Source organism: Microvirga sp. Mcv34, assembly GCF_024519725.1.
GTDB lineage: Bacteria > Pseudomonadota > Alphaproteobacteria > Rhizobiales > Beijerinckiaceae > Microvirga.
Window position 1 is genome coordinate 1 of record NZ_JALJRK010000015.1, and the last position, 56,315, is coordinate 56,315.

Annotated in this window: 52 protein-coding genes and 2 pseudogenes (1 of these 54 running past the window's edge); 24 read left to right on the forward strand and 30 right to left on the reverse strand. The window is 64.1% G+C overall.

All coding sequences use genetic code 11. The features are described from left to right. The 8 genes and pseudogenes from OC446_RS30845 to OC446_RS10500 all read right to left on the reverse strand — a co-directional run. Positions 1–132, reverse strand: a pseudogene (locus OC446_RS30845) (ectoine/hydroxyectoine ABC transporter permease subunit EhuD); the annotation flags it as partial. Continuing rightward, complete coding sequence (gene ehuC / locus OC446_RS10470; RefSeq protein ID WP_262028969.1) at positions 129–794, reverse strand: ectoine/hydroxyectoine ABC transporter permease subunit EhuC; 666 nt, start codon at positions 792–794, stop codon at positions 129–131. The pseudogene OC446_RS30845 and the gene ehuC, both read right to left, overlap by 4 nt. A gap of 77 nt (positions 795–871) precedes the next feature. Beyond that, positions 872–1,723, reverse strand: a complete 852-nt coding sequence (gene ehuB / locus OC446_RS10475) for an ectoine/hydroxyectoine ABC transporter substrate-binding protein EhuB (protein WP_262028970.1) — start codon at positions 1,721–1,723, stop codon at positions 872–874. Between the two features lie 78 nt (positions 1,724–1,801). Beyond that, positions 1,802–2,812 carry a N(2)-acetyl-L-2,4-diaminobutanoate deacetylase DoeB gene (gene doeB, locus OC446_RS10480; protein WP_262029044.1) on the reverse strand — a complete coding sequence of 337 codons (1,011 nt, stop codon included), beginning with the start codon at positions 2,810–2,812 and terminating at the stop codon, positions 1,802–1,804. Between the two features lie 5 nt (positions 2,813–2,817). Further along, complete coding sequence (gene doeA, locus OC446_RS10485; protein ID WP_262028971.1) at positions 2,818–3,999, reverse strand: ectoine hydrolase DoeA; 1,182 nt, start codon at positions 3,997–3,999, stop codon at positions 2,818–2,820. Then, entirely contained in the window at positions 3,996–5,009 is a 1,014-nt protein-coding gene (gene eutC / locus OC446_RS10490; RefSeq protein WP_262028972.1) for an ectoine utilization protein EutC, read from the reverse strand. Before eutC ends, doeA begins: the two co-directional genes overlap by 4 nt. Beyond that, positions 5,006–6,004: a hydroxyectoine utilization dehydratase EutB gene (gene eutB / locus OC446_RS10495; protein ID WP_262028973.1), complete on the reverse strand. Its 999-nt coding sequence runs from the start codon at positions 6,002–6,004 to the stop codon at positions 5,006–5,008. The genes eutC and eutB overlap by 4 nt, the downstream gene beginning before the upstream one ends. A gap of 269 nt (positions 6,005–6,273) precedes the next feature. Next, positions 6,274–7,734: a PLP-dependent aminotransferase family protein gene (locus OC446_RS10500; RefSeq protein ID WP_262028974.1), complete on the reverse strand. Its 1,461-nt coding sequence runs from the start codon at positions 7,732–7,734 to the stop codon at positions 6,274–6,276. 63 nt (positions 7,735–7,797) lie between these two features. Between OC446_RS10500 and OC446_RS10505 the strand changes: the two genes are divergently transcribed. Together OC446_RS10505 and OC446_RS10510 are read left to right on the forward strand one after the other, a co-directional pair. Then, positions 7,798–8,277: an Lrp/AsnC family transcriptional regulator gene (locus tag OC446_RS10505; RefSeq protein ID WP_262028975.1), complete on the forward strand. Its 480-nt coding sequence runs from the start codon at positions 7,798–7,800 to the stop codon at positions 8,275–8,277. A 34-nt stretch (positions 8,278–8,311) separates the two neighbouring features. After that, positions 8,312–8,472, forward strand: a pseudogene (locus OC446_RS10510) (IS6 family transposase); the annotation flags it as partial. Between the two features lie 155 nt (positions 8,473–8,627). Here OC446_RS10510 and OC446_RS10515 read toward each other — a convergent pair. The 7 genes from OC446_RS10515 to OC446_RS10545 form a co-directional block, all read right to left on the reverse strand. After that, on the reverse strand, positions 8,628–10,046 hold the full coding sequence (locus tag OC446_RS10515; protein ID WP_262028976.1) for a M20 family metallopeptidase: 1,419 nt from the start codon (positions 10,044–10,046) through the stop codon (positions 8,628–8,630). Positions 10,047–10,186: 140 nt separating this feature from the next. Beyond that, complete coding sequence (locus tag OC446_RS10520) at positions 10,187–11,059, reverse strand: alpha/beta hydrolase-fold protein (RefSeq protein ID WP_262028977.1); 873 nt, start codon at positions 11,057–11,059, stop codon at positions 10,187–10,189. Further along, positions 11,056–12,060 carry an ABC transporter ATP-binding protein gene (locus OC446_RS10525; protein ID WP_262028978.1) on the reverse strand — a complete coding sequence of 335 codons (1,005 nt, stop codon included), beginning with the start codon at positions 12,058–12,060 and terminating at the stop codon, positions 11,056–11,058. The genes OC446_RS10520 and OC446_RS10525 overlap by 4 nt, the downstream gene beginning before the upstream one ends. Further along, a complete protein-coding gene (locus tag OC446_RS10530) occupies positions 12,057–13,040 on the reverse strand; it encodes an ABC transporter ATP-binding protein (RefSeq protein ID WP_262028979.1) in 984 nt (327 codons plus the stop codon). Before OC446_RS10530 ends, OC446_RS10525 begins: the two co-directional genes overlap by 4 nt. Further along, positions 13,037–13,945, reverse strand: a complete 909-nt coding sequence (locus OC446_RS10535) for an ABC transporter permease (protein ID WP_262028980.1) — start codon at positions 13,943–13,945, stop codon at positions 13,037–13,039. The genes OC446_RS10530 and OC446_RS10535 overlap by 4 nt, the downstream gene beginning before the upstream one ends. Beyond that, positions 13,942–14,919: an ABC transporter permease gene (locus tag OC446_RS10540; protein WP_262028981.1), complete on the reverse strand. Its 978-nt coding sequence runs from the start codon at positions 14,917–14,919 to the stop codon at positions 13,942–13,944. The genes OC446_RS10535 and OC446_RS10540 overlap by 4 nt, the downstream gene beginning before the upstream one ends. Before the next feature lie 42 nt (positions 14,920–14,961). After that, a complete protein-coding gene (locus tag OC446_RS10545) occupies positions 14,962–16,572 on the reverse strand; it encodes an ABC transporter substrate-binding protein (protein WP_262028982.1) in 1,611 nt (536 codons plus the stop codon). Positions 16,573–16,674: 102 nt separating this feature from the next. On the opposite strand from OC446_RS10545, the gene OC446_RS10550 reads away from it, so the two are divergent. Continuing rightward, positions 16,675–17,547 (forward strand): MurR/RpiR family transcriptional regulator, encoded by an 873-nt coding sequence (locus OC446_RS10550; protein ID WP_262028983.1) that lies wholly within the window; start codon positions 16,675–16,677, stop codon positions 17,545–17,547. A 130-nt stretch (positions 17,548–17,677) separates the two neighbouring features. On the opposite strand, the gene OC446_RS10555 is transcribed toward OC446_RS10550, so the two are convergent. The 10 genes from OC446_RS10555 to OC446_RS10600 form a co-directional block, all read right to left on the reverse strand. Beyond that, positions 17,678–17,896 (reverse strand): DUF2783 domain-containing protein, encoded by a 219-nt coding sequence (locus tag OC446_RS10555; RefSeq protein ID WP_262028984.1) that lies wholly within the window; start codon positions 17,894–17,896, stop codon positions 17,678–17,680. 103 nt (positions 17,897–17,999) lie between these two features. Continuing rightward, the gene (locus tag OC446_RS10560) at positions 18,000–19,601 is read right to left on the reverse strand and encodes an FAD-dependent oxidoreductase (RefSeq protein ID WP_262028985.1); all 1,602 of its coding nucleotides are present in this window, start codon (positions 19,599–19,601) and stop codon (positions 18,000–18,002) included. 248 nt (positions 19,602–19,849) lie between these two features. Beyond that, positions 19,850–20,722 (reverse strand): TonB family protein, encoded by an 873-nt coding sequence (locus tag OC446_RS10565; RefSeq protein WP_262028986.1) that lies wholly within the window; start codon positions 20,720–20,722, stop codon positions 19,850–19,852. A gap of 15 nt (positions 20,723–20,737) precedes the next feature. Then, positions 20,738–21,184, reverse strand: coding sequence for an ExbD/TolR family protein (locus OC446_RS10570; RefSeq protein WP_262028987.1), 447 nt, complete (start codon positions 21,182–21,184; stop codon positions 20,738–20,740). Next, positions 21,184–21,858: a MotA/TolQ/ExbB proton channel family protein gene (locus OC446_RS10575; protein WP_262029045.1), complete on the reverse strand. Its 675-nt coding sequence runs from the start codon at positions 21,856–21,858 to the stop codon at positions 21,184–21,186. The genes OC446_RS10570 and OC446_RS10575 overlap by 1 nt, the downstream gene beginning before the upstream one ends. Positions 21,859–21,880: 22 nt before the next feature. Continuing rightward, a complete protein-coding gene (locus OC446_RS10580; protein WP_262028988.1) occupies positions 21,881–22,342 on the reverse strand; it encodes a Tat pathway signal protein in 462 nt (153 codons plus the stop codon). 688 nt (positions 22,343–23,030) lie between these two features. Next, complete coding sequence (locus OC446_RS10585; protein WP_262028989.1) at positions 23,031–24,548, reverse strand: UxaA family hydrolase; 1,518 nt, start codon at positions 24,546–24,548, stop codon at positions 23,031–23,033. A gap of 43 nt (positions 24,549–24,591) precedes the next feature. After that, positions 24,592–25,998 (reverse strand): TRAP transporter large permease, encoded by a 1,407-nt coding sequence (locus OC446_RS10590; RefSeq protein WP_262028990.1) that lies wholly within the window; start codon positions 25,996–25,998, stop codon positions 24,592–24,594. After that, positions 25,998–26,582, reverse strand: coding sequence for a TRAP transporter small permease (locus OC446_RS10595; RefSeq protein ID WP_262028991.1), 585 nt, complete (start codon positions 26,580–26,582; stop codon positions 25,998–26,000). The genes OC446_RS10590 and OC446_RS10595 overlap by 1 nt, the downstream gene beginning before the upstream one ends. Before the next feature lie 88 nt (positions 26,583–26,670). After that, complete coding sequence (locus OC446_RS10600; RefSeq protein ID WP_262028992.1) at positions 26,671–27,666, reverse strand: sialic acid TRAP transporter substrate-binding protein SiaP; 996 nt, start codon at positions 27,664–27,666, stop codon at positions 26,671–26,673. 123 nt (positions 27,667–27,789) lie between these two features. Here OC446_RS10600 and OC446_RS10605 point away from each other — a divergent pair, with 123 nt between their 5' ends. The 10 genes from OC446_RS10605 (at position 27,790) to lpdA (ending at position 37,818) form a co-directional block, all read left to right on the forward strand. Next, positions 27,790–28,506 (forward strand): GntR family transcriptional regulator, encoded by a 717-nt coding sequence (locus OC446_RS10605; protein WP_262028993.1) that lies wholly within the window; start codon positions 27,790–27,792, stop codon positions 28,504–28,506. Between the two features lie 237 nt (positions 28,507–28,743). Next, entirely contained in the window at positions 28,744–29,406 is a 663-nt protein-coding gene (locus tag OC446_RS10610; protein ID WP_262028994.1) for a peroxiredoxin, read from the forward strand. A 59-nt stretch (positions 29,407–29,465) separates the two neighbouring features. Beyond that, a complete protein-coding gene (locus tag OC446_RS10615; RefSeq protein ID WP_262028995.1) occupies positions 29,466–30,386 on the forward strand; it encodes an MBL fold metallo-hydrolase in 921 nt (306 codons plus the stop codon). A gap of 337 nt (positions 30,387–30,723) precedes the next feature. After that, a complete protein-coding gene (locus tag OC446_RS10620) occupies positions 30,724–31,449 on the forward strand; it encodes a DUF2270 domain-containing protein (RefSeq protein ID WP_262028996.1) in 726 nt (241 codons plus the stop codon). A gap of 92 nt (positions 31,450–31,541) precedes the next feature. Beyond that, a complete protein-coding gene (locus OC446_RS10625; protein ID WP_262028997.1) occupies positions 31,542–32,375 on the forward strand; it encodes a universal stress protein in 834 nt (277 codons plus the stop codon). Between the two features lie 40 nt (positions 32,376–32,415). Beyond that, positions 32,416–32,706, forward strand: coding sequence for a hypothetical protein (locus OC446_RS10630; RefSeq protein ID WP_262028998.1), 291 nt, complete (start codon positions 32,416–32,418; stop codon positions 32,704–32,706). 128 nt (positions 32,707–32,834) lie between these two features. After that, positions 32,835–34,067 carry a 3-methyl-2-oxobutanoate dehydrogenase (2-methylpropanoyl-transferring) subunit alpha gene (locus OC446_RS10635; RefSeq protein ID WP_262028999.1) on the forward strand — a complete coding sequence of 411 codons (1,233 nt, stop codon included), beginning with the start codon at positions 32,835–32,837 and terminating at the stop codon, positions 34,065–34,067. A 4-nt stretch (positions 34,068–34,071) separates the two neighbouring features. Then, entirely contained in the window at positions 34,072–35,085 is a 1,014-nt protein-coding gene (locus OC446_RS10640; protein ID WP_262029000.1) for an alpha-ketoacid dehydrogenase subunit beta, read from the forward strand. Position 35,086: 1 nt separating this feature from the next. Beyond that, positions 35,087–36,415 (forward strand): dihydrolipoamide acetyltransferase family protein, encoded by a 1,329-nt coding sequence (locus OC446_RS10645; protein WP_262029001.1) that lies wholly within the window; start codon positions 35,087–35,089, stop codon positions 36,413–36,415. Positions 36,416–36,420: 5 nt separating this feature from the next. Beyond that, on the forward strand, positions 36,421–37,818 hold the full coding sequence (gene lpdA / locus OC446_RS10650) for a dihydrolipoyl dehydrogenase (RefSeq protein ID WP_262029002.1): 1,398 nt from the start codon (positions 36,421–36,423) through the stop codon (positions 37,816–37,818). Positions 37,819–37,917: 99 nt separating this feature from the next. Here lpdA and OC446_RS10655 read toward each other — a convergent pair whose 3' ends face one another. Further along, entirely contained in the window at positions 37,918–39,909 is a 1,992-nt protein-coding gene (locus OC446_RS10655; RefSeq protein WP_262029003.1) for a S8 family serine peptidase, read from the reverse strand. Between the two features lie 384 nt (positions 39,910–40,293). On the opposite strand from OC446_RS10655, the gene OC446_RS10660 reads away from it, so the two are divergent. From OC446_RS10660 to OC446_RS10680, 5 genes are all read left to right on the forward strand, one after another. Then, positions 40,294–40,701: a DUF1236 domain-containing protein gene (locus OC446_RS10660; protein WP_262029004.1), complete on the forward strand. Its 408-nt coding sequence runs from the start codon at positions 40,294–40,296 to the stop codon at positions 40,699–40,701. Positions 40,702–40,844: 143 nt separating this feature from the next. Beyond that, positions 40,845–41,336 carry an RNA polymerase sigma factor gene (locus OC446_RS10665; protein WP_262029005.1) on the forward strand — a complete coding sequence of 164 codons (492 nt, stop codon included), beginning with the start codon at positions 40,845–40,847 and terminating at the stop codon, positions 41,334–41,336. Between the two features lie 32 nt (positions 41,337–41,368). After that, positions 41,369–42,124, forward strand: coding sequence for a hypothetical protein (locus tag OC446_RS10670; protein WP_262029006.1), 756 nt, complete (start codon positions 41,369–41,371; stop codon positions 42,122–42,124). Positions 42,125–42,237: 113 nt separating this feature from the next. Then, on the forward strand, positions 42,238–42,588 hold the full coding sequence (locus OC446_RS10675; RefSeq protein ID WP_262029007.1) for a DUF1236 domain-containing protein: 351 nt from the start codon (positions 42,238–42,240) through the stop codon (positions 42,586–42,588). Between the two features lie 61 nt (positions 42,589–42,649). Further along, a complete protein-coding gene (locus OC446_RS10680) occupies positions 42,650–43,378 on the forward strand; it encodes a response regulator transcription factor (RefSeq protein ID WP_262029008.1) in 729 nt (242 codons plus the stop codon). 114 nt (positions 43,379–43,492) lie between these two features. Here OC446_RS10680 and OC446_RS10685 read toward each other — a convergent pair whose 3' ends face one another. Beyond that, positions 43,493–44,215 (reverse strand): GntR family transcriptional regulator, encoded by a 723-nt coding sequence (locus OC446_RS10685; protein ID WP_262029046.1) that lies wholly within the window; start codon positions 44,213–44,215, stop codon positions 43,493–43,495. 157 nt (positions 44,216–44,372) lie between these two features. Between OC446_RS10685 and OC446_RS10690 the strand changes: the two genes are divergently transcribed. The 5 genes from OC446_RS10690 to OC446_RS10710 all read left to right on the forward strand — a co-directional run bounded on the left by OC446_RS10690 (position 44,373) and on the right by OC446_RS10710 (position 49,608). Further along, positions 44,373–45,380: an ABC transporter substrate-binding protein gene (locus OC446_RS10690; protein WP_262029047.1), complete on the forward strand. Its 1,008-nt coding sequence runs from the start codon at positions 44,373–44,375 to the stop codon at positions 45,378–45,380. Positions 45,381–45,447: 67 nt separating this feature from the next. Next, complete coding sequence (locus OC446_RS10695; protein WP_262029009.1) at positions 45,448–46,209, forward strand: ABC transporter ATP-binding protein; 762 nt, start codon at positions 45,448–45,450, stop codon at positions 46,207–46,209. Between the two features lie 11 nt (positions 46,210–46,220). After that, positions 46,221–47,084, forward strand: coding sequence for an ABC transporter permease (locus OC446_RS10700; protein WP_262029010.1), 864 nt, complete (start codon positions 46,221–46,223; stop codon positions 47,082–47,084). Between the two features lie 52 nt (positions 47,085–47,136). After that, on the forward strand, positions 47,137–48,873 hold the full coding sequence (araD, locus tag OC446_RS10705; RefSeq protein WP_262029011.1) for an L-arabinonate dehydratase: 1,737 nt from the start codon (positions 47,137–47,139) through the stop codon (positions 48,871–48,873). 15 nt (positions 48,874–48,888) lie between these two features. After that, positions 48,889–49,608, forward strand: a complete 720-nt coding sequence (locus OC446_RS10710) for a ribonuclease activity regulator RraA (RefSeq protein ID WP_262029012.1) — start codon at positions 48,889–48,891, stop codon at positions 49,606–49,608. A 42-nt stretch (positions 49,609–49,650) separates the two neighbouring features. On the opposite strand, the gene OC446_RS10715 is transcribed toward OC446_RS10710, so the two are convergent. The 3 genes from OC446_RS10715 to OC446_RS10725 form a co-directional block, all read right to left on the reverse strand. Further along, positions 49,651–50,316 carry a LuxR C-terminal-related transcriptional regulator gene (locus tag OC446_RS10715; protein ID WP_262029013.1) on the reverse strand — a complete coding sequence of 222 codons (666 nt, stop codon included), beginning with the start codon at positions 50,314–50,316 and terminating at the stop codon, positions 49,651–49,653. A 220-nt stretch (positions 50,317–50,536) separates the two neighbouring features. Beyond that, on the reverse strand, positions 50,537–51,199 hold the full coding sequence (locus OC446_RS10720) for a response regulator transcription factor (protein WP_315986493.1): 663 nt from the start codon (positions 51,197–51,199) through the stop codon (positions 50,537–50,539). Then, positions 51,183–52,502 carry a sensor histidine kinase gene (locus OC446_RS10725; protein ID WP_262029014.1) on the reverse strand — a complete coding sequence of 440 codons (1,320 nt, stop codon included), beginning with the start codon at positions 52,500–52,502 and terminating at the stop codon, positions 51,183–51,185. The genes OC446_RS10720 and OC446_RS10725 overlap by 17 nt, the downstream gene beginning before the upstream one ends. Positions 52,503–52,997: 495 nt before the next feature. On the opposite strand from OC446_RS10725, the gene OC446_RS10730 reads away from it, so the two are divergent. Then, positions 52,998–56,315, forward strand: the beginning of a protein-coding gene (locus OC446_RS10730; RefSeq protein ID WP_262029015.1) for a peroxidase family protein. It continues 4,248 nt past the right edge of the window; only the first 3,318 of its 7,566 coding nucleotides appear in the window; its start codon is at positions 52,998–53,000; its stop codon lies beyond the right edge, outside the window.

Genomic DNA, 56,315 nt, shown 5'->3' on the forward strand with positions numbered 1-56,315 from the left:
GAGCACGAGGGCGATGGCGTATCCGACGGCCGCCGCCTGCAGGGTCACCAGCAGGCCGTGCCCAAGAATCGGCAGGATCGAGAGCGCGAAGGTCAGCGGGGTCGACGTGTCCCAGGCGTATCCGTACATCATGAATGCGCGCTCCTGGGAAAGGCCGGGCCGCGCCTCAGCTTCATCTCGATGAAGCGCACCGCGAGCATCAGGCACAGGGCGATGAGGAAATAGCCGATCAGGGTCAGGGTGTAGACCCGCGTGCTGTTCAGGGTGATGTTGCGCAGCGACTGAGCCTGGAAGGTCAGGTCGGCGATCGAGATCAGCGAGACGAGCGCCGTATCCTTGAGGTTCTGGATGGCGAGATTGCCGAAGGGCGGCATCATCTCGATGATGGCCTGGGGCATCGCGATGTGCCAGAGCGTGTAGGATTTGCTGAAATTCAGCGCCCGCGCGGCTTCGAGCTGGGCCGGCGGCACGGCGAGCAGGGCTCCGCGCACGATCTCGGCCCCGAACGCGCCGGTCAGGAGCGACAGGGTCATGATGCCGGTCGTGATCGGGTCGAACGAGATGCCGACCAGCGGCAGGGCGTAATAGAACCAGAACAGCTGCACGAGCAGCGGCGTGCCGCGAAACAGCACGATATAGACGAAGGCGAGGCCCGACACGAAGCGGTTGCTCGACGTACGCGCGATCCCGGCGACGAAAGCCAGGATCACGCCGAAGACGATCGAGGCGAGCGAGATCATCACCGTCACCTGCGCGCCCTTCAGCAGGGGCGCGAGATATTGCATCCATGTCATCGTCGACGTCTCCCTTCGGATAGTCCACCCGGCCGAAGCGCAACGCCCCGACCGGGTGGTTCAAGCGATGCGGCGGGTTACTTTCCGGCGCAGAGATCGGCGACATCCTTGGCCATGGCGGCCTTGATGCTTTCCTCGCTCAGACCATAGGACATGAGGATCTTCTGGTAATCCTCGGTCTTGCGGAACGCGACCAGTTCCTTGTTGAAGGCGTCGCGAAGCTCCTTGTCCTCGGGCCGGAAGGCGAAGCCGCCGTAATTGCGGACGGGCTTGCCTTCGACGACGGGATCCGTGAAGGGCTTGACCTGCTCCACGCCCTGGCTGCCTTCCACGAGCTTGGACACGGTGAGCTCGGTCGCCGCATAGGCGTCCACGCGGGACTGCACGGTCGACGGCGCATCGGCATTGGCCTGGATGATGACGATCTGATTGTCCTTCACGCCGACGGCGCGCAGGAAGTCGATGTTGTTGGCGCCCGACACGACGGCGACCTTGAGCGACGGATCCTTGGCGATGTCCGCATAGGTGGTCAGCTTCTTCGGGTTGCCCTTCTTCACCAGCAGTCCCTCGCCGTAGCTGGAATTCGGTTCGGTGAACGACACCTGCTTGCAGCGCTCGGGCGAAATGTTCTGTTCGGCCGCCGCGAAGGCGAAGCGGCGGGCCTTGAGACCCGGGATGAGCGTGCCGAACGGCGTCACCGTCCAGTTCACCTCGTTGATTCCCATCCGCTTGAACACGGCGATGGCCACGTCGGGTCCGATGCCGGCAGCCGATCCGTCTTCCTTCATGTAGCCGTAGGGCACTTCGTTGGCCGTGGCGCCCTGGATGTAGCCGGCGCTCTTCACCTCGTCGAGCGTCAGAGCCTGCGCCCCGCCGATGCCGGCCGCGAGAGCGAGGGCGGCCATGCCGTAACGGATCGATCTTTTCATGTGTCTTCTCCTCTGGTGTTATGGGTACCGCGCTCCGGTTGATCCGGCTTGCAGCGTTCTTGCTGGCGGAATTTTGTGTCAGGTCTCCTCCTCGATGGTCGCGACCACCGCGAGGCAGTCGCCCGTCTTGACGAGCCCGGGGAAATGCCGGGCGGCGAGCACACCGTCGAGGGCGGCCCGGTACTCGGCCGGCGCCTGTCCGGTCCGGCCGACGGGATGAATGCGCGCGATCACGTCCCCCGCCCGCACCGGATCGCCGAGATCGACGCAGGACTCGACGAGGCCGTCATCCTCCGCGAAGCGGAAGCACTCGGCGGAGGGCATGTCGAGCCAGCGGGTCCGCCCCGTCTCCGGCGCGCCGGAGACGATGCCCGCATGCTTGAGGATGTTCATCGCGCCACGTTTGGCGATGCCCACGGTCTTGGCCGACGATGTGCCGCCGCCCGACAGTTCCGTGGTCACGAAAACCTTGCCCATCTCTTCTGCGGCGGTGTCGTACATGCCGACCGCGTCGATCTCGATCATCCGCATGGAGTAAGGCGCCCCGAAGGCCGCGACGGCGTCGAAGCAGCGCTTCTCCTGCCCCTTGTCGGGCAGTTCGTGGGCGGCCGCATACGGCAGGAAGTCGAGGGTCCGCCCGCCCGAGTGGAAGTCGAGCACGATATCGGCGAGCGGCAGCAGCGTGCGCTGGAAGTAATCGGCGATCTTCTCGGTCACCGTGCCGTCCGGCCGGCCGGGAAAGCTGCGGTTGAGATTGCCGCGATCGATCGGCGACGTGCGGGTTCCCGCGCGAAAGGCCGGGTAGTTCATGGCGGGCACGATGATGACGCGGCCCTGCACGGCCTCCGCCTTGAGGGTCCGAGCGAGGTCGAAGAGCGCCACCGGGCCTTCGTATTCGTCGCCGTGATTGCCGCCGGTGAGCAGCGCCGTCGGACCCTCGCCGCGCTTGACGGTCGTGATCGGGATCATGACCGATCCCCAGGCGGAGTCGTCCCGGCTGTAGGGCAGGCGCAGGAAACCGTGCTGCACCCCGTCCGCATCGAAGTCGATGCTGGCCGCGATGGGGGAGGGGCGCTGGAGGGGCGTCATGACGTTCATGGCTTCACGAAGAGCTGGCGCGGCACGTTCGAGAGGCATTCGACGCCGGTTTCGGTGATGACGATGCTCTCGGTGATCTCCAGGCCCATGTTCTCGAGCCACAATCCGGTCATGAAATGGAACGTCATGCCCGGCTGCAGCTCGGTCCTGTCGCCGGGGCGCAGGCTCATGGTGCGCTCGCCCCAATCCGGCGGATAGCTCAGGCCGATGGGATAGCCGGTGCGGTTGTCCTTAACGATGCCGTAGCGCTTGAGAACGGCGAAGAAGGCGTTGGCGATGTCCTCGCAGACATTGCCCGGCTTGGCGGCCGCAAGCCCTTCCTCCATGCCTTCGAGCACGGCCTTCTCGGCATCGAGGAAGGCCTGCGTCGGCTTGCCCAGGAAGACGGTGCGCGAGAGCGGGCAGTGATAGCGCTTGTAGCAGCCGGCGATCTCGAAGAACGTGCCTTCGCCGCTGCGCATGGGCTTGTCGTCCCAGGTCAGATGCGGGGCGGATGCCTCCTCGCCGGACGGGAGAAGCGGCACGATGGCGGCGTAGTCGCCGCCGAACCCATCGACGCCCCGCAGGCCTGCGTCGTAGATCTCCGCCACGAGATCGTTCTTGCGCATGCCGGGCTCGACCTTGTCGAGGATGCGCTTGTGCATGGCCTCGACGATGCGGCCCGCCACCTTCATGTACTCGATTTCCGTCGGGCTCTTGACGGCGCGCTGCCAGTTCACGAGCGACAGGGCATCCTTGAACGTGGCGTTGGGCAGGTGCTTGACCAGGGAGAGATAGGCGGCGGCGGAGAAATAGTAATTGTCCATCTCGACCGCGATGGTACCCCGGTCCCAGCCCTTCTCCGCGATGATCCCGGACAGGAAATCCATAGGGTGGCGCTCGGTCGACTGAACGTAGTGGTCGGGATAGCCGACGATGTTGTCGTGGGCGAGATAGGCGGTGCGCTTGGCGCCGTTGGCATCCTGGCCGCGGCCGAACCAGATCGGCTCGCCCTCCGGCGGCACGAGCACGCATTGATGCACGTAGAACGACCAGCCGTCATAGCCGGTCAGCCAATGCATGTTGGACGGATCGGTGACGACGAGGAGATCGATGCCGGCTCTGTCCATCGCCCTGCGGGTCTTCGCGAGACGCTCGGCGTATTCGGCTCGGCTGAAATTGAGATTGGGCGCGCTCACGAAAGGCCTCCGGATGCTTCTTTTGTGTTGATGGATCGGCCCGCTCCGGCCTGTCGGGCGCGGGCATGGGCGAGGGTGGCGATGGCGGTGTCCTGCACGCCGGTTCCGGTGAGATCGCACAGGGTGACGGCCTGTGGATCGTCGCGGCCGGGCGCCTGCCCGGCGATGACCTGTCCCAGCGAGGGAAAGGGCTGGTCCGGCGGGATCAATCCGGCCCGGATCGCATGGTGCAGTTCGCCGAGGCGGCGCGTCTGCACCACGCTGTCGGCGATGTAGGCGGCGCGCGTCAGGATGGCGGGCTCGATCTCGTTCTTGTGCTCGGAATCGGACCCCATGGCGGTGACGTGCTGACCCGCCCGCAGCCATGCCGCCTTCAGGATCGGCTGCTCGGCCGGTGTCGTCGTGACGATGATGTCGGTGCCCTCGCAGGCGGCTTCCGGATCCCGCGCGGCTTCCACCGCGATCCCGAGGGACGCGGTCAGATCCTGCGCGGCCGCTTCGGCCTTGGCGACATCCCGTGCCCAGATCCGCGCGCGCCTGATCGGACGCACGAGGGTGAGCGCCTCGAGCTGAAGCCGGGCTTGGATGCCGGCGCCGAGGATGGCGGCCGCCTGAGAATCCGCGCGCGACAGGTGTTTTGCCGCCACCGCGCCGGCGGCGGCGGTGCGGATGTCCGTGAGATAGCCGTTGTCGAGCAGAAGGGCCTCGACAAGACCGGTCTTCGTGCTCAGGAGGATCATGAGGCCGTTGAGGCTCGGCAGGCCGAGCTTCGGGTTGTCGAAGAAGCCGGGGCTGACCTTGATGGCGAAGCCGTCGAGGCCGGGCACATAGGCGGTCTTCACGTCCACCTCGCCACGGTTCTCGACGATGTCGAGGCGCAGGATGGGCGGCATGACGACCGGCTTTGTGGCGAGCGCCGCGAAGGCGTCCTCCACGCACGCTACGGCGCTGGCGTCGAGCCGCACGATGCGGCGGAGATCGGGTTCGGTGAGGACGAGCATCTCGGTCATCGGCCTCGCGCTCCTGCGGATTGCGCCGCATCGCCGGGGTTCACGATCCGTCGGTGCAGGGTCTCGTCGATATTGCGGCCCGAGACCAGCACGACTGTGGGACCCCGGACGTCGATTCTGCCGGCCAGGAGAGCCGCGATGCCGACCGCGCCGGCCCCTTCCACGACCTCGCCTTCCTCATGAAAGGCATGGCGGATTCCTTCGGCGATCTCCTCCTCCGACAGCAGCACGACATCGTCGAGAAGATCGCGGCACATGGCGAAGGTGTAGCGGTTCTCCAGGCCGATTCCGCCGCCGAGGGAATCGGCCAGGGTTTCCAGCTCCTCCACCGGGACGGGCTTTCCCGCGCGCAGGCTTTCATGCATGGCCGCGCCGCGCGCCATGGAGATCCCGATCACGCGCGCCCGCGGAAGCCGCGCCTTGATCGCCGCGGCGACCCCCGCCGCCAGCCCGCCGCCGGAGAGCGGCACGAGGACCAGTTCGGTCTCCGGACGGGTATCGGCGATTTCAAGCCCGATCGTTCCTTGTCCGGCAATCACGTCGGGGTGGTCAAAGGGCGGGATGGCCGTCAGTCCTTCCTCGCGCACGAGACGCTCGGCTTCTTCCTGCGCATCATCCTGCGAGCGGCCAACGATGCGCACCTCGGCGCCGAGAGCCTTGACCGCGTCTATCTTGTTGGCGGGCACGAGGGCGGACATGCAGATCACGGCCCGGGCGCCTTCCGCCTTCGCCGCATGGGCGAGGGCGCGGCCGTGATTGCCCGTCGAGGCGGTGGCGAGGCCGCGCTTCTTCGCATCGTCGCCGAGGGACAGAACCGCATTGGTGGCGCCGCGCAGCTTGAAGCTGCCGGTCGGCTGATGGCTTTCGAGCTTGAGATAAACGGGATGACCGCACCGGGCGGACAAGCTGTCGGAGAGGGCCAGCTGAGTGCGGCGAACGCGGCCGGAGATCCGCTCCTGGGCCGCCGCGATCCTGTCGAGCCCGATCCCGCTCATCGGCGAGGCCTCGCCGGGGCGGATCCGGCGCGAAGGCGGCCGCTCACGCGCTCGGTTCGGGTGCTGGATTGAACTGATTTGAGGCTAAGCCTTCGCGTGGGAACCGCGTGCATGCACCCCCTCCCGTTAGGACAAGGCGATGGTGGGATGCACCAATTTTCATGTCAATCATTATATTGTCATGAAACAATCATGGTGGCTTAGCGGATGGAAGACGGCTGCTGCTTTCGCCAACGCGACTGGCAGCTCCTGCCGGATCTCTGCCAATCTTACGCAATGGAACTGGTGTCGAAGACCGGCGGCAACTGGTCGAAGGTTTCCGCGATCGTCCGCAGCGAGCGGGCCAGGGTCGCGTGCGACAGGCGGCCGCCGATGCAGATGCGGATGCCACCCGTTCCGTCCGCTCCCGCCATGAACGGGTCGGACGGCGTGACGGCGATGTTCTTCTGGGCCAGCATCCGTACGAGCCCGTCCTCCGTCCAGCGCGGCGGCACTCGCAGCCAGGCGCACAGGGACAGGGGGTGGGACCCGGCAATGTGGGCTCCGAGGACCTCCGACACGATGGCCTGGCGCGCCCGCACCTCCCGGCGCTGCAGCTCGACCAGGTTCAGGGCCGTGCCGTCCTCGACCCACAGGGTCGCGATCTCGGCGGGCAGGTTCGTGGCGCTCCAGCTCGTGACGCGCATGATGCTCGCGACCCGGATCGAATATTGCGGCGGCACCACGAGATACCCGACCCGCAGCCCTGTCAGGACCGTCTTGGTGAAGCTGGTGACGAAAAAGCCGAGATCCGGCAGCAGCGCGGCAAAGGATGGGAGCGGCGCGTCCAGGAGCGGCTTGTAGACTTCATCCTCCACCACATGGATGCCATAGCGTCGTGCAATCTCGGCGATGGCCTGCCGCCGCCCGGGTCCCATTACGTGGCTGGTCGGGTTGCCCAAAGTTGGGATGAGCACGAGGGCGCTCACCCCGCCGGCCGCGCAGGCCTCCTCGAAGGCGTCCGGGAGAATGCCCTCGCGGTCGGTCGGAAGGCCCCTCAGGGTGAAGCCCAGCACATTGGCGAGGCCGATGATGCCATGGTCCGTCAGGTTCTCGGTGAGGACGACATCGCCGGGCTGGACGATGGCCGCGACCGCCAGGAAGAGGCCGTGGGCGGCCCCGTTCGTGATCAGAATGCGATCCTTCCCGGCCTCGACGCCGAGGCCTTTCAGCCAGGCCTGGGCCGCGGCCCGATGGCGCTCCAGCCCGGCAATCGGGCGGCAGGGACGCATGAAGGCGCTGTTGTCGCTCTGGGCCAGGTGTCGCATGATCGTGCGAGAGGCGTCTTCGTGCGCTTCAGTGTAGATTGCCCGGACGATGGAGAGATCCACAGTCTCGCCAGGGTCCTGATCGAGCATGAACCGGTCGGCCCGTTCCGTGACCCGGCTGCGCACGAAGGTCCCTCGCCCGACCTCACCCCGGAGATAGCCGCGCCGCTCGGCCTCCTGATAGCTGAGGCTCACGGTCTGCACGGACACCCCAAGCCGCCGGGCAAGATCCCGGTGCGTCGGCATCCGAGCATGGGCCGGCAGGATGTCCGCATCGATATCCGCGATGATCCGCTCCGTCAGGAGCTTGTGCTTCGTGACACCCTTCCGTTTGGTCAGCGAGGGATACCAGTCGGCGATCTGTGCCTCCTCCGGGCGGATGGAGGCCTCTTGGCGGTCGCGGGGGCGAGGCAGCTCGCGCATGGGATTGTCTCGAACGATTGTAATGGATAAAGCTTTATATTGTGCTGGACCTTCGAGATAGCCATGAAACTCGACAAAATCGACTTGAAGATCCTGGCAGCCCTGCAGGCGGATGGCCGGATGACCAAGCTCCGGCTCGCTGAAATCGTCAATCTGTCTCCCACGGCGTGCTGGGAACGCCTGAGCCGCCTTGAGAAGAGCGGCGTGATCGCCGGCTATACGGCGCGCATCAACACGGACAGGTTTCTGCGCCGGACCGCCGTCCTCGTCGAGATCACTCTGAGGAGCCATCAGCAATCGGACTTCAATCGCTTCGAGGAAGCGATCCTCAAGGAGCCCGCCATCGTCTCCTGCGACGCCACCGGCGGCGGTGTGGACTATATTCTTAAGATCGTGTCTGAGGACATCGATGCCTATCAGAGATTGATCGACAAGCTGCTGCGGCTCGATCTTGGGATCGAACGATACTTTACTTACGTGATAACAAAGAACGTCAAGAGTTCGGACCCTTTATCGAGCATCGTCATCGAGAATGCGCTCTGAACGAGCTCAAGAAGCGTCTTGATACAGCCGCTAGCCGGCCCGGAGGCGCGAGCGGATCATGAACGCTTCAAATCGACCGGACAGGCCCAGCGCTTTCTTTCAGTGGATGATCAGATTACCAACCGCTTCCGCCGTCCTGGGAACTCTAACGCCGCTGATCGTCGCCGGTCCCGCGCTCGGGCCTTCACGCGTTGGGCCCCCAGCGCTTAATCCTCATCGGAGAGATGAGGGTTGCGAGTTGAGGCCATCTCGTCCCAACGGCTATGACCTCAACCAAGATCCATAACAGCCTCTCGTCTTTGCCGAGGCGCATTTTTCGGTGAAGCGGATCCGCTTCACCGAAACATATTCTAGCCGCGCGACATGTCCAGCGGCGGCTCAACGCCCTCGCGCAGCGGGCTCACATACGGCGTTTCCCGCGTCCTCTCCGCGAGATCGGCCTTGGCGGCGGCCATGAGGGACGGGTCGGTGATCGCGGCCATGCCGGTGGCGGCCATCGCCTTGGCCACATGCACCATCGCCTTGTGCGCCGTCGGCATCTTGCCCTGGGCCACCACCTGCCACGTGTGAAACGGCGTGCCGATCGCCACAGTCGGCGCATGAGCCTGAACAGTGGGCACCACCCAGCTCACGTCGCCGATATCGGTAGAACCGATCATGGGCTTGCGCGGCGAATCGAGCGGGGTCAGGAAATCCGCGAGAGGTGCATCGGTCTTCGGCTGACCGATGGCGCGATAGACGGACGCAATCTCCTGGTCCGACAGCGTGGCGCGGATCTTGCGGGCGAAGTCGCGGTCGGCCTCGTCGAAGGGCGGCGCGCCGAGCTCCTCCATGGCGTTGTGCAGGGCCTGTTCGAGCGGCGTGTTCCCGAGCGTGTTCGAGACGGCGCTGACGATCCGCATCTCGACGCTGGTCTCCGTCATCAGCGCGGCACCCTGGGCGATCTTGTGCACACGCTCGACGAGGTCGAGCATACCCTGAAGGTCCATGGCGCGGATCGAATAGCGCACGCGGGCATAGGCCTGCACCACGTTCGGCGCGATGCCGCCTGTGTCGAGGAGAGCGTAATGCACGCGCGCATCGGAGGGCATGTGCTCGCGCATGTAGTTCACGCCGACATTCATCAACTCGACGGCATCGAGGGCGCTGCGTCCCAGGTGCGGCGCCGCGGCGGCGTGAGCCGCGCGGCCCGTGAAGGCGAAATCGGCGCGGGTGTTGGCGAGCGACAGGGCCGGCGCGACTTCCCAGAAGCTGTAGGGATGCCATGAGATCGCGATGTCGACATCGTCGAAGGCGCCGGCGCGCACCATGAAGGCCTTGGCGGCGCCACCTTCCTCGGCCGGGCAGCCGTAGTACCGGACGCGACCCGGAATGCCCTTCTCCGCCAGCCAGTTCTTCAACGCGACGGCGGCCAGCATGGCGCCAGAGCCGAGAAGGTTGTGCCCGCACCCGTGTCCATGGCCGCCGGGCTCGACGGGGCGATGCTCCGCGACGCCGGATTCCTGGCTCAGTCCCGGAAGGGCGTCGTATTCGCCGAGGAACGCGATGACCGGGCCGTCCTCACCGGCTTCGCCGATGACTGCGGTCGGAATGTCGGCCACACCCTCGGTGACGCGAAAACCCTGCTGCCGCAGTTCCGCGGCATGCTCGGCGGACGAGCGCACTTCCGTGTAGCAAACCTCCGGCATGCCCCAGACGCGGTCGCTCAGGGCAATGAGGCGGTCCTTGGCGGCATCCACATGCTGCCAGATCTCGTTTCGAACGTTCATGTCTTGCTCCAGAATCGGTCGTGCGCGGTCGTCGATGCGATGCCTGAAAGGAGATGCTTCCACTTGCGCGAAATCATCTCTCTTCCTTGGGTTGCCGTCTTCGTCGACGGTGAACCGGATCCAGTTCACCGCAGAATGCGTTAGAGGGCGCCCACTTCGGCGGTGATCAGCTCTTCAGCCGGTGGAATGCGCCCCTCGAACCAATAGGCGGCGGCCGCGCGCGACATGGCGGCGCCGTCATGTCCCACGCCTTCGACGCGGATCAGTTTCCAATGGAAGGGAAGTCCAAGGCGCTCAGCTTCGCGGCGCGCGAAATCGTACATGAATTGTGCACGCCCGTAGCGATGCGGCCCCTGTCGCAGGGCCTCGGCCTGGGCCGGCAGGTTCGGGTCGTCGGTGCTGATATCCTGATCGCCCGCGAAGATGTGCATGGGATAGGCGAACCAGCGCGCCAGACTGTTCTCATCGAGGCCGAGGCCACCGAGCCCTTCAGGGAAGCTGCGCTCCAAGGTCGGCAAGGTGTACCAGCCGGGATTGCCGGCGATGACCGCTTCGAACGATTCATGATCCTGAGTCGCGAGCATCCGATGTGCGAATTGCCCGCCGGCGGAATGGCCGAAGAGCCGCGCCTTGGAGCGGCGCGTTACGCCGCCTTTCTGCAGGGCCGCGAAGACGCGGGCCGGTACGGCATAGAGCCACTTCTCGACGGGGCTTATGCTTCCCCCGTCCTCGACGACGAGGCCGTTATTGTACGATTCCGCGCCTGGAAAATACGTATCGGAAAAAGTCGGCGCTGCAATCAGGATGCGGTGCTTCTCGGCGGCCGGAATCCAGAAATCCCGATATTCGTCGCCGTTGCGGAGCATGCCGTGCTGGACGATGACGACTGGATCGTCGGGGCCGTGATCGGCTGGGCGGTAGACGTTCACCTCGATCTTCCGGTCGGGGTGGTGCGGATCGACGAAGGGGAGCGTGCTGCGTCCGATCTCGGGGCTAAGAGTGATTGTCGTCATGTGTTGTCCGAAGTGTGGAGATGGCAGGCTGCGCTGCGTCCTGGTGCGATTTCTTTCAGGACCGGGCGAACGTCACGGCATTTCGCCATCGCGTGCTCGCAGCGAGGGTGGAACGGGCAGCCGCCGGGCGGCGCCAGAGGGGAAGGGAGCTCACCCTTGAGCGGCTGGAACGCGCGCTTGCGCCGTTCCGTCGAAGGGCTCGCCGCGATGAGGGCCGCGCTGTAGGGATGGGCCGGCGCGGCGAAGACCTCGGAGGCCGGTCCGATCTCCACGATGCGCCCGAGATACATGATCGCGACCCGGTCGCTGATGTGCCGCACGACTCCCAGGTCATGGCTGACGAACAGATAGGTCAGCCCGTGCTTCTCGCGGATGTCCATGAACAGGTTGATGACCTGCGCCTGGATCGAGACGTCGAGCGCGGAGACCGGCTCGTCGCAGACCAGGAAGCCCGGCTTCACTGCGAGCGCGCGGGCGATACCGATGCGCTGGCGCTGGCCGCCGGAGAACTGATGCGGATAGCGGTTGCGATAGGCGACATCGAGGCCGACCTCGGTCAGGGCCTTGTCGACGGCCGCGTCGATCTCATGCTTCGGCAGGAGACCGTGAACCCGCAGGGCTTCCCCGACGATCTTGCGCACAGGCATCCGCGGATTGAGCGAGGCATAGGGGTCCTGGAACACCATCTGGACCTTGAGGAGATAATCCAGCCGGTCCTTGCCGCGCAGCTCGGCGACGCGCCGGCCCTCGTAAACGATGTCGCCGGCGCTGGGCTTGGTGATCCCGGTGGCGGCGCGCGCCAGCGTGGACTTGCCGCAGCCGGATTCGCCGACGAGGCCGAGCACCTCTCCGCGCTTCACGGTGAGATCGACACCGTCCACCGCCTTCAGCACGGGCGGCGGTGGCGCGCTCCCGATCGTGGCGAGAAGGCGCTGCGCGAAGGTCGACTTGCCGCGGAAGTATTTCTTGACGCCGCGCAGCTCGAAGAAGGGTTCGGTCATAGGGCAGCGCCTTCGGGCACGGGGTTGTGGCAGCGATAGCTCTGCCCGTTGCTCATGACCTGCGGCGGGGGATCGATCTGCGCGCAGACGGGCAGGGCGCGCTCGCATCGCGGACGGAACGGGCATCCGCTCGGGCGCGCATCGATGCTGGGCGCCGCTCCGTTGATCTGCTTCAGACGCTCGCCGGGGACGACCGTCGCGGCCGAGGAGCCGAGCAGGCCGAGCGTGTAGGGATGGCGGGGGCGGTCGAGCACGTCGTCGACGGTTCCCGTCTCGACGATCCGCCCCGCATACATGACGGCGACCCGGTCGGCGAGCTCGGCCACGACGGCGAGATCGTGCGTGATCCAGAGGACCGCCGTGCCGGTCTCGCGACTGAGCTTCTGGACCTCGAACAGGATCTGGCTCTGGATCGTGACGTCGAGCGCCGTTGTCGGCTCGTCGGCGATGATCAGGTCGGGCCTGTTCAGGAGCGCCGTCGCGATGGCGACGCGCTGGCGCATGCCGCCGGAGAACTCGTGAGGATACTGCTTCAGGCGCGCGTCCGGGGACGAAATGCCGACCCGGGACAGGGCCCGCGACGCCTCCGCCAGGGCGTCCTGCCGGCTGCAGGAGCGGTGCTCCAGGATGGCCTCGCACATCTGCTCGCCGATGGTGAGGACCGGGTTGAGGGTCATCAGCGGATCCTGGAAGATCATCGCGATGCGGTCGCCGCGCAGATGCCGCAGGCGCTCGTCGGTCGCCGTGCGGAGATCCTCTCCCTTGAACAGGACGTCGCCGGCAACGATCTCGCCGGGCGCGTCGATCAGCTGGACCAGGGAGAAGCCGGTGACAGACTTCCCCGAGCCGGACTCGCCGACGAGGCCCACGATCTCGCCGGGCTGCACGACGAGATCGACGCCGTCGACGGCGGGCCATGCACCGGCGAGATCGTGGAAGACTGTTCGCAGGCCGCGAACTTCGAGCAGCGGGGAGGTCATTGGCCCCTCACGTTGAAGCTTCGGCGCAGGCGCTCGCCCACGAGGTTGAGCGACATGATCAGGAGCACGAGGGCAATGCCCGGGAAAGCCGCGATCCAGTATTCGCCCGAGAGCAGGAATTCGAAACCGTTGGCGATCAGGAGCCCGAGGGAGGGCTGTGTGACCGGAACGCCGACGCCGAGGAACGACAGGGTGGCTTCGAGCGTGATGGCACTCGCGATGCTGATCGTCGAGACGACGAGGACCGAGCTGATGGAGTTCGGCAGGAGATGGGCCAGCATGATGTGGCGCGTCGGCAGGCCGAAATTGACAGCCGCCTCGATATATTCCTTACGCCGCTCGACGAGCGCCGCGGCGCGCATCAGGCGGGCATATTGCGCCCATTGCACCAGGATGATGGCGATGATCACCTTGTCGACGCCGCGCCCGATGGAGGCAAGAAGTACGAGGGCGATCAGGATCGACGGGAAGCCGAGCATGAAATCGACGACGCGCATGATCGCCGCGTCGGCGGCGCCGCCGAACTGGGCCGCGACGAGTCCGGCGAGAACCCCGATGGCGAGCGCGCCCGCGGTGGAGGTCAGGCCGACGAGCAGGCTGGTGCGCAGGCCGTAGAGGATGGCGCTGAGCATATCGCGGCCCTGCGCGTCGGTGCCGAGCCAGTAGGTGATGCCGGTCATGCCCTGCGCGCCGGGCTCCAGGCGGTTGTCCATCACGCTCAGCGACGCGAGGTCGTGCGGGTTCTGCGGCGCGATGAAGGGCGCGAGCAGCGCGAGCAGGAGGAGGAGCCCGAGAAGGATGATCGCGCCGCGCGTCGTCGGGCGGCTCTTGATCCGGCGCAGGACTTTCTGGCGCAGCGCCGTATCGGCGTCGGCCGCCACGGGCGCCGTCTTCGAAGCGATCATGCCATTTCTCCCGTCAGCTTCACGCGGGGATCGAGCGCCGCGTAGAGGATGTCGACGAGGAAGTTCACGGCGACGAAGAGGAGTGTTGCGAGCATCACATAGGCGACCACGACGGGGCGGTCGAGCTGGTAGATGCTGTCGATGAGGAGCTTGCCCATGCCCGGCCAGGCGAACACGGTCTCGGTGATGGTCGAGAAGGCCACGAGGCTGCCGAATTCCATGCCGGCGACCGTCACGACGGGAATGAGGATGTTGCGCAGCACGTGCCGCCCGACGATGCGCTTGCGGCGCACGCCCTTGGCGCGGGCATACTTAACGTAATCCTGAGTCATCGCCTCCGTGGTGCCCGCCGCCACGAGGCGGATCATCAGGGCCATGTTCGGGATGGCGAGGTTCAGGGCCGGCAGGGCGAGATGCTTCAGGCCGTCGAGCGTCAGCAGGCTCGTCGGAATGCCGAAGACGGACACCGTCTCGCCGCGTCCCGCCGTCGGCAGCCAGCCGAGGAAGACGCTGAAGAGCAGGATGAGCATCATGCCCTTCCAGAAGCTCGGAAGGGAGAAGCCGAGGATCGTCCCAGCCATGATGGCGCGGCTCGGACGGCTCTCGGGGTTGAGGCCGGCCAGGAGGCCGAGCGGAATGCCGATGAGGGCGGCGAAGCCCATGGCCAGGAGGACGAGTTCGAAGGTGGCCGGCAACCGTGCCACGATCAGATCGACCGCCGGAACGCCGTGAACGAAGGAGACTCCGAGATCGCCTTTCAGGGCCTTGCCCAGGAAGCCGAGATATTGCTGCCAGATGGGCAGATCGAGTCCGAGGCGCTGGATCATGGCCGTGCGTTCGGCGGCACTGACCTGCGGCGGGACCAGGAGTTCGATCGGGTCTCCGATGCCGTAGACGGCGAGGAAGACCACGACGGAAACCGCGAGCAGAACCAGGACGCTCTGGATCAGACGTTGCAGGATGTAGGCCGTCATGTCAGGCGTTCCGATCTGCTCGCGGCTTCGTTCATGGCTTGCTTACTTCGCGGGCTTGACCTGCATGGCCATGGTGAACTGGTCCGCGCGGCCGACGTAGTTCAGGTTCGCCTTGTAGGCCCAGATGGTGCTCTCGAAATGCAGCGGGATGAACGCGCCGCCTTCGATAACCTTCGTCCCGGCCTGCTGGAGGATCTCCGCCCGCTTCGCGTCGTCGAGGGTGACGATGGCGGTGCGGATCAGCTTGTCGAATTCAGCATCGTGGTAGCCGCCATAGTTCGAGCCGCCGATGGTCTTCGCCTCGTCAGGCGTCGCGGGCCACTGGCGCAGGAAGGACGAGGCCTCGCCGCTCGTGGAGCCCCAGCCGCCGAGAGCCACGCTGAACTCCTTCTTGGAGCGGCGCGGGAAGTAGATGGCGCGGGCCATCGCGTCCACTTCGGAGCGGATCCCGACCTGCGTCAGGTATTGGGCGACGGCCTGGGTGATCTGGCTGTCGTTGATGTAGCGGTCGTTGGTGGTCGAGAGCGTGAGCTGGAAGCCGTTGGGATAGCCGGCCTCCGCCAGGAGCTTCTTGGCCGCGGCCGGATCGTAGGCGATCTTCGGCGGGTTCGCCAGCGCTCCGAACATGCCGTTGGGCAGGAACTGGTAGGCCGGCTCGGCGGCGCCGTCCATGATGCGCTTGATGATGGCGTCGCGGTCGATGGCGAGTGACATCGCCTTGCGCACGCGCGGATCCTTCAGCGGGTTCTTGCCGTTCTCGGCCTTCACGAACGGGCTCGGCTCACGCTCCACGTCGAGCTGGAAGTAGATGACGCGGGTCGAGGGCGTGATCACGTGGCCGAAACGCTTGTCGTCCTTGATGCGGGCGACGTCGCGCGCGGCCGGGTTCTCGATCACGTCGTAGTCGCCGGCGAGCAGGCCTGCGAGGCGCGGACCGGCATTGGGGACCGGCACGAAGGTCACGTTGGCCCAGGGCTCCGCCGGGCCCCAGTACTTGTCGTTGCGCTCGAGCTCGACGCTCGTTCCCTTCGTGTAGCTCTTGAACTTGTAGGGGCCGGTGCCGATGGCGAGCTTGCCGTCGTTGAAGTCTCCGACGACGGGCCATGCTCCGGTGACGCCGCAGTTCTTCGCGACATCAAAGGTCAGCTTGTCATGCGGAAGAACGGACGAACTCAGGATGGCGAGGCCGGACAGGAAGTTCGGCAGCAGCGGATCCGGCGCTTTCGTGGTGATGACGATGGTTTGCGGATCCGGCGCCTCGACGGCCGTGAAGTTGCCCGTGATGTCGGCAAACGAGCCCGCGATTGCCGTCTCGTTCTTCAGGGTGCGGCAGAAGCTGAAGATCACGTCGTCAGCCGTGAAGGGCTGGCCGTTGGAGAAGGTCACGCCCTGGCGGAGCTTGAACGTCCAACGGTTCTGGCCGTCGTTCTCCCAGGACGTTGCGAGATTGGGTAGGACTTTCTGATTCTCGTCCTGCTTGGTCAATCCGTCGAAGATATGAGCCGCGAGGGCGTTGTTCGGCGTCAGATCGTGATAATGTGGGTCGATCGCGGTCGGCTCCGAGCTGAGCGCGATCTTGAGCGACTGGGCCCATGCGGGAGCGCTGAGCAGGCAGGTGCTGGCGACGAAAGCGAATATGAGTGGACGGCACATTGAGTGTCTCTCCGGTTCCCTTGGTGGCTGCCTTTTGACAGATTTATTTTCTCAGATTAAAAATCATGAAAATTTTCTGACGTCAACCAGTCGGGAGCGCGCGTGTCTCAAGTTCTGAAGCCGACGACGGATCTGGCTCACCGGATCGCGCTCGTTTACGCGTCGCTCAGCGAAGCGCACCGGCGCGCGGCGGACTTCGTGCTGCAGAACCCTCTCGAGACGGCCACGATGACGATCGAGGGCTTCGCGGAACGCAGCGGCGCCTCGACGGCGACGGTGACGCGTTTCGTCCGCGCGCTCAATTACGCCGGCTACAGCGAGTTCCGGGCGGCGCTCTCCGAAGCTCTGCGACTGGCCATGGCTCCCGTGGATAGTTTCGCCGATGCCCACAGCACGAAAAGCTCCGCCTTCTCGACTTTCGTGACGGCCCTCAAGGACCAGGCGGCCAATCTCGACGAGACCCTCGCGGCCGTCGACGAGCAAACCTGCACCCGCGCCATGGACGTCCTGCTGCGCGCCCGCCGGATCTTCATCGTCGGGTCCGGCGCGAGCCACCATGTGGCGGCTCATCTCGACGAAGGATTGACGCTCTATCTCGATGCGAACGTGATCTTCGCCTCGTCCCGTGGCGGGGCCGAGAAAGCCGTCCGGCACCTGATGAATGTGGGGCCGGAGGATCTCGTGCTCGCCATCTCCCTTCCGCGTTATTCGCGTGGCACCGTTGATCTGGCGAAGCTCGCCAAGAATCGCGGGGCGATAGTCATGGTCTTGACGGACGGGCCGAGTTCGCCGCTCGTTCCCATCGCGGACATCACCCTCTTCGCGCCGGCGCGGAATAGGCTGCTGCCGAACTCGCCGACCGCCGCCTTCGCGCTTGCGGACGCCATCGTGGCCGCTGTGGCCCGCGAACGGCCCGATGCCGTCGAGGCTCTGAAGGAGCTCAGCGAGAATCTCCTCTGGACTTTCTATCAGTGAAGAGCCGTCCTACAGCATCGGATTGAATCCCAAAAGTGGACTTGCACTTTTGGGATTCAATCCGATGCTTCGTCCATCAATGAGAGCATCGTTCGGGCGGAAAACCGGATCCACTTTTCCGCACGATGCTCTAGCCCGGTGCCGATCGTGTCTGTTCGAGACTCTGTTTTGCGAGCGCAAGCGCTTCCTGAAACACGGCCGGGTCGCCGATGTGGTTGGCAAGAATCAGCACGAGGGACGAATTGAGCGCGGCGCTCTGTTCGTCCGACAATCCGCGATGCGCTTCGATCAGCGCCCGGTAGGCGCGATCCGGATCGGGGAAGCGGCTTTCGGTCACGAGGGCGCTCATGCGGGTTTCTCATCCAAAGCATCGAACGCAAAAGTGGGAACCGGTTTTGCGTGAACAGATGCGGTAAAAACAAAAAATGAGAGCATCGGATGTGCACTCGAGTTCACGTCCGATGCTCAAGATTCTTCATGCGGTTCGAGGCGCGCGCGATTGCTTCCGCCGTCGTGTGGCGCCAGCGCGCCGCGAGGTGCTGATCCGGACGGACGAGATAGGTGCTGCCAGGCGTCGCGTCGAAACGTCGGGTGAAGAATCCTTCCGGATCGATCAGATCATGACCGATGACGATAACGTGCTTGCCGGACGGCGGAGGGCTGCCGTTGGGCACGTGGATCAGCGTCTCCTCGCTGCCCAGGGCTTCGAGCAGCCAGATCGGCTCGCCGCTGACTGTGCGCATAGGGGCATCGGGCACGGGCGCACCGAGACGGGCGGAGCCAGACCAGTCATCCTCATCGGGCGTGGACAGCGATGTCTCGTAGGTCGACGGCATCGACAGCCTGCCGGAATTCACCATGCGCTTGGCGAAGGGCGCATGGCGCGCGAGGGCGAGCACCGCATCGCGGAAGCGCAGTTCCTGCGCCGAGCGCGGCGCGATGAAATCCGTCGAGCGGGTGGAATGGCCGATATTCTCGTCGGCGGCGGCCGAGCGTTCGGCATCATAGGTGTCGATCAGGCTCTCGGGCGCTTCGCCTCCGATCACGAACGCGAGCTTCCAGGCGAGGTTCTCCGCATCCTGGATCCCGGAATTGGCGCCGCGCGCGCCGAAGGGCGAGACCTGATGGGCGGCGTCGCCGGCGAAGACCACGCGGCCATGCACGAAGCGCTCCAGGCGCCGGCACTGGAACGTGTAGACTGACACCCATTCGAGCGTGAACGCGTCGTGTCCGAGCATCTGGCGGATGCGCGGGATCACGCGCTCGGGCGCCTGCTCGGCCGTCGCGTCGGCATCGGGGCCGAGCTGCAGGTCGATGCGCCACACGTCGTCCGGTTGCTTGTGGAGAAGTGCCGAGCGGCCGTCGTGGAAGGGCGGATCGAACCAGAACCAGCGCTCGGGCGGAAAGTCGCCCTTCATCTTCACGTCGGCGATCAGGAAGCGGTCCTCGAAGACCTCGCCCCTGAAATCGAGCCCGAGCATGCCGCGCAGGGCCGAGCGTGCGCCGTCGGCCGCCACCACCCAATCGGCATCGAGATCGTAGGAGCCCTCGGGCGTCTCGATGGTGAGCGTCACACCGTCGTTGCGGCGCTTGAGGGCGCTGACCTTGTTGCGCCAGCGGATCTCGAGATGCGGCAGTTCGGCGGCGCGCTCCACGAGTGCGTGTTCGAGATAATATTGCTGCAGGTTGATGAAGGCCGGCATCTTATGCCCGTCCTCGGGCAGCAGGTCGAAGGCGTAGAGCTGTTCGTCGCGCTGGAACACCTTGCCGAGCTTCCAGGTGACGCCTCTTTCCAGGCAGGGATCGGCGACGCCGAGCCGGTCGAGGATCTCGAGGGTGCGCTTGGCGTAGCAGATGCCGCGCGAGCCTTCGCCGATCCGGTCCGCGTCATCGAGCAGCACCACCGGGATGCCGCGCTGCGCCAGGTCGATGGCGGTGCACAGCCCGACCGGGCCCGCGCCGACGACGATCACGGGATGACGGGCGGGGGAGGGGTGATCCTGGTCGGCGCAGCGGCGATAACCGAACTGGTAGAGAATCCTGCGAGTGTTCATGGCGTGGCCTGTGCGTCGACGATCAGGCGGGTGCGGTCGTCGATCATGCCGGAGTGGGTTTGGCCCGTGGCCGTAGCACAGAGGGGACGGATCAAGGCATACGCCTTTCGGCCATGACGATTCTCCCTGTCGTTCCGCGCCGTTCTTGCCATCGGCCTTCTGCTGCCGACGGATGTTTGCGCTGCTGACGCACAGGGTCAGCCTTGAGATTGTAACCGTCAAGTTCGGCGCAGAAGCCGAGCTTGGGCTCAACGCAGGTTGAAGCGCAGCGGCACGGTGAAGGTCGATTGCGGAATGAAGTCCGGGATCGGCGGCAGGGAGGAGCCGGGGCTCGCGGCGGCCAGCGCCGCCTGGTCGAGCGCCGCGTGTCCTGCGCTGCGCACGAGGGATGCGCCGACGATGCGGCCCGACCGGTCCATGGTGAACCGCACGGTGGCGATGCCGGTGATGCCCTGGCTGCGCGCGACATCCGGATAGCGCAGGCGATGGCGCAGGAACGCCACGAGGCTCGCGAGGTAGCGGTTGCGCGCGGTCGGATCAGCCGCAGCCGCCTGGCCGCCCATGTTCTCGCGCGACGCGGAGGCCTGCCCCTGGCGAGCATCGGAGGGCAGCGGCTTCGGCTCGGCCAAAGTCCGGCGCGGAGGCAGCTTGCGCTCGGCCGGCTTCGGCGGTGGCTTCTTCTCGGGCTTGGGAACAGGCTTTTCGTCGAGGGGCTTGGCGACCACCGTCTCCGGCGGCGGAAGGATGACCGTGTCCGTCGTGGCTGTTTCCTGTTCGACCGGAACGGCCTCGACCAGGAGCGCTTCGGTCGCGTCCTGAGGCTGGGCTTCGGCGATCTCCTCAGGCGGCTGCTCCTCGACGGTTTCCGCTTCCATCGGCTGCGTCTGCGTCTCGACGGGCGACACCTCCGGCGCTGGTTCGAGCGACGGCGCCACCGAGACGAGCTCTTCCAGGGCGGGAGCCAGGTCGATGGTGATCTCCTGCTCGCCGGGCGCATCGGCCTTGTCGCGCGGCCAGAAGGTCACAGCCGTGAAGGCGGCGCCATGCAGGATGAGCGCCGTCGCGAAGGCAAGGCCGAGCCGGCTCGGCTCCTGGGGCGATCTTAGGCTTTGAATGGACATCGGATGGCGTGTGACCTAGGGCGAACCCGACCCGCCCGGGGCCTGGGCGATCAGCGAGACCCGGCCGAATCCCGCCGCATTGATCTGACCCATGATCTCGATGACGCGGCCATAGGGAACAGCCTTGTCGCCGCGCACGAGCACGACCTGACCAGGATCCGCGCTCGCGAGCGCCCGCAGACGCGGCATCATGGTGTCGGGCGTCAGCGGCTCCTTGTCGAGGAAGGGCTGCCCCTGCGCGTCAATGGTGACCACCACCGGCTGCTTCGGCTGCGAGACTTTCGGTGCCGCCGTCTTCGGCAGTTGCACGGGCACGCCCACGGTCATGAGGGGCGCGGCCACCATGAAGATGATGAGCAGGACGAGCATCACGTCCACGAGGGGCGTGACGTTGATCTCCGACAGGGGGGCGGCGCCGAACGCGTCGTCCGTGTCCTGCGGCTGGATGGGGCCCATTCCCATTATTCCGCCGCCTCCGCGCGCAGGGGAGACTTGCGGTCGCGCGCCAGGCGGTCGCCGAGCGCCGTGATGCCGGCCACGAACGATTGCTGCAGGCGGCCGAGATCGGTCGTGAGCTTGTTGTAGGCGATCACGGCCGGGATGGCGGCGACGAGTCCGATGGCCGTGGCGAAGAGGGCTTCCGCGATGCCGGGCGCGACGACGGACAGGCTCGTGTCCTGGCTCGCCGCGATGGCCGAGAACGAGTTCATGATGCCCCAGACCGTGCCGAACAAACCGATGAAGGGCGCGGCCGACCCGATGGTGGCGAGGAACGGCAGGCCGACCTGGAGTTGCCGCATGTCGGCCGAGAGCGCGGCCCGCATGGCGCGCTCGATGCGCTCACGCCGCTCGGCTCGGCTCTCGGAGGCGTCCTGGTCGCGCCAGGCTTCGTGGCCCGCGCCGACGATGCGCCCGGTCGCGCCCGCCATCTGCGGCGAGAGCCTGTCGCCCGAGCGCGCCGCGGCCTCGAACGCGCGCGCTTGGCGACGCAGGCTGCCGAGGCGCAGGAGTTTCTCGAACACGATGGTCCAGCAGCCGAGCGACGCCAGGACGAGCAGGATCATCACGCTCTTGACGATCGGATCGGCCTGCAGGAACAGGCCGAGGAATGACATGTCGTGCGTGGCCGCGGGCATGATCTCGTTCACGATGGCGATCTCACTTCACGAAGGATACGGAATCGACCTTCGAGGCCGTCTCGATGGCGGACAGGCATTCCTCCCGCGCGGCGCTCGCGCCCTCGCAGGTCAGGACGTCGTTGAGAAGAACGCGCCCGACGCGTGTGCAGGCGAGGCCAGGAAAATCGAACAGCTTGATCAGGGTCTTGCGGCGCGGCACCGGGCCGACTTCCACGGCGAGCCGCTTGGCCGCCACGCCCTCGGTGTCGAGGGCGAACAGGTCGAGCTTCAGGGAGGTCCAGCCTTCGCCCTTCTGGTTGTCGATGAGGAAATAGGTCCGGCAATTGTCGCCCGAGGCTTCGATCCGGTTCAGCTCGATGCGCAGGGGATCCGACGCCTTGTCCTCGGCGAGAGCCGTTCCGCCGAAAGGCAGGAGCAGGGCCAGGCAGGCGAGGATGCTGCCGGACGCATGGCCGGGATCATTCCAGGTGCTCGTGCCCATGAACGCGTTCTCCTTCGTGTCGGCCGGATGTCCCGAACCCGGAATTCTTCCGGGAGGCCGATGAAGTATCTGAAAGAACGTAGATAAATCAAGGGGTTATAGGAAAATCAGAGGCGTTCTAAAAGACCCGCTACGGCCTTGAGATCGGGACGGAATCCGCTTCCTTAAAAGAGCTTCAAAGTAATTTTTCTCGAGCGGCGTCGCGACATTGCCGGTTGAAAGGCCACGAGCGCCGAGCGGATTTCACGAAAATACCATGATGCCTGAGGAAGACGGGACGTGCTTCTTACCCGGGAGATTCCGCTTGAGCTACGACGGTCACGACAAGCCCTATCCGACTTGGTACCCCTACGCCTTCGTCGGTGCGCTGGCGGTGCTTGGCGCGGCCTATTTCGTGTTCGGGTGAGAGCAGGGGCAATGCTTGCTGCGGCCTGCATCCCAAAGCGAGCGAGGCGGTACATCCGCGCCCCGGTCGCTTTTGGGAGAGAGCCTTTCCGCTAGAGCATCGGACCCAAAAGTGGACTTGCACTTTTGGGATCCATCCGACGCTCCAACTCTTGGCTGGCGCATCGTTCGAGCGGAAAACCGGATCCACTTTTCCGCATGATGCGCCAAGCGGACCGGCATGAAGACTATGACGGCGACATGGTTAACAGGCCGTTAACGGCGCGGCTCGATGTCTGCGCGATCACATGGTCGCGCCGACCTGCCAGGGCACGAATTCGAGGTCGCCGTAGCCGAGTTCCTCCGACTTCGTGTGCTCGCCGGATGCGACGCGCAGGAGGATGTCGAAGATCTCCCGGCCCTTGTCCTCGAGCGAGACGCCGTCGAGGATGTCGCCGCAATTGATGTCCATGTCGTCGAGCATGCGGCGGTAGATGTCGGAATTCGTCGCGAGCTTCAACGACGGCACCGGCTTGCAGCCGAAGGCCGAGCCGCGGCCCGTGGTAAAGGCGATCAGGTTCGCCCCGCCCGCCACCTGGCCGGTCGCCGCGACGGGATCGTAGCCCGGCGTGTCCATGTAGACGAAGCCGTGGTCCTTCACCGGCTCGGCATATTCGTAGACGGCGCGCAGCGTGGAGCGCCCGCCTTTCGCAGCCGCGCCCAACGACTTCTCGAGGATCGTCGTCAATCCACCGGCCTTGTTGCCGGGCGAGGGATTGTTGTTCATCTCGCCGCCGTTGCGAGCCGTGTAATCCTCCCACCACCTGATCCGCGCGATGAGCTTCTCGCCGATCTCCCGCGTGGCGGCGCGCCGGGTGAGCAGATGCTCCGCGCCGTAGATCTCGGGCGTCTCGGACAGGATCGACGTCCCGCCATGGCGCACCAGCAGGTCGGACGCGACGCCGAGGGCCGGGTTCGCCGTCAAGGCGGAATAGCCGTCGGAGCCGCCGCACTGGAGCGCGAGCACCAGCTCGGATGCGGGACGCGTCTCGCGCTGTGCCCTGGCGGCGATGGGCAGCATGTCCTTCACCGCATCGACGATGGCCTGCACGGTCCGGCGGGTGCCGCCCGTTTCCTGAATGGTGAGGGTGCGGAACGTCTCGCTTTCGGTCAGGCCGTATTCCTGCTTCATGCGGCCGATCTGGAACACCTCGCAGCCGAGCCCGACCATGATCACGCCGGCGAAGTTCGGATGGCTCGCGTAGCCCCATTGCGTGCGGCGCAGGATGTCGAAACCTTCGCCGTAGGCCGCGTGCCCGCAACCGGTGCCGTGCACGATGGCCACGACGCCGTCGATGCCGGGATAATCCCGCAGGAGACCGGAACGCTCCACCTCGGCCGCCGCGAAGCGCGCCACGGAGGCCGAGCAGTTCACCGAGGTGAGGATCCCGATATAGTTGCGCGTACCGGTTCTGCCCGAGGCGCGGCGATAGCCCTGGAAGGTGGCGCGCAGGTCTGGCGCCAGCAGGTCGTCCTCCCTGGCCTCGACGCCGAACGCATAATCGCGCTCGAAATCGTGCAGGCCGACATTGTGCTCGTGCACCCATTCGCCCGGTGCGATGTGGGTCTTGGCGAAGCCGATGATCTGGCCGAACTTGCGGATCGGCTCGCCTTCGCGGATCGGCTCCGCGGCCATCTTGTGGCCCCGCAGGATGCGCTCGCGGGCCGTCAGGCCCGCCGCCTCGGCGCCCTGGTTCACGAGGTCGATGGCGATGACCACGTTGTCATCGGGCGAGAGGCGGATGGTGCGGGGCGTGCTCATGAATATCTCGTAAGTCGGTCATTTCCGGTTGTCGGGCGGTCCATTACCGCCCCAATCCCATCTTCTGCGGGAGCCAGAGAGTCAGTTCCGGAATATAGGTGATCGCGATCAGCGCCAGCATCAAGGGGATGAGCCAGGGCAGGATCGCCACAGTGGTGCGCTCCACCGACAGCTTGGACACCCTCGCCAGGACGAAGAGGACCATGCCGAGGGGCGGATGAAGCAGCCCGATCATCAGGTTCAGCGTCATGATGAGCCCGAAATGGATCGGGTCTATGCCGAGCTTGAGCACGATGGGCAGCAGGATCGGCACCAGGATGGTGATGGCCGCGATGGTATCGATGAAGCAGCCCACGAACAGGATCAGGATGTTGGCGAGAAGCAGGAACACCCACTTGTTCTGCGTGAATCCGAGGATCGCGTCGGAGAGGATCTGGGCCGCCTGGCTGACCGTCAGGAGCCAGGCGAAGATCGACGCCGCCGTGACGATGAAGAGCACCGACGCGGTCGTCTCGATGGTGTCGAAGGTCGCCTTGGCGAGGCTTTTGAACGTCATCGAGCGATAGCGCACGAGGCCGAGGAACAGCGACCACAGGACCGCCGCGACCGCCGCCTCGGTGGGCGTGAAGAGGCCGAGCGTCATGCCGCCGATCAGGATGACCGGCGCCATCAGGGCCATCACGGCCGAGAAGTCGAAGAACCAGTCGAGGACGAGAAGCACGGCCAGCGCGATGCCGATGGCGACATTGGTGGAGAGGCCCGCCTGCATCATCAGCCACACGGCCACGGGGAACATCAGGACGATGACCACTTCGATGCTGGCATTGCCGAGCTGGCGCCACGAGAACGGCGTGTCCGATCCCCAACCGTTCTTGTAGGCGAAATAGGCCACCGTCGCCATCATCAGCAGAGTCATGACGATGCCGGGGATGAGGCCGCCGAGGAAAAGCGCCCCGATGGAGACGTTCGCCATCATGCCGTAGATCACGAAAGGCAGGGAGGGCGGGATGATCGGCCCCAGGGTCGCGGAAGCCGCCGTGACGCCGACGGCGAACTCCGTCGAGTAGCCATGGTCCTTCATGGCCTTGATCTCGATGGTCCCGAGACCGGCGGCATCCGCGATAGCCGTGCCGGACATGCCCGAGAACACCACCGAGCCGACGATGTTCACTTGGCCGAGGCCGCCCTTCATCCAGCCCACGAGAGCGACGGCGAAGGAGTAGATGCGGCCGGTCACGCCGGCAATGTTCATCAGGTTGCCGGCGAGGATGAAGAACGGAACGGCGAGGAGCGGGAAGCTCTCGACGCCGGCGATCATGCGCTGGGCCACGATGACGTCCGGGACGGTTCCGGTGGCGAGGATGTAGCACAGGGACGCGGCGGCCATCGCGATGGCGACGGGCAGGCCGAGGATCATCAGAATGAGGAAGGAGCCGATCAGGATGAGCATCAGGTTTCCGCCACTACAGGTGCATCGAAGGCTTCGGGCCGCTCGAGAACGGAATAGCCGCGGCGCCAATTGGCGACGGCAACCTGAACCGAGCGGAAGCTCATGAGGACGAAGCCGATGAAGACGAAGGCATAGGAGAGGTTCTTCGGCAGAGCGACGGTCGTCATCTGCTCGTCGCCGACGATGCTCATGTAGCGCCAGATGAGGAAGGCCCCATAGACGAAGAAGGACACGCGGATGATGTCGATCAACGTCGCCAGCACGCGGCCGAGGCCGGGTGAAAGATAGCGATAGAGAAAGTCGACCTGGATGTGGCGGTTCATGCGCACGCACATGGCCGACCCGACGAAGACCAGGGCCACGTTGAGATTAGTGGCGATCTCCTCCGTCCAGGCGAAGGAATCGTTCAGCACGTAGCGGGTGAAGAATTGAACGAAGACGGCGAGCGCCATGGCCCAGAACAGGCCTAAGGCCAGCCAATCCTCGAAGGCATAGCCCGAGAGATCGACCGGTGCGTGCTCGCTCTCGTCGAAGGTCTGCGCCAGTTCCTCGGCGCTGACCTGGGTGTGGACTTCGGTCTTCATCGGTCTTTTCAGCCTCTCAAGCGCGGAGCGTTTCCCTCGCGGTGGACAACAGGGAAAGGAGGGCCGCCCGGAGGCGGCCCCCCGCACCTCAGAGACCTTCCGACTTCAGGGCCTGGATCTTGTCGTAATCGGCCTTGCGGTAGCCGAGCGATTCCAGCGTGACGTTCTTCATCACGGCGTCCTTGAACTCGTCCTTGTTGACCTCCGTGATCGTCAGGCCCTTCTGCTTGAAGGTTTCGATCAGCTCCTTCTCCTTCGCCTGAATCTCCCCCGAGGCGCGGACGGCCGCTTCCTGGGCGACCTGGGCGAAGATCTTCTTGTCCTCATCCGAGAGCTTGGCCCAAAGCTGCTTGGAGATGATCGTCGCCAGGTGGTCGACGATATGGCCGGTGAGCACGATGTGCTTCTGCACTTCGAAGAACTTCTTGGCCTCGATGGTAGTCAGCGGGTTCTCCTGCGCGTCGACGGTGCCGTTCTGGAGCGCCAGATAGACTTCGGCGAAGGCGATCGGCGACGTGTTGGCCCCGCAGGAACGAGGCATGGCCAGATAGGCAGGCGCGTCCGGCACGCGGATCTTGAGACCCTTCATCTCGGCGCAGGTCTTGAAGGGCTTGTTCGTGGAGGTGTGGCGCACCCCGTAATAGGTGAGGGCGACCATCTGGTGCCCGGTTTTCTCGGCGTAGCCGGCGCTGAGCTCCTTGAAGACGTCGCTCTTCGCGAAGGCGAGCAGATGGCCGGAATCGCGGAAAATGTAAGGATAGTAGCCGATGCCGATGGGCGGGTAGCTGCGCGCCGCGAAGCTCGGGCCGGAGATGATCATGTCGACCGTGCCGAGCGACAGGCCCTGGTTGATGTCGCTCTCCTTGCCGAGCTGCGATGCCGGATAGACGTCGATCTGGTAGCGGTTGTTGGTGCGCTTGGCGATTTCCTGGGCGGCCCAGACGGATTGGGTATGGAAGGGCTCCGAGGTCTCGTAGACATGGGCCCATTTCAGCTTCGTCTGGGCGCTGGCCGGCAAGGCGGGCAGGATGGCGGTTGCGGCCGCGATGAGGCCAAAAGCTAGGCGGCGGGTCGGAAATGGCATAGGCGTTCCTCCGGGAAGCCGGCTCTGCGGCCGGTTGAAGAATGATCGCGGGCGGTTCGCCCGATCGAGGGATCCGACAAGCTGATGGCGTGGGCTCATCGGTTCGGCTAACATGTTAGGCAAATGGACGCGCTCGACAAGAGAAAAAGATACGATTTCCTCGTTCCCCTGGAGCGGGGCGCTCGGGGGCAGACGACCGAGAAGGTCGAAGCGTCCCTGCGGGCCGCCATCGTGGCGCTCGACTTCGCCCCTGGGGAATTCATCGACAAGGGCTCCGTCTGCGCGGCGCTCGGGGTCTCCCGGTTCCCGGTCTCCGAGGCCCTCACGCGCCTCGCCGCCGAGGGGCTGGTCGAGATCCTGCCCCAGCGCGGCTCCCGCGCGGCCCGCATCCGCCTGCCGGAGATCCGGGAATCGATGCTGATTCGGCGGGCCCTGGAGGGCATGGTGGCGGAAGCGGCCGCCACGCGCCTGTCGCCGGCCGCCATCGAGGCCCTGCGCGGCAACCTGGAGGCGCAGCAGGAGTCCGTCGCGCGCGGTGATCGGCCCGGCTTCTATGCCCTGGACCTGGAATTCCACACGATCTTGGTCGAGGGGCTGGGGATGCCCCGGGTCGCAGCCGTGATCGACGCCTCGCGGGCCAATATCGACCGGGTGCGCCGCCTGCTCTCCTCGCCCCGGCGCCATGCCGTCACCCTGGCCGAGCATCGGGAGCTCTTCCGCGCCCTTGAGGTGCACGACGCCCCGGCGGCCCGCCGGGCCATGGAGGCTCACCTGGAGGCGGTCGTGGAAGAACTGGAGCGCTTCTCCGTCGAGCACGCCGAGGTGTTCGTGCAGGCTTGAGCGGTGCCAGCGTCTCACGAAGTACCGCCGACGCGTGTCCTCGCGCTCGCCGCGCGCCCCTTCACCGGTGCCGCCGTGCAGTATATACCTGTCGGCAGGCGGCGGGGCGCACGTGAGCATCTGACCGAAAAGTGACTTGCACTTCCAGGGTCGTTTCCGATGCTTCACTCTTTGGTGGGCGCATCGTTCGGCACGGATACGCCGATCCGCACGATGCGTCGATGACAGGAGGCTTTCATGACACTCCAGATTGGCGATGTCGCGCCTGATTTCGAAGCAGAGACGACGGAAGGCCGTATCCGCTTTCACGACTGGATCGGCGATTCCTGGTGCGTGCTCTTCTCCCATCCCAAGGACTTCACGCCGGTCTGCACGACCGAGCTGGGATACATGGCCAGGATCAAGCCAGAGTTCGACCGGCGCGACGTGAAGATCATCGGGCTCAGCGTCGATCCCATCGACAATCACGCGCGCTGGGCGGAGGACATCCGCGAGACGCAAGGCACCGCGCCCAACTTTCCGATGATCGGCGACACCGATCTCTCGATCTCGAAACTCTACGGGATGCTTCCGGCGAGTGCGGGCGGCACGTCGGAAGGCAGGACGCCCGCGGACAACCAGACCGTCCGCAACGTGTTCGTCGTCGGGCCCGACAAGAAGATCAAGCTCGTGCTCGTGTATCCCATGACCACGGGGCGCAATTTCGACGAGGTGCTCCGCGTCATCGACTCGCTGCAGCTCACGGCGAAGCACCGCGTCGCGACGCCCGCGAATTGGAAGCAGGGCGAGGACGTCATCATCGCGGGGTCGGTGCCGGACGAGGAGGCCAAGAAGATTTATCCGCAAGGCTGGAAGGCGCCGAAGCCCTATATCAGGATCGTGCCGCAGCCCGATGCGTGACCCGTCGGGTCGAGAAGCATGAACGGTGGGGCGCATCCGCGTTCGAAGGAGCAGAAGCCATGAGCACAACAGCCGTCCCTCGATCGACGCCCGACCGTTCCGCCGCAAGGCCGCAGGTGGATGCGTTCTTCGACAAGCGCACCTGCAGCGTCCAGTACGTGGTGTCCGATCCCGCCACGCGGCGCTGCGCGCTCGTCGACCCGGTTCTCGATTACGACGAGAAGTCCGGTTCCATCGCGACCGCATCGGCCGATGCGCTACTCGCCTGCGTGAAGGAGAAGGGCCTGACCGTCGAGTGGATTCTCGACACGCATCCGCATGCGGACCATCTGTCGGCCGCCGCGTATCTCAAGGATCGCACGGGCGCGAAGACGGCCATCGGCGAGCGCGTCGTCGACGTGCAGCGGCTCTGGAAGACGATCTACAATCTCACCGATTTCGAAGCGGACGGCTCGCAATGGGATCGCCTGTTCGCCGACGGGGACGAATTCCGGATCGGCGACATAGGCGTGCGGGTCGTCTTCTCGCCGGGCCACACGCTCGCCTCCATCACCTACGTGGTCGGCGATGCCGCCTTCATCCACGATACGCTCTTCATGCCCGATTTCGGCACGGCCCGCTGCGACTTTCCCGGCGGCGACGCCAGGGCCCTGTGGCGCACCATCCAGCGCATTCTGTCCCTGCCCGAGGACACGCGCCTGTTCTCCGGCCACGACTACATGCCGGGCGGACGGCCTCCGGCCTGGGAGAGCACCGTCGCCGGGCAGAAGGCCCACAACGTGCATCTGGCTCAGGCCCGCACCGAGGACGAGTTCGTCGCCATGCGCCAGGCCCGCGACGCCAAGCTGCCGATGCCCAAGCTGATCCTGCACGCCCTCCAGGTGAACATGGCGGGAGGGCGTTTGCCGGAACCGGAGAGCAATGGGACCTGCTACCTCAAGATCCCGCTCGATGCGCTCCCCCGTTCGGTCTGGGACTGACGGCGCGTCACTTCCGTAAGGGTACTTTCGGGCGGGACAATGCTCTTGGCCGATGGGAAGCGGTTGATAGATGCGTCTCTCATTCCGTGTGGCAGGCGCTGCCAACCGGCTGTCATCGCGCTGAACCGTTTGCCCTCAAGGATTGCCCCGCTCCGGTCGGGCAGACCGAATACCACGTGAAAGGCGCCTGTCTGGAAGCTCCTTCCACCTGTCTTCCTCATCCGTCCGGAACCTCACGGGCGCTGATGATTTTGTCCCGCGAGACCCTAAAAACAAGGAAGCCTCCAGAGCCGACCGGGCCTGTCGAGACGCCGCCGGGGCTTGAGGGAGCAGGATCATGCTGCCGAAGAACGAGCAAGGCCTTGTCCAGACCCTGCGCCCCACCGTGAAGGCGCCGGTCTTTCCCAGCAATTCGACCGAATTCATCAACGTCATGGCCCATTATCACCGCGCCGAAATCGCCCGCATGGCGGGTTGGCGCGACCGGATCGACCGGACGACCAACTGGGCCATCACGGTGGTGGCCGCCATGCTGTCGGTCTCCCTCTCCACCTCGACCGCCCATCACGGCGTGCTGATCTTCGCCATGGTGCTGGTTCTCCTGCTGCTGGTGATCGAGGCGCGGCGCTACCGCTTCTTCGACGTGTACCGCAACCGCGTCCGTCGGATGGAGCGCAACTACTTCGCCCAGATCTTCGCCCCGGAGGAGGGTACGACCGACGAATGGGTCCAGAAGCTGGGCGAGGACCTCCGGCGCCCCCTGTTCCTGACCAGCACCAGCGAGGCGATCACCCGGCGTCTGCGGCGCAATTACTGCTGGATGTTCCTGATCCTGCTCTTCGCTTGGCTGGTGAAGACCACCTTCATCCGGATGCAGGAGAACGCCGTCGATGCCCACCTCGTCGGGTCGGTCGGGGAATGGGTCCGCAACGTCGCCATCGGGCCGATCCCCGGATGGGCCGTGATCGCCGGTCTGGCCGTCTTCTACGGCTGGATCCTCTACGCCACCCTGCGCAGGCCCAAGGGCGAAGGGGAGTTGGCCTTCGGCAATGTGCATGTCTGAAGGAACGTTGAAGATAAACTGTGCCGGACGCGGGCTTTGGGAGTATGATCAATCGCCGAGCATCGGCGTACAGGTTGGCCGAGGTCACTGTCATGAAAGCCATTCTGGTTCCGGTCGAACCCCACAGTTTCATCCGTTCGGTCCTGGACGCCGCCCTGCTGGTCGCGGGCCGGTTCGGGAGCCATGTGGAGGGGCTGGCGCTCGGTCCCGATATCCCGGAGGTCATCGCCTTCGACGTCCCGGTCGGCTGGACCATCCTGAGCGAAAAAGAGCAGCGCGAGCACCTGGCGCGATCCCAGCACCTCTTCGAGGAGTTCATGCTCTCTTGCGCGGTGCCACGGAAGTCGGAGGCGCCGGACGAGGTCACCTGCGACTTCATCGGGCAGCAGCTGTTCGGCGACAGCTACATCGGCAGCTTCGGCCGGGTGTTCGACCTGATCGTGCTCGGGCGCCCCGGATCGCAGGACGAGCCGCCGCGGATCGCAACCCTGGAAGCAGCCCTGTTCGAAGGCGGACGCCCCGTCCTCATGGTCCCGCCCGCGTCTCCGGCCTCGATCGGCGAGACGGTCGTGATCGCCTGGAACGGCAGCACGGAAACGGCCCGAACCGTGGCGCTCGCCATGCCCATCCTGAGGAAGGCCGGCCGGGTCATCGTCCTGTCGCTGGACGGCTGGGGAGGGGACGGTCCGAGCGGCGCGGAACTGGCGTTCCGCCTCGAGCGGAACGGCGTCCGGGCCGAGACGGCCTCCCGCCGACTGAACACGCGCTCCCCGGGCGAGGCTATTCTGGAGGACGCCGCCTCGTTCCATGCGGATCTTCTCGTCAAGGGCGCCTATACCCAGAGCCGCCTGAGGCAGATGATCTTCGGCGGCGCCACGAGCCACATCATCGCCCACGCGGGCATGCCGGTTCTGATGGCTCACTAGTGCTCGCGGTTGCGTTCTTCTTCAGCAGGTGGAGGCCGCCATGTATGTCGTCATTCGCAAGTTCAGCAAGATGCGCTCGGTGCCTGAGGCGGCGCGGCGGGCGGAGAGCGGGATCGGCCAGATCCTGCGGCAGTCCCCCGGGTTCCAGGCATATCATGTATTCGATTGCGGCGGCGGAGCGGGCGGCTCCATCACCCTGTTCGACAGCCGCGAAACGGCTCTTGCGGCCAATGAAAAGGCCCTGTCGTGGATTCGCGCCAGCCTGGCAGATCTGATTCAAGGCGAACCGGAGATCACGGCCGGGGAGATTTTGGCAACAGTGAAGCCTTGATGGCGCGAGCTGTTTTGTGTGAGCTGTCGGAGCCTGTCGATAACCGGCATTTGCGCCTTTAGAAACGGCACAGCCTATGGCCGAATGGTGTTTCGTTCCTAGTTTCCTCGGGAGGAGAACGAAAGACCATGCAGGATTATGGACCGCTGACCCTCCACGTGCCCGAACCCGCCGTTCGACCGGGCGGCACGCCCGACTTCTCGAATGTGAAGATCCCCAAGGCCGGAGCCGTCCCGCGCCCCGACGTGGACGTGGAGCCGGAAACCATCCGCGACCTCGCCTTCTCAATCATCCGCGTTCTCAACCGCGCCGGCGAGGCGGTCGGCCCCTGGGCCGGGCTCCTGAGCGACGAGGAGCTCATCGAGGGCATGCGCAACATGATGACCCTGCGTACCTTCGATGCGCGCATGTTGATCGCGCAGCGGCAGGGCAAGACCTCCTTCTACATGCAGCATCTGGGCGAGGAGGCCATCAGCTGCGCCTTCCGGAAGGCGCTCTCGCCGGGCGACATGAACTTTCCGACCTACCGGCAGGCCGGCCTCCTGATCGCCGGCGGCTATTCCATGGTCGACATGATGTGTCAGGTCTATTCGAATTCGCGCGATCCTTTGAAGGGACGGCAGCTCCCCGTCATGTATTCCTCCAAGGAGCATGGGTTCTTCACGATCTCGGGCAACCTCGCCACGCAATATGTTCAGGCGGTCGGCTGGGCCATGGCCTCGGCCATCCGCAACGACACCAAGATCGCGGCGGCCTGGATCGGCGACGGATCGACGGCGGAATCGGATTTCCACGCGGCCCTCGTCTTCGCGTCCACCTACAAGGCGCCGGTCATCCTCAACATCGTCAACAATCAATGGGCGATCTCCACGTTCCAGGGTATTGCCCGGGGCGGGGCGGGAACGTTCGCCGCGCGCGGCCTGGGCTTCGGCATCCCCTCGCTGCGCGTCGACGGCAACGATTATCTCGCCGTCTATGCGGTGGCGAAATGGGCGGCCGAGCGGGCCCGGCGCAATCTCGGGCCGACGCTCGTCGAATACGTCACCTACCGGGTCGGCGCGCATTCGACGTCGGACGATCCCTCCGCCTATCGCCCGAAGACCGAATCCGATGCCTGGCCCCTGGGCGATCCCATCATGCGGCTGAAGAACCATCTCATCCTGCGCGGCGCCTGGTCTGAGGAGCGGCACAAGCAGGCAGAGGCCGAGATCCTCGACACGGTGATCGCGGCCCAGAAGGAGGCGGAGAGCTACGGCACGCTTCATGCGGGCGCCAAGCCGTCCGCCCGCGAGATCTTCGACGGGGTGTATGCCGAGATGCCGCCGCATCTGCGGCGGCAGCGCCAGCAGGCGGGAGTTTGAAGCCATGGCGCGCATGACGATGATTGAAGCCATCCGCGACGCCATGGACGTGATGATGGCGCGCGACGAGCGCGTCGTGGTCTTCGGCGAGGATGTGGGCTATTTCGGCGGCGTCTTCCGCTGCACGGCCGGCCTCCAGCAGAAATACGGCAAGACGCGCTGCTTCGATGCGCCGATCAGCGAAGCCGGCATCGTGGGAACGGCCATCGGCATGGCGAGCTATGGACTGCTGCCCTGTATCGAGATCCAGTTCGCCGATTACATGTACCCGGCCTATGACCAGATCGTGTCCGAGGCGGCCCGGCTGCGCTACCGCTCGAACGGCGAATTCACCTGTCCCATGGTCATTCGGATGCCGACCGGCGGCGGCATCTTCGGCGGGCAGACCCATAGCCAGAGCCCCGAGGCCCTGTTCACGCACGTGTCGGGCCTGAAGACGGTTGTGCCGTCCAATCCCCGGGACGCCAAGGGGCTCCTGATCGCGGCCATCGAGGATCCCGATCCCGTGATCTTCCTGGAGCCGAAACGTCTCTACAACGGTCCCTTCGACGGGCATCACGACCGCCCGGTGACGCCGTGGTCGAAGCACGATCTGAGCGAAGTGCCGACGGGTCATTTCAACCTGCCGCTCGGCAAGGCTTCCATCGTGCGCGAAGGCGCCGCCGTGACGGTTCTGGCCTATGGCACGATGGTCTACGTGGCGCAGGCGGCCGCAGCGGAAACTGGGATCGACGCGGAGATCATCGACCTGCGAACCCTGATTCCGCTCGACTTGGAAACGATTGCCGCCTCCGTCAGCAAGACGGGTCGGTGCGTGGTCGTGCACGAAGCCACCCTCACGTCCGGTTTCGGGGCGGAGTTGGCGGCTCTCGTCCAGGAGAACTGCTTCTTCCACCTGGAAGCGCCCGTCGCCCGCGTCACGGGATGGGACACACCCTACCCGCATGCTCAGGAATGGGATTACTTCCCGGGGCCGGCCCGCGTCGGCCGCGCTCTCGTCGAGACGATGGAGGCCTGACATGGGCGAGCACCTGATCAAAATGCCCGATGTCGGGGAAGGAATCGCCGAGGCCGAACTGGTCGAGTGGCATGTGAAGGTCGGCGACCTCGTCCGCGAGGATGCGGTGCTGGCCGCCGTCATGACCGACAAGGCCACGGTGGAAATTCCCTCGCCCGTCGATGGCGAGGTCCTGTGGCTCGGGGCCGATATCGGCGACGTGGTGGCCATCGGCTCGCCCCTGATCCGGCTGAAGGTCGAAGGGGAGGGCAGCGGATCCTCCGGGAGCGGCCCGTCGGAAAAGGCGGCCGAGCCGCCTGCCAGAACCGGCGAGATCGAGGCGCAGGCGGATGGCGCAGTCAAAGTTCCGGACGCCATCGTCGAACGGCAGGCAAAAAGCACGCCGCCGCAGCCGGTTGCCGAGAAGCCGCACGCTCCCGCCGCGAGAATGCATCGCGCACCGGTGACGCGCGCCGAGGGCGAGAGGCCGGTTGCCTCTCCGGCCGTCCGGTTGAGGGCGCGGGAGGCCGGAATCGATCTGCGGCAGGTTCCGGGCTCCGGTCCCGCGGGCCGGATCACCCACGAGGATCTGGACGCCTTCTTCACCCATGGGCGCCAAGTCGCGAAGACGCCGGGGCTCGCCCAGAACACGTCCGTGGAGCACATCAAGGTCGTCGGCCTTCGCCGCAAGATCGCGGAGAAGATGGCGATAGCGAAATCGCACATCCCACACATCACCTATGTGGAAGAGGTCGATGTCACGGCGCTCGAGGATCTGCGTGCGGCGCTCAATGCGAACAAGCGCGCCGACCGACCGAAACTGACGCTGCTCCCGTTCCTCATGCGCGCGATGGTGAGGGCCATCGCCGAGCAGCCTCACCTGAACTCCGTCTACGACGATGAAGCGGGCGTGGTGCACCAGCATGGCGGCGTCCACGTCGGCATTGCGACGCAGACGGGCTCCGGCCTCATGGTGCCGGTGGTGAAGCATGCGGAAGCGCGTGACCTGTGGGAATGTGCGGCGGAGCTGAACCGGCTCGCGGAGGCGGCCAAGTCCGGTCTCGCCACCCGTGAGGAACTGGGCGGATCAACGATCACCATCACGTCGCTCGGCGCCATGGGCGGCATCGTCACCACGCCGGTGATCAATTATCCGGAGGTCGCCATCATCGGCGTCAACAAGATGATGGTGCGGCCGGTCTGGGACGGCTCGACCTTCATCCCCCGCAAAATAATGAACCTGTCGTCCAGCTTCGATCACCGCATCATCGACGGCTGGGACGCGGCGGTCTTCGTGCAGCGCATCAAGACGCTGCTGGAGACACCCGCCATGATCTTCGTGGAGGCTTAAATCCGATGAAGGATATTTCCTGCAAGCTCCTCGTCATCGGAGCCGGGCCGGGCGGCTATGTCTGCGCCATCCGGGCCGGTCAGCTCGGGCTCGATACGGTGATCGTCGACCCTGGCAAGCCCGGCGGCACCTGCCTCAACGTCGGCTGCATCCCCTCCAAGGCGCTCATTCATGCGGCCGAGGAATACGACCGGATCGCTCATCTGGCGCACGGCCGGAACCCTCTCGGGATCACGGCCGCGAAGCCTGAGATCGACCTATCCCAGACGATCGCCTGGAAGGACGGCATCGTCGGGCGCCTCAACAGCGGCGTGTCCGGGCTGCTCAAGAAGGCGAAGGTGAAGATCGTCCAGGGCCATGCGCGTTTTCGCGACGGCAAGACGGTCGAGGTCGAGACGGAAACGGGCCTTCAGATCATCCGGGCCGAGAACGTGGTGATCGCGACGGGATCGGCTCCCGTCGAACTGCCGAACCTGCCGTTCGGCGGGCCCGTGATCTCCTCGACCGACGCGCTTTCCTTGACCTCCGTCCCGGAACGCCTCGTCGTGGTCGGCGGCGGTTATATCGGCCTCGAACTCGGCACGGCTTTCGCAAAGATGGGCGCGACGGTGACGGTCGTCGAGGCTCAGAGCCGCATCCTGCCGCAATACGACGCGGAGCTGACGCGTCCTGTCGCCAAGAGGCTGCAGGCCCTCGGGATCGCGGTGATGACCGGCACCAAGGCGAAAGGCTTGGCGAAGGCGGGCGGCTCCTTGCTGGTCGAGGCGGAGGACGGCTCGGAAAAGGCCCTGGAGGGCGACAGGATCCTCGTCACCGTCGGCCGGAGGCCGGTCACGCGAGGATGGGGGCTGGACGAACTCGTCCTCGACATGGACGGCCCCTTCATCCGCATCGACGAGCGGTGCCAGACGTCGATGCGCGGAATCTACGCGATCGGCGACGTGACGGGAGAGCCGATGCTGGCCCATCGTGCCATGGCGCAGGGCGAGATGACGGCCGAAATCGTCGCGGGTCACAGGCGCGTCTGGGACAAGCGCAGTATTCCGGCGGTTTGCTTCACCGATCCCGAGATCGTCACCGTCGGACTGGCGCCGGATGAGGCGCGCCGAACGGGCGTCGAGATCAAGCTGGGGCAGTTCCCGTTCTCGGCCAATGGCCGCGCGATGACCAGGATGGGCGAGGACGGATTCGTGCGGGTCGTTGCCCGCGCGGACAACCACCTGGTGCTCGGGATCCAGGCCGTTGGGCAGGGCATCTCCGAACTGGCAGCCGCCTTCAGTCTGGCGCTCGAGATGGGCGCGCGCCTCGAGGATATCGCCGGTACGATCCATGCGCATCCGACGCAAGGAGAGGCCTTCCAGGAGGCGGCGCTCAAGGCGCTGGGAATGGAGCTTCATATTTAGCGTGGGGTGACGATACGACAGCTTGCGATCCGGCACTAAGCTTCCATCGCCCACGCTCCACGACGAGGGGTACCGGTGAGTTCGAGCGCGGAATCGCCGTCAGGGAATGTCCGTGCCCGATCCCGTGGTCGAATGTGCGACGGGCGTCTCTTTGCCGCTCGGCGCGCAGAGGTTCGCGGCTTGCAGCAATCCGTACCCATAGGTCTTGTCGCGGCCTGGTGTGCCGAGATCGAGCGTGCTGCTCTCCAGGGTTGCCCGAAGATCCGTCGCGTTCGGCGAAATGCTGGAGGCGCTGAGGATCGCTGCCGCGGCCGTTACGAACGGAACCGCATAGGAGGTGCCGCTCTTGACGGTGCTCCCGTCCGACGAGGCGACCCATAGATCCACCCCTGGGGCGGCGATATCGATGTATTCGCCCTGCGTCGCCCGCGAATAGATCGTGAGCTTCTTGTCGATCGCCGTGACGGCGATCACGCCCGGATAGGCGGCAGGATAGGACGGCTCCGCTCCCGCGCCGTTATTGCCAGCCGCCGCAAGAATGATCATGCCTTTCGCCTGGGCGGAAGCAATCGCCCGCTTCAGAACTTCATTGGAAGGCCCGGACAGGCTCATGTTGACAATGCGGATGTCGCGCTCCGCCAAGGCTTCCAGAGCTCGCACGAGGGTCACCACGTCGGTCCGGTCCGCCGTTCCGCTGTCCCGGTAAAAGGCGTCCACTGCCACGAGACGCTCATTGGGGAGGAGGCCTGGCGTAGGGCTGTCGTTCCTGCCGACGAGGAGGGCGGCGATCGCCGTGCCATGATCCCGCTGGGACGGGCTGCCACGCAGATCGAGGCTCGGCAGGATTTCGATGGACTGCCCTTTCAGCGCGTCGTGGTCAGGATTGATGCCCGTGTCGATCACGCCAATCGTTGGGGTTGGGCTGCATTGTTCGGAAGCGGACGCGCTCCAGCCGACGAGCGAGATCGCCTCGCAGCTTGGGCCGGTGCAGTTCGCCGGCCCTTCATCCGTATAATAGTAATGATCGAGATCGACCGTCGCGTTTCCATCGACCATGCGGATCTTGCGCTCGGCCTGGCTGAGAGACATCCCCCGCGGTGGGATGAGCTGAACGACACTCGCGAGACTGCCGCTCGTCTGCTTCTCCGTCCGGAAACCCTGCGCGCTCAGGCGTGCCAAGCTGCTCGATGTCAGGCCCACCGCGACAAGCGAGTTCTTCGCTCGCGCGGGTTTGGCAAGAGACTGGCTGGCTGAGGCTACGGGCACTCTGCGAGCGGCAGACTGCACCGGGCTCGCTGGGCGGGCATTCATGCTCTTGGCCGCGGCTCGCGCCTTAGCCGCCTCGCCCGGATGCACCGAGGATTGTTTCGCACGAACGTTTGAGGATGCGGATTTGGCTTTCGAAGCGTTCGGTTGCGGTTTCGCTTTTCCGGCCGGGGCTGCCGATGGAGCCGTCAGCGCGCGAAGGCTCTCGGAGATCGCTCCGAACAGGGCCGACAATCCCCCGGTCAATGTGGGCTCCGCTTGGTTCTTGCCCGAAGAGCTTCCCGCTGTCCGGCCTAGAGCCTTTCCGTTGTCTGCACCCTTTCCTTGCCCGGCCGAACCGCTCTGGCCGGCGGGACTTCCCTGTCCCGACGGGTTCCCCGCGCTCGAAGCGGCGCCTTGCCCGGATGTATTGCCACGGGAGCCGGAATTGCCCTGCCCGGCATTGGCGCTTCCGCCACCGGGGCTGTTTCCATTGCTCGCACGCCCACCATTGCCGTTGCCCTTGTTGCTGGCGTTCCCTGCTGCGTCGCTCCGTCCTGAAGCGCCGTCGCCGCCCGCATTGCCGCTGTTCCCGGCATTGCCGTTTCCGCTATTTCCGGCGTTACCGTTCCCGTTGTTTCCGGCATTGCCTTTGCCGCCCGAATTGCCGTTCTCGTTGCCTCCGCTGTTTCCCCGACCGCCGCCGTTGTTGCCGTCCCTGGCGATCGCGGAGGCGTTTAGCACAATGAGATTGCCGTTCTTGGCTGTTTCGACCTGAAACTCCAGCGGGTACACGACAGTGAGGCACGATACGGCAATCAGTAGATGGCGTTGTCCTGACTTCATCGAAACGCTCACCCTTGCAGCGGAATTCCCGGTGAGATCCTCGGGAGCAGATTGGGTCCACCGGATCCAACTGGCAATAACGGCCAAGGCATAGGGTTTGTTTCATCCCGCGGAGAGGCGCAGGGAAAATCGGAAAGCCGCCAGTCCTAAGGATAGACTTGCCGGAACTATTCTTGAAACGATGTCTAATTTCGTCCTTTGATGAACATAAGATGAATAACCGCAAGGTATGATTGCGCTATGCAGTCTCCGGTGTCCATATTCGGCCGAACCCAGCGTTCCGGTTAAGTGAACTAAACTCGAATTTGCTCTGAAACTACTTGGTGAATGACGCGTTGTCGGTTGCCGGGTGCGAAACCCGAACATTCATTCAGGAGTAAGATCATGTCGAAGAAGTTCCTTGCCGCAGCTACTGTTCTCGCCGCTCTTGCCCCTGCGGCCGCCTTCGCTCAGTCGGGTGGCGCAGCGGCCGGTGCCGCCACGGGCGCGGTCGGCGGTGCTATCGTCGGCGGTCCGGTCGGTGCGGCCGTGGGTGGCGTGACGGGTGCCATCGTCGGCGGTATCGCGGACCAGCAGCAGCCGCAGTTCCGCCAGTATGTGACGACCCAGTCCGTCCCGTCTTACACCTACAAGGAAGAGGTGCGTGTGGGCGCGGTTCTGCCCGAGTCCGGCGTGACCTATCACGAGGTGCCGGCCCAGTACAAAGTGAAGGGCTACAAGTACACCGTCGTGAACGACACCCCCGTGCTGGTCGAGCCGAGCACCCGCAAGATCGTGCAGGTCATCCACTAAGTTTCACGGTTTCTCTGACCTCGACGACGGGCGGCCTCTCGGCCGCCCGTTTTCGTATCGGGAGCGATTGCTCTTTTCCACTTGAGATTGGAATAAAGCGACTAGGTTCATCGTTATGGAGCAATAGGCCATGCGGAGCAGGAATGCCGGCAGCCATAGGACAGGAACTGGTGGCGCTTCTGCCACGGCTGAGGCGCTTCGCGCTCGTATTGTGTCGCTCGCAACCCCTTGCGGACGATCTCGTCCAAGGCGCTTGTGAACGTGCGCTCGCCAATGCGGACAGCTGGTCCCCCGGGACCAAGTTCGACGCATGGATGTTCCGAATTCTCCGCAATTACTGGATCGATCACCTGAGACGGATGAGAACCGAAGGTATGGCGGAAGATCTATCGCAGCAAACGCAACTTGTCGGCGATCCAGGCGAAGGGCCGATCCTGAGCAGGCTGGTCCTGTCCGAGGTCCAGCGTGCCATCGATCATTTGCCTCAAGAGCAAAGGGAGGTTCTCCTGCTCGTCTGTGCCGAGGATCTCAGCTACCGGGAGACCGCCGAGATCCTCGGTGTTCCCATTGGGACCGTCATGAGCCGCCTGGCGCGGGCGCGCAAGCGGCTGATGGAACTGACGGCGGCCGCCTAGACGCGGACGGTATGAAAAGGGGAGCCGATAGAATGTCCCAGCTACATCTCAGCGATGAGATCCTGATGGCCTTTGCCGATGGTGAACTTGACGGGCCCACGGCGACGGCCATGGCCAAGGCGATGGCCGAAGATCCTCTGGTGGCTAAGCGCGTCGTGGAATTCCAGCAAAGTCGCCGCCTGGCGCGATCCGCCTTCTCGGCCGTTTCTCTGCCCGATGTCCCGCCGCACCTGAGAGCGGCCGTGTCCGCTCAGATCGAGGCCTATGAGGGTGGGCGAAAGCCCAGCCCGGCTGCGGATGTCAAGCCGCTGAAGAGCGGCTGGTTCGGGCGACGGTCCTCATTCGTGCCCATGGCTCTGGCGGCATCGATCGCAGCTGTTGCAATCGGCTTGGGGTATTTCGCCGGATCCTGGGAGAGAGTAGGGGCCGGGGGGCTCATGGCCAGGCTGGAGAGCCCCATGGTCCACAACGCCTTGAGCAGGAGCGCCGCGGGCCAGGACGTGGAGCTGCCGTTCGGCCGGCTGCGGGTCATCTCGACTTACCACCTAGCGAATGGATCCCTCTGTCGTGAATTCCGGCTGCAAGCTTCCCGTGAGGCGGCCGAGGCTGTTGCCTGCCGCAGAGACGAATGGAAGACGACCTTCGCTGTGGCGAAGGTGGTGAACGACGGCGATTATGCGCCAAGCGGGGGCGACGACCTGATGGCGACCTATTTGCAGAGCATCGGTGCAGGCGAAGTCTTGGTCGGTGAAGCAGAAGCTCGGGCTCTTGCGGAGGCGAACCGCTAAGCTTCAGCGTCAAGGTCCCTAGCCTGTATGTCCGGGAAATTTGGAGGAAGCTGGAATAAACCCACGCGCCGATCCGTTCTCTGCTAACGCCCGGACCGTGAGAGAGTGTGAGGATGAAAGCCGCGTATCATCTGGCGTTAGCTGTTCTCTCGATGGGAGCTGTTGTGGCGCCTACGACGGCACCGAACGCGACAGATCCGGTAACGGCATCGATATTCCAAGCTCATGTCATCCCGGATATCGTCAGTCATGTTGCCGCGGAAGTGTCCTCGAGACTGACCACAAATCGGCAGGGAGCGGCGGCAGATGACGTCGAACTGAGAATCTCTATCGGAGAAAGTCTCTCCCACTCCATCGAGCTGCATCCGATACCGAGGCATGAAACCTATCGCTATGCCATGGTCGACGGACATCGGCTCATCGTCGACGCGGCATCCCGCAATATCATCTACGTCATACAATGAAAGCCCCGAGGTCATAGGGCGGGGACAATGTTGACCTGCCCGAAGAAAGGGTGGCCGGATCATGGCACTGCATAGTGTGAACGGAGCATGCTTCGAACTCGACGGCAGAGGCCGCTTCTCCGCCATCGTTTTTCCTGTTTGTAGGAACCATGTGCTGCGTCTCGGTTTGGAAAGCCTCCTGTCCGAGACTGATTTTACCGTTTGGCATGAGAACATCGATGGCTTCGCGTGCCTGCCCGCCGTTCAGGCTGGAGTCGCTGCGCTTTTCATCATCGATGCGAGCAGCTTCGCGAACGGAGCCATCGACCTCGTCAAGAGATTGAAATCTCATGCTCCTGCGGCAAGGATCGTCATCGTGGCGGACACCTTCGATCCACACACCGTGAGCATGGCTTGGGATGCAGGCGTTCACGGATTCTGTCTGTCGCATCATAGGCGGGAGGTTTTCATCAGGTCACTGGAATTGGTGATGCTGGGCGAAGCTGTCCTCCCTGCAACCATTGTTCTGCCGATGGCAGGACTGGATACTCACCATCATCGCCATGCATATACGGGTGGCGCTCAGCACGGGCATGTCGCGGCGCCACCTCTATCGCATCGAGAGGTCGAGATATTGGCCTGCCTGCGGGACGGCGCTCCCAACAAGGTCATTGCACGCAAGCTGAGCCTCTCCGAAGCGACAGTGAAGGTTCACGTCAAAACGCTTTTGAGGAAGATCGGCGTCTGCAATCGAACCCAGGCTGCCTTATGGGCGACAAGACATGCCGCGGCCGATTTGAAGTCACTATAGTCGGAGAGGGTCCTTCCCGTTGGACCCTGCTCTTCATTGCGCCCTGTCTTTTTAGCACTGGACCGAAAGCGGGTCCGCAATTCCCTCACGTGCGCATCGGGCATGCAGGATGCTCTAACCTCGCACGTAACTGGGGTACTTCGCCCTGATTTCGTCAACATGCGCCAGAGTGCCGGATAGGTGATGCCGCAGGTGCTCTTGAGCGTCTTGCGCATTTCCCTCGGCAATCGCCTGGACGATCAGCCTGTGGTGCTGCACGATGTCCTGTGCCTTGCCCGGACTAGGAAGATGGAGGCGGCGCAGGCGGTCGATATGCCCGCTGCGGTTGCGCACGAGCAGCCACAGATCGTTCATGCGGGCAGCTTCATAAAGATGCTGATGGAACGCTTGGTCGGCAGCGGAAAAAGCTTCGAAATCTTCCATCTCCATGAGCGTCTGCTGTTGCGCGAGAAATCCCTGAAGTTTGGCGATGAGGCGGGGATCCGGATTGAGCGCCAGGCTTCGGACGATCTCGAGTTCCAGAGAGCGTCGTAGGAAATGTGCCTGTTGCGCCAGCGTGAGATCAATGGGGCTCACGACGGTCGCATGCTGCGGGAAGATATCGACGAGCCCATCTTCCTGCAGCCTGAGGAGGGCATCGCGAATCGGCGTCGAACTGAGGCCGAACTCCTGCTGGAGCGTGAGCCTGTTCAGGACGGTTCCCGGGGCCAGGGCAAGGGAGATGATCATCTCTCTCAACCGCTCGAAAACCTGAGGCGCCGCTTGGCGTCCACGCTCGAGGCGATCGGAGGCTATGATTGGAACGTGTGGGCTAAGGGCTCTGGAAGAAGGCGCCATCCGAACAAACCTGAACTTTCGTCGCTCCCTTCTATACCACACTTGTAGCGAATGCACTAATGCATTAGTGTATGACCTATCGGCAGTAGCCGGAACGTGCCCAACAAGGCTCCCGACAAGAGGAGCATATTCTTGAGGAAACACCATGAAGAAGCAGATGTGGCGCCTGTGCGCCGGTGTAGCAGCCGCCGTCGGTCTGGTTGCGATGGCCAGCTCCGCTTCGGCGCAGCAGAAGAGTGAAGTTTCCATCACCCGCCAGCCCGGCATCATCTATTTGCCGACGCATATCATCGAGAAGCAGCAACTGATCGAGAAGCATGCCGCTCAGCTCGGCCTGCCAGAGCTGAAAACCAAGTGGATCACCTTCAGTGGCGGCGGCGCACAGACCGATGCCCTGCTGTCCGGCGGCGTCGACATGGTGAATACCGGCGTCGGCAATCTGCTCCTCCTTTGGGACCGGACCAAAGGCGGGGTCAAGGGCATCGTCGCATCGTCGGCCCTGCCGTTGGCCTTCGTCACACATGATCCCAAGATCAAATCCCTGAAAGATTTCGGCCCCAGCGACAAGATCGCCGTGCCGACCGTGAAGGTCTCGACCCAGGCGATCCTTCTCCAGATGGCGAGCGCCAAGGAGTTCGGCGCGGACCAATGGTCGAAGCTCGATGCAAACACCGTTCAGCTCGGTCATCCGGACGCGGTCGTCGCCATGAGCAATCCTCAGCACGAGGTGAAGAACCACTTCGCAGCGCCGCCCTTCCAGTACATCGAGATGAAGACCGTCCCGAACGCGCGCATCATCCTGCAGTCGCCGGACATCATCGGAGGGCCGCTCACGCAGGGCCAGTTCTTCACGACGACGAAGTTTGCCGAGGCCAATCCCAAGATCATCGAAGCCGTTCGTGCGGCGTCGAAGGAGGCGCAGGATTTCATTCGTAAAGACACCAAGGCGGCGGTGGAGATCTATAAGGAAATCACCGGCGACAAGACCAGTTCAGACGATCTGCTCGCATGGCTCAAGGAGCCAGGCATGATGGAATGGAACCTCGAGCCGCAGGGCACGATGAAATTTGCCGAGCACCTCTACAAGATCGGTACGCTCAAGACCCAGCCCAAATCCTGGAAGGATTTCTACCTGCCGATCGCGCACGATCTCAACGGCAGCTGACGAAACGAGCCTGTGCGCCCCGCAAGGGGAGGGGCGCACATCCATTCTTCTTTTCAGGTATCGATGCATGTCCGCTCTTCTCGATGTCAGTGGCGTGACGCTGCGCTACAAGACGCCCAGCGTCCTCGTGACGGCGACCGACAGGGTCAGCTTCCAGGTCAATCAATCCGATCGTTTCGTTCTGCTCGGGCCGTCCGGATGCGGCAAGTCCACGCTTCTCAAGGCGGTCGGCGGCTATATGAGCCCGAGTGAAGGCAAGATCCGGATCAAGGGCCGTGAGGTTACGGAGCCTGGAGCCGATCGCATGATGGTCTTTCAGGAGTTCGATCAGCTGCTCCCGTGGAAGACGGTTCTGGAGAATGTCATGTTCCCCTTGCTCGTGGCGCGCAAGCTTCCGCGCAAGGAGGCCGAGGACCGGGCGCGCGCCTATATCGAGAAGGTCAATCTGACCCGTGCGATCGAATCGTATCCGCACACCCTGTCCGGCGGCATGAAGCAACGCGTCGCCATTGCCCGTGGCATGGCGATGGAACCCGACATCCTGCTCATGGACGAGCCCTTCGCCGCCCTTGATGCGCTCACGCGGAGAACCTGCCAGGATGAGCTTCTTCAGCTTTGGGAGGACACGAAGTTCACCGTGATGTTCGTCACCCATTCCATTGCGGAGGCCATCAAGATCGGCAACCGAATCCTGCTGCTGTCTCCTCACCCGGGGCGCGTGAAGGCTGAAGTGAACGACGTGGACCGCGTCTCTCCGACCGATGGCAGTGCCGGACAACTTGAAAAGCATATCCACGATCTTCTCTTCGCGGACGAAGCCGTACATTAGGGATGGCGCTCATGAGCAATGCACAGATCGTAATGCGCGCCGATACGGGAGCGGCGCGGCCTCATACGGGCGAGGTCGAGCGCAAGCTCGGCGCCCTCGAGCTGGCTTGGGGGAATGGATTCGTCCGCAAGACGGTCATCATCATCTTCCTCGGCATCGTCTGGGAGGCATATGGCCGGTATCTCGATAACCCGCTTCTCTTTCCGACGCTCAGCGATACCCTCGTCACCCTGGCGGACCGGGTCGCCGATGGAACGCTTCCGCTTCGGGCGTGGACATCGCTCAAAGTGCTCCTCATGGGCTATGTATCGGGCGTCGTGATCGCGGCCGTCCTGACCATTCTTGCCATCAATACCCGCATCGGAACGGATTTCCTGGAAACGATGACGGCGATGTTCAACCCGCTGCCCGCCATCGCCTTGCTGCCGCTGGCGCTAATCTGGTTCGGGCTCGGGAATGGCAGCCTCGTCTTCATCCTCATCCACTCGGTCCTGTGGGCCGTGGCCCTCAACACCCATTCGGGTTTCCTCGGTGTGTCGCAGACATTGCGCATGGTCGGGCGGAACTATGGCCTGAAGGGGTTGTCCTATGTCTTCAAGATTCTCGTTCCCGCCGCTTTCCCATCGATCCTGACCGGCTTGAAGATCGGCTGGGCCTTCGCCTGGCGCACGCTGATCGCGGCGGAACTCGTCTTCGGCGTCTCCTCGGGGCAGGGAGGATTGGGCTGGTTCATCTTCGAGAACCGCAACCTGCTCGACATTCCATCCGTCTTCGCAGGACTTCTGACCGTCATCATCATCGGTCTTACGGTCGAGAACCTGATCTTCAGAACGATCGAGCGCAGGACCATTCGGAAGTGGGGCCTCCAGAACTGAGCCGTCGCTCGAAGCCCTCCATGTTCCATCTCATTCAATGAGTATCGACACCATGACCGATAGAAAGACGCCTGAGGCTCTCAGGAGTGCGCGCTGGTTCGCGCCCGATGACCTGCGGGGTTTCGGGCATCGCTCCCGCATGATGCAGATGGGCTATGCTCCCGAGGATTGGGTCGGACGCCCTGTCATCGCCATCCTCAACACCTGGTCCGACATCAATCCGTGCCACGCTCACTTCAAGCTGCGCGTCGATGACGTGAAGAGGGGAGTGCTTCAGGCCGGCGGCTTTCCGGTCGAGCTTCCGGGAATTTCTCTGGCCGAACAATATGTCAAGCCGACGACCATGCTCTATCGGAACATGCTGGCGATGGATGTGGAGGAGCTGCTGCGCTCACATCCGGTCGATGGCGTCGTCCTGATGGGCGGCTGTGACAAGACAACGCCGGCGCTGCTCCTGGGGGCCACGAGTGCGGGGCTGCCGGCCATCTACCTGCCTGCCGGGCCGATGCTGCGCGGCAACTGGAAGGGCAAGATCCTGGGATCCGGATCGGATGCCTGGAAGTATTGGGACGAGCGCCGCGCCGGGACCATTACGGATGCGGACTGGCTCAATATGGAAGCGGGGATCGCCCGAAGTCATGGCACCTGCATGACGATGGGCACGGCTTCCACGATGACGGCGATCGCCGAGGCGATCGGCATGACCTTGCCGGGAGCCTCGTCGATCCCGGCGCCCGATGCCAACCATGTCCGCATGAGCGCCGAGTGCGGACGGCGCATCGTGGAGATGGTATGGGAGGACCTGACGCCGAGTCGGATCCAGACGCGCGAAGCCTTCCTGAATGGCATTGCCGTTGCCATGGCGATGGGTTGCTCGACCAACGCCATCATTCACCTGATCGCGCAGGCGCGCCGGGCCGGACAGGAGATCGGCCTCGACGATTTCGAGGCGGCAAGCCGCAATGTGCCCGTCATTGCCAATGTGCGGCCGAGCGGCGACAAGTACCTCATGGAGGATTTTTACTATGCCGGCGGCTTGCCGGCCTTGATGACGCGGATCAAGGATCATCTTCACCTTGACGCTCCGACCGTGACCGGTCGGACCCTGGGCGAGAACATCGCCGGGGCGGAGGTGTTCAACGATGATGTGATCCGCGGCATCGAGAACCCGATCTATGCCGAAGGTGCGCTGGCGGTCCTGAAAGGGAACCTTGCCCCGGATGGCTGCGTGATCAAGCCGAGCGCGTGCGACCCGCGTTATCTGAAGCACACGGGTCCGGCCCTCGTCTTCGACGATTACCCGTCCATGAAGGCTGCCATCGACGATGAGAACCTGGATGTCACCGCCGATCACATCCTGATCCTGCGCAATGCCGGCCCGCAGGGCGGGCCGGGCATGCCCGAATGGGGCATGTTGCCGATCCCGAGAAAGCTGGTGAAGCAGGGCGTGCGCGATATGCTGCGCCTGTCGGATGCCCGCATGAGTGGGACGAGCTATGGCGCCTGCATTCTTCATGTCTCGCCGGAGGCCTATATCGGAGGCCCGCTGGCTCTGGTGACGACCGGTGACATGATCTCGGTGGATGTGGCGGCGCGAACCATCAGCCTCGATGTCTCAGATGAAGAGCTGGAGCGCCGCCGTACCGACTGGATCAGTCCGGAACCGCGGTTCGGGCGCGGCTATGGCTGGATGTTTACGCGGCACATCAAGCAGGCCCACGAAGGCTGCGACTTCGACTTCCTGGAAACGAGTTTCGGTGCGCCCACCGGCGAACCCGCCATCTACTGACATATGGAGAGGATCATGACCACGCTGAAACCGGAGACCCGCGAGAAGCTCAGGGCCGTCAGCACCGCAACGCTATGTACCGCACTTTACAAGCGTGGCCTGCGCAACCAGTTCATCCAGGATGTCCGCCCGCTCAACCCTGACCTGGGAAACATGGTGGGTGAGGCCTTCACCCTTCGCTACATTCCCGCCCGCGAAGACCTGAACCCGATCAGCGTGTTCCAGGATCGCTCCCACCCCCAGCGCAAGGCTGTGGAGGAGTGCCCGCCGGGTGCAGTCATGGTGATCGACAGCCGCAAGGATGCACGTGCGGCTTCGGCAGGCGGGATCCTGGTATCGCGCCTGATGAAGAGGGGCGTCGCCGGCGTCGTGACCGATGGCGGCTTCCGGGATTCGCCCGAAATCGCACGGCTCGACATCCCGGCCTATCACAACCGTCCCTCCGCTCCGACCAATCTCACGCACCATCAGGCGCTCGACATCAACGTTCCGATCGGCTGCGGTGATGTGCCGGTGTGGCCCGGTGACGTGGTCGTCGGTGATGGCGAAGGTGTTGTCGTCATTCCGGCTCATCTGGCGGATGAGATCGCCGGCGAGGCGGTGGAGATGACCGCGTTCGAGGATTTCGTGCAGGAAGAAGTCATGAAGGGCCGCTCCATCCTGGGCCTCTATCCGCCAACGGACGAACGGACCCACGCCGACTTTGCGGCTTGGCGCAGGGAAAGGGGACGATAGACAATCGCCCCTCGATGCGGAGGCCTTTTCAAGGCCGCATCGTCAAGACGCGAGTACCCTTTGCGGAAGGTGGTTGGAGGCCAGAAGAGCCGCCTCCACCCGATTGCGAACGCGCAGTTTCTGCAGAATGTTGGTCAGGTGGTGCTTGATCGTCTTCTCGCTCAGTTCAAGCGTGTTGCCGATCTCCTTGTTGCTGCGTCCCTGAACCAGGATCGACAGGATCTGCTGCTCGCGCGGAGTCAGAGGGGGAAGCGTGCCCGAGCCCTTCGTCTCGCCGACGCCGCACGGGCCCGATGCCATGAGAAGTTTTGCGGCAAGGCTGGGGGAGATGAAATTCTGCCCCTGACGCAGCACCCGTACCGTCTGGACCAGCTCTTTCCCGCATGTGCCCTTCAGCAGGTAGCCGAGGACCCCACGCTTCAAGGCGCTGTAGACCTGCTCTTCGTCCGCCGCATCGGCGAGGACGACGATGCGAATGGCGGGATGGTGCTGGAGGATCGATTCCACCGCCCCCATGCTGCGATCCAGGACGCCGGCATCGAGGACGATCACGTCGGGGGCGTCTCTCTGGGCGATATCGATCGCATCCCAGACCGATGCTCCCTGGGCTACAACCTTGATGTCCGGTTGCGCGTTCAGGGCGAGGGTCACTCCGTCCCGGAAGAGCGGATGTCTGTCGATAACGCCGACGCGAACCTGTTCCGTCATTGGAGCCCCCCAGTTCCAATATGGTGTGCTGCCAAAAACTCAGCAGCCAACTCTCATGTGATCAATGGTGCCCTCATCGAGCCCCGTCATGCTCTCAGAATATGGACCCACGGTTGCATCCAGCAATATCTATGAAGTGACAAGATATGGCCCTGTAATCCCCTTACGTGTTATCTCCGAAGGGGTACAAGCCAGATGACGGGACGCGGCGCCCTGGTGCTTATCGTTTTTCGGAGATGCGTTCCGAGGCCAACATGGCCGCTTCCACGCGATTGCGGACCTGCAGCTTATCCATTACGGACGTGACGTACCCCTTGACGGTCTTCTCTGTCAGCCCGAGCTGATCACCGATCAATCGGTTGCTGAGGCCTTGAAGAATGAGCATCAGGATCTGCTCTTCACGGTCGGAAAGTTCGGGAAACCGCCGTATCGTATCTGGAGAAGGGCTTTCTCCGGCGCCCCTCGACATGATGAGTTGGGCTGCGAAGCTCGGCGAGACGTAGTTCTGGCCCCGATAAATCAACCTGACCGCATTCACCAGCTCCGAGCTTCCCGTGCCTTTCAGGAGGTATCCTTTGGCTCCTTTCCTCAAGGCACTCCGCACTTCATCCTCATCATCGACGACGGTCAGCATCAGGGTCCGGGTCGTCGGACAGCGCTGCGCGATCTTCGACACCGCATTGATGCCCCCACCCGGCATGTTCATATCCAGAAGAAGAACGTCCGGAGAATGGTCCTGGGCAATCTGAAGTGCATCCTGGGCACTCTCCCCCTGTCCCACGACCTCGATGTCAGGCTCCGATTCCAAGGCGAACACGACCCCATCCCTGTAAAGAGGATGGTCGTCGACAACTCCAACGCGAATTCTAGGCTGCATCCGCATCTCCGGTGTTGACCAAAGGCAGCGACGCTTGGATGCGCGTTCCACTGCCAGGAATGCTCTTGATGCTCAATGCTCCTCCAATGCTTTCAATTCTGTCCTTGAGACTGGCCAGTCCCAGGCGAGGCTCGCTCGTAGCAAGGCTCTCATCGCATATGCCCGGTCCCTTGTCCGCAACTTCGACGGTCACAGTCGCCCCGTCCCAGCTGACTTCGACCTGCTGCTCCTGACCGGCGGCATGCTTGAAGGCGTTGTTGAGACCCTCCTGGACGTAGCGACACAGCGCGATCTTGACGAATTGCGGCGCGTTGTCCGGGAGATCGACGATCCGGCAGGAGATCGTCGTCCCCGTTCGGCGCTCGTGCTGGCGGATCATGAACATTAACGCATCCCTGAGCGTCAGCGTCTGGATCTCGGGAAGAAGAAGGCCTTTGCAGATGTTGCGTGTATCGGTGAGCGCATCGACAAGGGCCTTCTGGATCTTATGAAGATTGTCACGGTCGCCTTCTCCTCCCTGGACCCGGTCGAGCCGCAGCAACGCGAGGCTGATCAGCTGTGCGACACCATCATGCAGATCATAGCCCATGCGCCGCATCAGACGCTCATTGTCTTCCGTCGCCTTCTGGGCTGCGCGCTCGATGCGGTTCTGCAGGGTCCGGTTCTGCCGAAGCAGTTCCGAGAGCTGAGAGACGCGCTCCTTCAGCGCAGCACGCTGTCTGTCGATGGTCTTGCTGCCGTTGGCGACGATCACGAACAGGCAACCCATCATGTTCAGGGTGATCAAGGCGGTCGCGAGCCAGGTCTTCCATTCCGAAGCGACGAGTTCGGAGTTCAACCTCTCGGCGCGTTCATGGAACTCGACGACGGCGATGATCTCGCCGGTCTCGAAATTCCGAATGGGAGCGAAGACCTTGAGGAGGGGAAGCCCACTGAAGCGCTCGGCGATTTCCTCGTCACCGGGAATGTCGTCGAATTCCGCAGCGATCGCTCCGGACCAGGCCCTTCGAGAGGCTGCCGGAGGAGTGAAGCTTTTGCCGACGAGATCGGGCTCGCCGCTGTGAACGATCACGCCGTCGCGGTTCCAGACCCTGACGGCGGTGATGCTCGCCTGCAAATCGGGTCTTTCCATCGCTTGGTTGAGGCTCTGGATGCTGCCGGGCGAGAGAACACCCCCTGCAAGATCCTGAAGATGTGGAGCGATGAAGGTGTTGATATAGAGTGCCGTGGATGCGGCCTTGACCTCGGCGACGCTCTTCTCGATCTGCCATGAGACGAGAGTGCCCATGGCGAACATGCCAGTCAGCATGACGGCGAAGGCCACCAGGAGGAACTGTCTGGCGAGACTTCTCCTCTTCCGACGTCCTGCCCCTGATCTTCCTCCGAACCCAAGGTTTCCGAAAACACGCACAGCCACGATCCCCCCGGCCCTGGACCGTTGCCTGCTCCTATAGCGTCAGGATCTAGAGATCGTTCTAAGGTAGGGCTCAGGCTCCTCGTGGGTAAAGACTATCCCGAAGAGGTAGATTCTGACCGGCGGACATACCCTGCGAGCGTGGGACCCGTTGTCGGGCATGGACTCGGAAGGCGGAGAATTTCGCCCATTCCCCTATGCGATGCGGGGTCGAGATCAGACCTTGGTCGGCTGACCGACCATAGTCCGAGTGGGCGTCGAGACCCTGATCGGACCAAGGGATGAAGGGCCGGATTCGGACCTCAGACCGTATAGTTAAGAGCCCCTTAATTTGCCCAGAATGTGTCCAGGTGCCGTCAACATTGCGGCGACGACTTGGAGGGGACGACAATGGTGAATCTGGTCAAGCACGATCTCGAGTTCATCCTGAAGCAGATCAAGATTGCGGAGAGGCACGCCGACGGTGAGAACCTGACGGACCTCGTGGCGGAAGCGGGAGGTTTCGATCCCAATGCCGCCACCACGCCGACCCAGGCATTCCTGCTGCCCTACGGATTGCGGACGGTCGACGGCACCTACAACAACCTTGTCGAGGGACGTGAGACCTGGGGCGCAGCGGATCAGCCGTTTCCCGACATGGCGAGCCCCGACTACCTGAACGAGGGCGACGACTCCATGATGTTCGGCACGCCCGCCAATCCGGTATGGCTCACGAACAACAATTATACGCCCGGATCGGCGACGGGGTCGCCGATGCTGGAGCCGGGCACCGTCGTCGACGCGGATCCTCGCCTGATCTCCAATCTCGTCGCCGATCAGACCCTCGACAATCCCGCCGCCATCGGGGCAGCGCTGACCTATGCCGGCATCACGGGCGCGGCCCAGATGGCTGCCATCCAGCAGATCCAGAATGCCCGCACGGCTATTTCCGACGCCATTGCAGAATCCGGGTCGGCATCCGGCGCCATTGCGGGGCTCCAGGATACCGTTGCCGCAGCGACGACGGCTGTGGCAGAAGCCGAAGCCGCTCTGGCAACAGCCCAGGAGCTGAACCAGACGAACCAGGGCCTTCTTGCGGCCGCCCAGCTCGAACTCGCCACGGCACAGACGGCTTTCGACGAAGCCAAGGCCATTTTCGATGAACTCATCAAGGGCGGCGTCACGCCGGAAGAGCTGTCCGCCTTCAACGAGGCGAATGACAACCTGCTCGTCGTGCAGCAGGTCCTGAGCGACAAGCAGCAGCTCAAGAATGATGCGCAGGCGACGGCCGATGCCTCCGCCGGTGCGGTTGCGAGCGCCCAGACTACCTTGGCGACCAAGAACGCGGAGCTCTCGACGGCTCAGGACAGCCTGGCTACCGGCCAGACGAATGCTCAGTCAGCCACGGCCGCCGTCGATGCGGCGAAGACCGCGCTGGCCGATCTCCTGGCCGAGAAGGGAATTGTGATGGACGGCAATACCGTCCTCATCCCGAACGTGTCGCCCGACATCGGCGATTCCGCGCCCTACAATTCGCTGTTCACCCTCTTCGGTCAGTTCTTCGACCATGGCCTCGATCTGATCTCGAAGGGCGGCAGCGGCACGGTCTACATCCCGCTCTCGCCGGATGATCCGCTCTACAACCCGGCGACGCCGCACACCAACTTCATGGTCATGACCCGTGCAAGTCGCGATGCGGACGGCGGTACCGTCAACGTGACTACGCCCTGGGTCGATCAGAACCAGACCTATACCTCGCATGCCTCGCACCAGGTGTTCCTGCGCGAATATACGACCGATGCGAGCGGCAGGACGGTTGCCACCGGCCGATTGCTCGACGGCGACAGGGGCCTTGCCACCTGGGCCGACGTCAAGGAGCAGGCGCGGACCATGCTCGGCATCGATCTGACCGACGCCAATGTCGGCAAGGTTCCGCTGCTGCGTACGGACCCCTACGGCAATTTCATTCCCGATCCTCAGACGGGCTTTGCGCAGGTCATCGTCGGCCTTGGCCCTGACGGTATTCCGAACACGTCGGACGACATCGTCATCTCGGGTACGCCGAACGCTCCGGTGAACCTCGCGAACGCGGTCCTCACCGGGCATGCCTTCCTCGACGACATCGCTCACGCGGCGGTGCCCGTCATCGTCGGGGGCGTTCTGCAGAAGGACGGCGACAGCGCCTTAGGCTATGCGAATGCAGACGGAAGCACGACCGGGCTCGTCAATTCGCGCGGCTCGAATACGGCCTACGACAATGAATTGCTCGACGCGCACTACATCACGGGCGACGGCCGCGGCAACGAGAATGTCGGCCTGACGGCGATCCACCACGTCTTCCACTCCGAGCACAACCACCTCGTCGACCAAGTCAAGTCGGTGGTCCTCTCCAGCGGCGATCTAGCCTTCCTGAACGAGTGGCTGCGTGTGCCGGTTTCGGCCATCCCCACGGATCCCGCGATCATCGACGCCCTGCAATGGGACGGCGAGCGCCTGTTCCAGGCGGCCCGCTTCACGAACGAGATGGAGTACCAGCACCTCGTCTTCGAGGAATTCGCCCGCAAGATGCAGCCCGACGTGGACGCTTTCGTGTTCGAGCCGTCGGTCGACATCAACCCGGCGATCTTCGCCGAGTTCGCCCAGGCCGTATACCGCTTCGGCCACTCGATGCTCAACGAGAACATCGACACCATCGATGCCAACGGCAACCCGTTCTCGATGAAGCTGTTCGACGGGTTCCTCAACCCGCTGGCCTTCGGGGCGACCGATGCCGACGGCAATGTGACCCTCGACCACGAGCAGGCGGCCGGCGCGATCATGCGGGGCATGTCCCGTCAGCACGGCAACGAGATCGACGAATTCGTCACCCACGTGCTGCGCAACCAGCTCGTCGGCATCCCGCTCGACCTCGCCGCCCTGAACATCGCTCGCGGCCGCGATCTCGGTCTGCCGTCTCTGAACGAGGCGCGGGCGCAGTTCTACCAGATGTCCGGGCAGGATTCGCAGCTCAAGCCCTATGTGAGCTGGACCGACTTCGCCCTCAACCTGCAGAATTCGCTGTCGATCATCAACTTCATCGCGGCCTACGGCAAGCACCCGCTGATCGAGGCGGCGGCCACTCTCGAGGCCAAACGGGCCGCGGCGACGCTTCTCGTTCTCGGTGGCAACGGCGCTCCGGCGGATCGTCTCGATTTCCTCAACGCGACGGGCGCATGGACCGCCCAGAATTCTGGCCTTAACGATATCGACCTTTGGATCGGCGGCCTTGCCGAGAAGAAGATGGATTTCGGCGGCATGCTCGGCTCGACCTTCTCCTTCGTCTTCGAGGCGCAACTGGAAAGCCTCCAGGACGCCGACCGGTTCTACTATCTCTCCCGCGTCCAGGGACTGAACCTCCTCAACGAGCTTGAAAACAACTCGATGACGGACATCATCATGCGCAACACCGACCTCGGCGACGAGGGACGGACGGCGCTTCCGGGAGACATCTTCGCGACGCCCGCCTACACGCTCGAGATCATCCGGTCGAAGCAGATCGGTGCCGATCCGCTTTGGGACAACCCCATCCTCCAGGCGCTCACGCCTCTGGTGGTGCGCAAGGACCTCGACGGCGACGGCGACGACGATGTTCTCATCTACAACGGCACCGACCATGTGGTCATGGGCGGCTCGGCGGAGGACGACTACATCGTGGCCGGCGAAGGCGACGACACCGTCTGGGGCTATGAG

Excerpts from the sequence above, each read along its gene's own strand:
- OC446_RS10670 (WP_262029006.1), top strand. The coding sequence starts at position 41,369 with ATGTCCCAGCTACATCTCAGCGATGAGATCCTGATGGCCTTTGCCGAT.
- OC446_RS10535 (WP_262028980.1), bottom strand. The coding sequence starts at position 13,945 with ATGATCGCTTCGAAGACGGCGCCCGTGGCGGCCGACGCCGATACGGCG.
- eutC (WP_262028972.1), bottom strand. The coding sequence starts at position 5,009 with ATGACCGAGATGCTCGTCCTCACCGAACCCGATCTCCGCCGCATCGTG.
- OC446_RS10640 (WP_262029000.1), top strand. The coding sequence starts at position 34,072 with ATGGCGCGCATGACGATGATTGAAGCCATCCGCGACGCCATGGACGTG.
- OC446_RS10555 (WP_262028984.1), bottom strand. The coding sequence starts at position 17,896 with ATGAGCGCCCTCGTGACCGAAAGCCGCTTCCCCGATCCGGATCGCGCC.
- OC446_RS10680 (WP_262029008.1), top strand. The coding sequence starts at position 42,650 with ATGGCACTGCATAGTGTGAACGGAGCATGCTTCGAACTCGACGGCAGA.
- OC446_RS10565 (WP_262028986.1), bottom strand. The coding sequence starts at position 20,722 with ATGTCCATTCAAAGCCTAAGATCGCCCCAGGAGCCGAGCCGGCTCGGC.
- OC446_RS10630 (WP_262028998.1), top strand. The coding sequence starts at position 32,416 with ATGTATGTCGTCATTCGCAAGTTCAGCAAGATGCGCTCGGTGCCTGAG.
- doeB (WP_262029044.1), bottom strand. The coding sequence starts at position 2,812 with ATGACGCCCCTCCAGCGCCCCTCCCCCATCGCGGCCAGCATCGACTTC.
- OC446_RS10515 (WP_262028976.1), bottom strand. The coding sequence starts at position 10,046 with ATGAACGTTCGAAACGAGATCTGGCAGCATGTGGATGCCGCCAAGGAC.
- OC446_RS10660 (WP_262029004.1), top strand. The coding sequence starts at position 40,294 with ATGTCGAAGAAGTTCCTTGCCGCAGCTACTGTTCTCGCCGCTCTTGCC.
- OC446_RS10620 (WP_262028996.1), top strand. The coding sequence starts at position 30,724 with ATGCTGCCGAAGAACGAGCAAGGCCTTGTCCAGACCCTGCGCCCCACC.
- OC446_RS10710 (WP_262029012.1), top strand. The coding sequence starts at position 48,889 with ATGACCACGCTGAAACCGGAGACCCGCGAGAAGCTCAGGGCCGTCAGC.
- OC446_RS10635 (WP_262028999.1), top strand. The coding sequence starts at position 32,835 with ATGCAGGATTATGGACCGCTGACCCTCCACGTGCCCGAACCCGCCGTT.
- OC446_RS10655 (WP_262029003.1), bottom strand. The coding sequence starts at position 39,909 with ATGAAGTCAGGACAACGCCATCTACTGATTGCCGTATCGTGCCTCACT.
- ehuB (WP_262028970.1), bottom strand. The coding sequence starts at position 1,723 with ATGAAAAGATCGATCCGTTACGGCATGGCCGCCCTCGCTCTCGCGGCC.
- OC446_RS10560 (WP_262028985.1), bottom strand. The coding sequence starts at position 19,601 with ATGAACACTCGCAGGATTCTCTACCAGTTCGGTTATCGCCGCTGCGCC.
- OC446_RS10540 (WP_262028981.1), bottom strand. The coding sequence starts at position 14,919 with ATGACGGCCTACATCCTGCAACGTCTGATCCAGAGCGTCCTGGTTCTG.
- OC446_RS10525 (WP_262028978.1), bottom strand. The coding sequence starts at position 12,060 with ATGACCGAACCCTTCTTCGAGCTGCGCGGCGTCAAGAAATACTTCCGC.
- OC446_RS10530 (WP_262028979.1), bottom strand. The coding sequence starts at position 13,040 with ATGACCTCCCCGCTGCTCGAAGTTCGCGGCCTGCGAACAGTCTTCCAC.
- OC446_RS10720 (WP_315986493.1), bottom strand. The coding sequence starts at position 51,199 with ATGCGGATGCAGCCTAGAATTCGCGTTGGAGTTGTCGACGACCATCCT.
- OC446_RS10570 (WP_262028987.1), bottom strand. The coding sequence starts at position 21,184 with ATGGGAATGGGCCCCATCCAGCCGCAGGACACGGACGACGCGTTCGGC.
- OC446_RS10595 (WP_262028991.1), bottom strand. The coding sequence starts at position 26,582 with ATGAAGACCGAAGTCCACACCCAGGTCAGCGCCGAGGAACTGGCGCAG.
- OC446_RS10725 (WP_262029014.1), bottom strand. The coding sequence starts at position 52,502 with ATGCTGACTGGCATGTTCGCCATGGGCACTCTCGTCTCATGGCAGATC.
- OC446_RS10685 (WP_262029046.1), bottom strand. The coding sequence starts at position 44,215 with ATGGCGCCTTCTTCCAGAGCCCTTAGCCCACACGTTCCAATCATAGCC.
- OC446_RS10665 (WP_262029005.1), top strand. The coding sequence starts at position 40,845 with ATGCCGGCAGCCATAGGACAGGAACTGGTGGCGCTTCTGCCACGGCTG.
- OC446_RS10625 (WP_262028997.1), top strand. The coding sequence starts at position 31,542 with ATGAAAGCCATTCTGGTTCCGGTCGAACCCCACAGTTTCATCCGTTCG.
- OC446_RS10690 (WP_262029047.1), top strand. The coding sequence starts at position 44,373 with ATGTGGCGCCTGTGCGCCGGTGTAGCAGCCGCCGTCGGTCTGGTTGCG.
- OC446_RS10675 (WP_262029007.1), top strand. The coding sequence starts at position 42,238 with ATGAAAGCCGCGTATCATCTGGCGTTAGCTGTTCTCTCGATGGGAGCT.
- OC446_RS10615 (WP_262028995.1), top strand. The coding sequence starts at position 29,466 with ATGAGCACAACAGCCGTCCCTCGATCGACGCCCGACCGTTCCGCCGCA.
- OC446_RS10505 (WP_262028975.1), top strand. The coding sequence starts at position 7,798 with ATGAAACTCGACAAAATCGACTTGAAGATCCTGGCAGCCCTGCAGGCG.
- OC446_RS10645 (WP_262029001.1), top strand. The coding sequence starts at position 35,087 with ATGGGCGAGCACCTGATCAAAATGCCCGATGTCGGGGAAGGAATCGCC.
- OC446_RS10590 (WP_262028990.1), bottom strand. The coding sequence starts at position 25,998 with ATGCTCATCCTGATCGGCTCCTTCCTCATTCTGATGATCCTCGGCCTG.
- lpdA (WP_262029002.1), top strand. The coding sequence starts at position 36,421 with ATGAAGGATATTTCCTGCAAGCTCCTCGTCATCGGAGCCGGGCCGGGC.
- araD (WP_262029011.1), top strand. The coding sequence starts at position 47,137 with ATGACCGATAGAAAGACGCCTGAGGCTCTCAGGAGTGCGCGCTGGTTC.
- ehuC (WP_262028969.1), bottom strand. The coding sequence starts at position 794 with ATGACATGGATGCAATATCTCGCGCCCCTGCTGAAGGGCGCGCAGGTG.
- OC446_RS10605 (WP_262028993.1), top strand. The coding sequence starts at position 27,790 with ATGGACGCGCTCGACAAGAGAAAAAGATACGATTTCCTCGTTCCCCTG.
- OC446_RS10610 (WP_262028994.1), top strand. The coding sequence starts at position 28,744 with ATGACACTCCAGATTGGCGATGTCGCGCCTGATTTCGAAGCAGAGACG.
- OC446_RS10585 (WP_262028989.1), bottom strand. The coding sequence starts at position 24,548 with ATGAGCACGCCCCGCACCATCCGCCTCTCGCCCGATGACAACGTGGTC.
- OC446_RS10715 (WP_262029013.1), bottom strand. The coding sequence starts at position 50,316 with ATGACGGAACAGGTTCGCGTCGGCGTTATCGACAGACATCCGCTCTTC.
- OC446_RS10545 (WP_262028982.1), bottom strand. The coding sequence starts at position 16,572 with ATGTGCCGTCCACTCATATTCGCTTTCGTCGCCAGCACCTGCCTGCTC.
- eutB (WP_262028973.1), bottom strand. The coding sequence starts at position 6,004 with ATGAGCGGGATCGGGCTCGACAGGATCGCGGCGGCCCAGGAGCGGATC.
- OC446_RS10500 (WP_262028974.1), bottom strand. The coding sequence starts at position 7,734 with ATGCGCGAGCTGCCTCGCCCCCGCGACCGCCAAGAGGCCTCCATCCGC.
- OC446_RS10700 (WP_262029010.1), top strand. The coding sequence starts at position 46,221 with ATGAGCAATGCACAGATCGTAATGCGCGCCGATACGGGAGCGGCGCGG.
- OC446_RS10520 (WP_262028977.1), bottom strand. The coding sequence starts at position 11,059 with ATGACGACAATCACTCTTAGCCCCGAGATCGGACGCAGCACGCTCCCC.
- OC446_RS10695 (WP_262029009.1), top strand. The coding sequence starts at position 45,448 with ATGTCCGCTCTTCTCGATGTCAGTGGCGTGACGCTGCGCTACAAGACG.
- OC446_RS10580 (WP_262028988.1), bottom strand. The coding sequence starts at position 22,342 with ATGGGCACGAGCACCTGGAATGATCCCGGCCATGCGTCCGGCAGCATC.
- OC446_RS10575 (WP_262029045.1), bottom strand. The coding sequence starts at position 21,858 with ATGCCCGCGGCCACGCACGACATGTCATTCCTCGGCCTGTTCCTGCAG.
- OC446_RS10600 (WP_262028992.1), bottom strand. The coding sequence starts at position 27,666 with ATGCCATTTCCGACCCGCCGCCTAGCTTTTGGCCTCATCGCGGCCGCA.